Origin of the sequence: Treponema vincentii, from assembly GCF_010365865.1 — a bacterium.
Taxonomy (GTDB): Bacteria; Spirochaetota; Spirochaetia; order Treponematales; family Treponemataceae; genus Treponema.
In genome coordinates, this window is sequence record NZ_CP048020.1 from 2,761,920 (window position 1) to 2,819,590 (window position 57,671).

The 57,671-nt window shown below is 45.8% G+C and carries 53 protein-coding genes and 2 pseudogenes (1 of these 55 only partly in view); 33 read left to right on the forward strand and 22 right to left on the reverse strand.

Annotation, left to right across the window (positions count from 1 at the left end; genetic code table 11):
* Positions 1-285 carry the 3' portion of a type II toxin-antitoxin system HicB family antitoxin gene (locus GWP43_RS13105; protein WP_162664518.1) on the forward strand. Its footprint begins 99 nt before the window's first position, so the window shows 285 of its 384 coding nt (coding positions 100-384); the start codon falls outside the window, past its left edge; its stop codon occupies positions 283-285.
* 55 nt (positions 286-340) lie between these two features.
* Here the strand turns inward: GWP43_RS13105 and GWP43_RS13110 are convergent, their stop codons facing one another.
* From GWP43_RS13110 to GWP43_RS13120, 3 genes are all read right to left on the reverse strand, one after another.
* Positions 341-571 carry a hypothetical protein gene (locus tag GWP43_RS13110; protein ID WP_162664519.1) on the reverse strand — a complete coding sequence of 77 codons (231 nt, stop codon included), beginning with the start codon at positions 569-571 and terminating at the stop codon, positions 341-343.
* Positions 572-617: 46 nt separating this feature from the next.
* On the reverse strand, positions 618-1,160 hold the full coding sequence (locus GWP43_RS13115) for a DUF1643 domain-containing protein (RefSeq protein WP_162664520.1): 543 nt from the start codon (positions 1,158-1,160) through the stop codon (positions 618-620).
* A 345-nt stretch (positions 1,161-1,505) separates the two neighbouring features.
* Positions 1,506-1,874: a hypothetical protein gene (locus tag GWP43_RS13120; protein ID WP_162664521.1), complete on the reverse strand. Its 369-nt coding sequence runs from the start codon at positions 1,872-1,874 to the stop codon at positions 1,506-1,508.
* A 23-nt stretch (positions 1,875-1,897) separates the two neighbouring features.
* Between GWP43_RS13120 and GWP43_RS13125 the strand changes: the two genes are divergently transcribed.
* The 4 genes from GWP43_RS13125 to GWP43_RS13140 all read left to right on the forward strand — a co-directional run bounded on the left by GWP43_RS13125 (position 1,898) and on the right by GWP43_RS13140 (position 6,287).
* Entirely contained in the window at positions 1,898-3,883 is a 1,986-nt protein-coding gene (locus tag GWP43_RS13125; protein ID WP_162664522.1) for an ATP-dependent helicase, read from the forward strand.
* A 47-nt stretch (positions 3,884-3,930) separates the two neighbouring features.
* Positions 3,931-4,428, forward strand: a complete 498-nt coding sequence (locus GWP43_RS13130) for a hypothetical protein (RefSeq protein WP_162664523.1) — start codon at positions 3,931-3,933, stop codon at positions 4,426-4,428.
* A gap of 10 nt (positions 4,429-4,438) precedes the next feature.
* Positions 4,439-5,266, forward strand: coding sequence for a purine-nucleoside phosphorylase (locus GWP43_RS13135; RefSeq protein WP_162664524.1), 828 nt, complete (start codon positions 4,439-4,441; stop codon positions 5,264-5,266).
* Between the two features lie 88 nt (positions 5,267-5,354).
* Positions 5,355-6,287 (forward strand): RluA family pseudouridine synthase, encoded by a 933-nt coding sequence (locus tag GWP43_RS13140; protein ID WP_230977725.1) that lies wholly within the window; start codon positions 5,355-5,357, stop codon positions 6,285-6,287.
* Here the strand turns inward: GWP43_RS13140 and GWP43_RS13145 are convergent.
* Together GWP43_RS13145 and GWP43_RS13150 are read right to left on the reverse strand one after the other, a co-directional pair.
* Positions 6,253-6,798, reverse strand: coding sequence for a histidine phosphatase family protein (locus GWP43_RS13145; RefSeq protein WP_162664525.1), 546 nt, complete (start codon positions 6,796-6,798; stop codon positions 6,253-6,255). The two genes, GWP43_RS13140 and GWP43_RS13145, sit on opposite strands and share 35 nt — an antisense overlap.
* Before the next feature lie 50 nt (positions 6,799-6,848).
* The gene (locus tag GWP43_RS13150; protein ID WP_162664526.1) at positions 6,849-7,997 is read right to left on the reverse strand and encodes a hypothetical protein; all 1,149 of its coding nucleotides are present in this window, start codon (positions 7,995-7,997) and stop codon (positions 6,849-6,851) included.
* 140 nt (positions 7,998-8,137) lie between these two features.
* Between GWP43_RS13150 and GWP43_RS13155 the strand changes: the two genes are divergently transcribed.
* Positions 8,138-8,575 carry a Holliday junction resolvase-like protein gene (locus GWP43_RS13155; protein ID WP_162664527.1) on the forward strand — a complete coding sequence of 146 codons (438 nt, stop codon included), beginning with the start codon at positions 8,138-8,140 and terminating at the stop codon, positions 8,573-8,575.
* Positions 8,576-8,594: 19 nt separating this feature from the next.
* Here the strand turns inward: GWP43_RS13155 and GWP43_RS13160 are convergent, their stop codons facing one another.
* Complete coding sequence (locus GWP43_RS13160) at positions 8,595-9,455, reverse strand: sigma-70 family RNA polymerase sigma factor (protein ID WP_162664528.1); 861 nt, start codon at positions 9,453-9,455, stop codon at positions 8,595-8,597.
* Positions 9,456-9,878: 423 nt separating this feature from the next.
* Between GWP43_RS13160 and GWP43_RS13165 the strand changes: the two genes are divergently transcribed.
* A complete protein-coding gene (locus GWP43_RS13165; protein ID WP_006188806.1) occupies positions 9,879-10,145 on the forward strand; it encodes a co-chaperone GroES in 267 nt (88 codons plus the stop codon).
* Between the two features lie 118 nt (positions 10,146-10,263).
* Here the strand turns inward: GWP43_RS13165 and GWP43_RS13170 are convergent, their stop codons facing one another.
* The 5 genes and pseudogenes from GWP43_RS13170 to GWP43_RS13185 form a co-directional block, all read right to left on the reverse strand.
* Positions 10,264-11,034, reverse strand: coding sequence for an outer membrane lipoprotein-sorting protein (locus GWP43_RS13170; protein ID WP_162664529.1), 771 nt, complete (start codon positions 11,032-11,034; stop codon positions 10,264-10,266).
* 43 nt (positions 11,035-11,077) lie between these two features.
* Positions 11,078-13,768 carry an efflux RND transporter permease subunit gene (locus tag GWP43_RS13175; RefSeq protein WP_162664530.1) on the reverse strand — a complete coding sequence of 897 codons (2,691 nt, stop codon included), beginning with the start codon at positions 13,766-13,768 and terminating at the stop codon, positions 11,078-11,080.
* Positions 13,769-13,869: 101 nt separating this feature from the next.
* On the reverse strand, positions 13,870-16,914 hold the full coding sequence (locus GWP43_RS13180; RefSeq protein ID WP_230977727.1) for an SbcC/MukB-like Walker B domain-containing protein: 3,045 nt from the start codon (positions 16,912-16,914) through the stop codon (positions 13,870-13,872).
* Positions 16,915-16,924: 10 nt separating this feature from the next.
* Entirely contained in the window at positions 16,925-17,098 is a 174-nt protein-coding gene (locus tag GWP43_RS15095) for an AAA family ATPase (protein WP_230977728.1), read from the reverse strand.
* Positions 17,088-18,348 (reverse strand): annotated as a pseudogene (locus tag GWP43_RS13185) (exonuclease SbcCD subunit D). The gene GWP43_RS15095 and the pseudogene GWP43_RS13185 overlap by 11 nt, the downstream one beginning before the upstream one ends.
* Positions 18,349-18,564: 216 nt before the next feature.
* On the opposite strand from GWP43_RS13185, the gene GWP43_RS13190 reads away from it, so the two are divergent.
* The 3 genes from GWP43_RS13190 to GWP43_RS13200 all read left to right on the forward strand — a co-directional run bounded on the left by GWP43_RS13190 (position 18,565) and on the right by GWP43_RS13200 (position 22,515).
* Positions 18,565-19,539 carry a metal ABC transporter solute-binding protein, Zn/Mn family gene (locus GWP43_RS13190; RefSeq protein WP_162664532.1) on the forward strand — a complete coding sequence of 325 codons (975 nt, stop codon included), beginning with the start codon at positions 18,565-18,567 and terminating at the stop codon, positions 19,537-19,539.
* Positions 19,540-19,781: 242 nt separating this feature from the next.
* The gene (locus GWP43_RS13195; RefSeq protein WP_162664533.1) at positions 19,782-21,116 is read left to right on the forward strand and encodes a Na+/H+ antiporter NhaC family protein; all 1,335 of its coding nucleotides are present in this window, start codon (positions 19,782-19,784) and stop codon (positions 21,114-21,116) included.
* A 64-nt stretch (positions 21,117-21,180) separates the two neighbouring features.
* Entirely contained in the window at positions 21,181-22,515 is a 1,335-nt protein-coding gene (locus GWP43_RS13200) for a tetratricopeptide repeat protein (RefSeq protein WP_162664534.1), read from the forward strand.
* Positions 22,516-23,132: 617 nt separating this feature from the next.
* On the opposite strand, the gene murJ is transcribed toward GWP43_RS13200, so the two are convergent.
* Together murJ and pheS are read right to left on the reverse strand one after the other, a co-directional pair.
* Positions 23,133-24,719, reverse strand: a complete 1,587-nt coding sequence (murJ, locus tag GWP43_RS13205) for a murein biosynthesis integral membrane protein MurJ (RefSeq protein ID WP_162664535.1) — start codon at positions 24,717-24,719, stop codon at positions 23,133-23,135.
* Positions 24,720-24,848: 129 nt separating this feature from the next.
* The gene (pheS, locus tag GWP43_RS13210; protein WP_162664536.1) at positions 24,849-26,396 is read right to left on the reverse strand and encodes a phenylalanine--tRNA ligase subunit alpha; all 1,548 of its coding nucleotides are present in this window, start codon (positions 26,394-26,396) and stop codon (positions 24,849-24,851) included.
* Positions 26,397-26,562: 166 nt separating this feature from the next.
* Between pheS and tyrS the strand changes: the two genes are divergently transcribed.
* Positions 26,563-27,783 carry a tyrosine--tRNA ligase gene (tyrS, locus tag GWP43_RS13215; protein WP_162664537.1) on the forward strand — a complete coding sequence of 407 codons (1,221 nt, stop codon included), beginning with the start codon at positions 26,563-26,565 and terminating at the stop codon, positions 27,781-27,783.
* 63 nt (positions 27,784-27,846) lie between these two features.
* Here the strand turns inward: tyrS and GWP43_RS13220 are convergent, their stop codons facing one another.
* The 8 genes from GWP43_RS13220 to GWP43_RS13255 all read right to left on the reverse strand — a co-directional run bounded on the left by GWP43_RS13220 (position 27,847) and on the right by GWP43_RS13255 (position 37,783).
* Positions 27,847-28,260: a bacteriohemerythrin gene (locus tag GWP43_RS13220; protein ID WP_162664862.1), complete on the reverse strand. Its 414-nt coding sequence runs from the start codon at positions 28,258-28,260 to the stop codon at positions 27,847-27,849.
* A 101-nt stretch (positions 28,261-28,361) separates the two neighbouring features.
* Positions 28,362-31,109, reverse strand: a complete 2,748-nt coding sequence (locus GWP43_RS13225; RefSeq protein ID WP_162664863.1) for a helicase-related protein — start codon at positions 31,107-31,109, stop codon at positions 28,362-28,364.
* 42 nt (positions 31,110-31,151) lie between these two features.
* Positions 31,152-32,438, reverse strand: coding sequence for a UDP-N-acetylglucosamine 1-carboxyvinyltransferase (gene murA, locus GWP43_RS13230; RefSeq protein WP_162664538.1), 1,287 nt, complete (start codon positions 32,436-32,438; stop codon positions 31,152-31,154).
* 144 nt (positions 32,439-32,582) lie between these two features.
* The gene (locus GWP43_RS13235) at positions 32,583-32,846 is read right to left on the reverse strand and encodes a hypothetical protein (protein ID WP_044013914.1); all 264 of its coding nucleotides are present in this window, start codon (positions 32,844-32,846) and stop codon (positions 32,583-32,585) included.
* Between the two features lie 15 nt (positions 32,847-32,861).
* Positions 32,862-33,455 (reverse strand): hypothetical protein, encoded by a 594-nt coding sequence (locus GWP43_RS13240; RefSeq protein WP_162664539.1) that lies wholly within the window; start codon positions 33,453-33,455, stop codon positions 32,862-32,864.
* 60 nt (positions 33,456-33,515) lie between these two features.
* Positions 33,516-35,495, reverse strand: a complete 1,980-nt coding sequence (gene fliD / locus GWP43_RS13245) for a flagellar filament capping protein FliD (RefSeq protein ID WP_162664540.1) — start codon at positions 35,493-35,495, stop codon at positions 33,516-33,518.
* A 288-nt stretch (positions 35,496-35,783) separates the two neighbouring features.
* Positions 35,784-36,641: a flagellin N-terminal helical domain-containing protein gene (locus tag GWP43_RS13250; protein ID WP_162664541.1), complete on the reverse strand. Its 858-nt coding sequence runs from the start codon at positions 36,639-36,641 to the stop codon at positions 35,784-35,786.
* A 281-nt stretch (positions 36,642-36,922) separates the two neighbouring features.
* Positions 36,923-37,783 (reverse strand): flagellin N-terminal helical domain-containing protein, encoded by an 861-nt coding sequence (locus GWP43_RS13255; RefSeq protein ID WP_162664542.1) that lies wholly within the window; start codon positions 37,781-37,783, stop codon positions 36,923-36,925.
* A 396-nt stretch (positions 37,784-38,179) separates the two neighbouring features.
* Between GWP43_RS13255 and GWP43_RS13260 the strand changes: the two genes are divergently transcribed.
* From GWP43_RS13260 to GWP43_RS13275, 4 genes and pseudogenes are all read left to right on the forward strand, one after another.
* Positions 38,180-39,286, forward strand: coding sequence for a tyrosine-protein phosphatase (locus tag GWP43_RS13260; protein WP_162664543.1), 1,107 nt, complete (start codon positions 38,180-38,182; stop codon positions 39,284-39,286).
* Between the two features lie 24 nt (positions 39,287-39,310).
* Positions 39,311-42,205 carry a VCBS repeat-containing protein gene (locus GWP43_RS13265; RefSeq protein WP_162664544.1) on the forward strand — a complete coding sequence of 965 codons (2,895 nt, stop codon included), beginning with the start codon at positions 39,311-39,313 and terminating at the stop codon, positions 42,203-42,205.
* 250 nt (positions 42,206-42,455) lie between these two features.
* Positions 42,456-44,090, forward strand: a complete 1,635-nt coding sequence (gene groL, locus GWP43_RS13270) for a chaperonin GroEL (protein ID WP_162664545.1) — start codon at positions 42,456-42,458, stop codon at positions 44,088-44,090.
* Positions 44,091-44,407: 317 nt separating this feature from the next.
* Positions 44,408-44,644: pseudogene (locus tag GWP43_RS13275) on the forward strand (hydroxylamine reductase); the annotation flags it as partial.
* 456 nt (positions 44,645-45,100) lie between these two features.
* Here GWP43_RS13275 and GWP43_RS13280 read toward each other — a convergent pair.
* Positions 45,101-45,799, reverse strand: a complete 699-nt coding sequence (locus tag GWP43_RS13280; RefSeq protein WP_162664546.1) for a helix-turn-helix domain-containing protein — start codon at positions 45,797-45,799, stop codon at positions 45,101-45,103.
* A 168-nt stretch (positions 45,800-45,967) separates the two neighbouring features.
* On the opposite strand from GWP43_RS13280, the gene GWP43_RS13285 reads away from it, so the two are divergent.
* The 18 genes from GWP43_RS13285 (at position 45,968) to GWP43_RS13370 (ending at position 57,361) form a co-directional block, all read left to right on the forward strand.
* Complete coding sequence (locus GWP43_RS13285; RefSeq protein ID WP_162664547.1) at positions 45,968-46,219, forward strand: hypothetical protein; 252 nt, start codon at positions 45,968-45,970, stop codon at positions 46,217-46,219.
* A 17-nt stretch (positions 46,220-46,236) separates the two neighbouring features.
* Entirely contained in the window at positions 46,237-46,689 is a 453-nt protein-coding gene (locus tag GWP43_RS13290) for a hypothetical protein (protein ID WP_162664548.1), read from the forward strand.
* Between the two features lie 35 nt (positions 46,690-46,724).
* The gene (locus GWP43_RS13295) at positions 46,725-48,665 is read left to right on the forward strand and encodes a transposase domain-containing protein (protein ID WP_162664549.1); all 1,941 of its coding nucleotides are present in this window, start codon (positions 46,725-46,727) and stop codon (positions 48,663-48,665) included.
* Positions 48,666-48,742: 77 nt separating this feature from the next.
* Positions 48,743-49,525 carry an AAA family ATPase gene (locus tag GWP43_RS13300; RefSeq protein WP_162664550.1) on the forward strand — a complete coding sequence of 261 codons (783 nt, stop codon included), beginning with the start codon at positions 48,743-48,745 and terminating at the stop codon, positions 49,523-49,525.
* Positions 49,522-49,668 carry a hypothetical protein gene (locus GWP43_RS13305; RefSeq protein ID WP_162664551.1) on the forward strand — a complete coding sequence of 49 codons (147 nt, stop codon included), beginning with the start codon at positions 49,522-49,524 and terminating at the stop codon, positions 49,666-49,668. The genes GWP43_RS13300 and GWP43_RS13305 overlap by 4 nt, the downstream gene beginning before the upstream one ends.
* A 185-nt stretch (positions 49,669-49,853) precedes the next feature.
* Positions 49,854-50,366 carry a host-nuclease inhibitor Gam family protein gene (locus tag GWP43_RS13310; protein ID WP_162664552.1) on the forward strand — a complete coding sequence of 171 codons (513 nt, stop codon included), beginning with the start codon at positions 49,854-49,856 and terminating at the stop codon, positions 50,364-50,366.
* Positions 50,367-50,418: 52 nt separating this feature from the next.
* Positions 50,419-50,934 (forward strand): regulatory protein GemA, encoded by a 516-nt coding sequence (locus GWP43_RS13315; RefSeq protein WP_162664553.1) that lies wholly within the window; start codon positions 50,419-50,421, stop codon positions 50,932-50,934.
* Positions 50,931-51,314, forward strand: a complete 384-nt coding sequence (locus GWP43_RS13320; RefSeq protein WP_162664554.1) for a Mor transcription activator family protein — start codon at positions 50,931-50,933, stop codon at positions 51,312-51,314. Before GWP43_RS13315 ends, GWP43_RS13320 begins: the two co-directional genes overlap by 4 nt.
* Positions 51,304-51,948 carry a DUF2786 domain-containing protein gene (locus GWP43_RS13325; RefSeq protein WP_162664555.1) on the forward strand — a complete coding sequence of 215 codons (645 nt, stop codon included), beginning with the start codon at positions 51,304-51,306 and terminating at the stop codon, positions 51,946-51,948. Before GWP43_RS13320 ends, GWP43_RS13325 begins: the two co-directional genes overlap by 11 nt.
* The gene (locus tag GWP43_RS13330) at positions 51,949-52,230 is read left to right on the forward strand and encodes a hypothetical protein (protein ID WP_162664556.1); all 282 of its coding nucleotides are present in this window, start codon (positions 51,949-51,951) and stop codon (positions 52,228-52,230) included.
* Between the two features lie 7 nt (positions 52,231-52,237).
* Entirely contained in the window at positions 52,238-52,441 is a 204-nt protein-coding gene (locus tag GWP43_RS13335) for a hypothetical protein (protein ID WP_162664557.1), read from the forward strand.
* 201 nt (positions 52,442-52,642) lie between these two features.
* Entirely contained in the window at positions 52,643-53,080 is a 438-nt protein-coding gene (locus GWP43_RS13340) for a hypothetical protein (protein WP_162664558.1), read from the forward strand.
* Positions 53,081-53,109: 29 nt separating this feature from the next.
* Positions 53,110-53,385 (forward strand): hypothetical protein, encoded by a 276-nt coding sequence (locus GWP43_RS13345; RefSeq protein ID WP_162664559.1) that lies wholly within the window; start codon positions 53,110-53,112, stop codon positions 53,383-53,385.
* A gap of 13 nt (positions 53,386-53,398) precedes the next feature.
* Entirely contained in the window at positions 53,399-54,169 is a 771-nt protein-coding gene (locus GWP43_RS13350) for an HNH endonuclease (protein WP_162664560.1), read from the forward strand.
* Positions 54,166-54,774 (forward strand): master DNA invertase Mpi family serine-type recombinase, encoded by a 609-nt coding sequence (locus tag GWP43_RS13355; RefSeq protein ID WP_162664561.1) that lies wholly within the window; start codon positions 54,166-54,168, stop codon positions 54,772-54,774. Before GWP43_RS13350 ends, GWP43_RS13355 begins: the two co-directional genes overlap by 4 nt.
* A gap of 6 nt (positions 54,775-54,780) precedes the next feature.
* A complete protein-coding gene (locus GWP43_RS13360; protein WP_162664562.1) occupies positions 54,781-55,110 on the forward strand; it encodes a hypothetical protein in 330 nt (109 codons plus the stop codon).
* A 15-nt stretch (positions 55,111-55,125) separates the two neighbouring features.
* Positions 55,126-55,929, forward strand: a complete 804-nt coding sequence (locus GWP43_RS13365) for a tyrosine-type recombinase/integrase (RefSeq protein WP_162664563.1) — start codon at positions 55,126-55,128, stop codon at positions 55,927-55,929.
* Positions 55,930-55,933: 4 nt separating this feature from the next.
* Complete coding sequence (locus tag GWP43_RS13370; RefSeq protein ID WP_162664564.1) at positions 55,934-57,361, forward strand: class I SAM-dependent DNA methyltransferase; 1,428 nt, start codon at positions 55,934-55,936, stop codon at positions 57,359-57,361.
* Positions 57,362-57,671: the final 310 nt, after the last annotated feature.

The following is a 57,671-nucleotide window of genomic DNA, read 5'->3' on the forward strand; positions in this document are numbered from 1 at the left end:
GCCTTACTAATGGCTGAAGAAGCATTAACGGGAAGAGTGTATCTTATGCTGCAAGATGGTGAAACGTTACCGGCAGCTACGGAAATTGGAAATATAACAAAACCGCAAGATGCTGATTTCGTTACACTTATAAAAACCGATAAAAAATATTTGATACAAGACAAAAGTGTTCGTAAAAATGTAACACTACCTGCTTGGCTTGCAGAGGCAGCGGAAAATGCAAACCTCAATTTTTCACAGGAGCTGCAAAACGCATTAAAACAAAGGCTGCAAATAGCATTGTAATTTTATTCGAAGAGGACGCTATCTCGTTGTGTTGCGACCGGTATGATTATCGTTTTTAATCCATCACCCAACCTGCATTAATCATCTCTGAAATAGAATCAAAGGAGGCAATTGTTTCATCACTGGCAACAGGCATAATACCGCCGTCCTTCTTAATACCTTTGATAATTACTTTTCCATCAAGCTCGGTAAATATGCCGAAGTTATGACTTTCATCCTTCATTACTGCTCCATAAAATACATGCTGCAGGGTATTTTCCTGTAATGTTTCGCTCCATTTACTCATAGCATACCTCGTGTATTATCATTTATATGATCAATAGTCCATTTTTTTACCTTTGTAAGGTTAGTATAAAACTATCAATATCAAAATCTTTCATTCTCAGACTGTTCTTCAAGTATAAAGGATGCTTTGGTATTCCGGTTGCTCCAATATCAAGACATTTCCAAGACGGATTATATTTTTTTAGCAATTTATAAATATCGATAAAACAAGAGCTTAAAAATTTAATTTTCATGATATTTCCACCGAAAGCCAATAAAACTACTGGTTTTTCAATTTGTGATACTACAGCCTCTATTTTTGTCAAATTTTTTCTATGCAGTTCTTCGTTAAAGTTTTTTAAATCTTCAGGGTTTGTTGCCCGTTGGGGGTATAAATTAACCATTGCAAAGCTATCAAAACTTTCTTGCTCTGCGTAATGCATTACTTTTTTCATAGTGCTATCTGGAACCTTGGAATTTGCTGTACTAGGGTTTAGTCCTAATACAATTAATTTCTTCTTCCCTTTTTTTTCTAATAAATATCTACAAGTCAGTGGGGCATCAATATATCCTTGGTTTTCGGGATCACAAGTTATATTCATCCATTCCATATTTTACCTTTTACGACCGAATTAGAACGTCTATATATAGTATAACATTTTGTGCATTTCAAGGTAACCTGCTCTGAAAATTGAAGTTTTCGAATAGATTTATAAATTACTCCGCTGCACTGCATTCACGTTTGTCGACGGCTATAATTTTGATATAATTTGCACATTTTTGCCTCTCGGCATTAGCACTCTCTTTAGCATATGTGTTAGATAACGGATATAAATATATCGTTGATGGGTGTGGGTGTCAAGGGAGGATTTCAGGACAAACGCATCAGACCGGTTGTTTGACATCCACCTGCTTCTTTTTATTTCTTTCGATCTCTTTCTTTTTTAATATCTTTTCTATTTCGTCTCCAATATACGTGCTATCTCCATACAGTATGTTACATTTGTGACGAGGGGGTAGCGGAGGATCGCCTGCTTGAACACAGAAACAGCAGAAGCCGGTTTTTGACCGTGAGGGAAAAACACCGGTTCAAGATACAGGCTGCCGAAATGTTTCGGCAGGTTCAAGCAGGAAGCCGGAGCGGTGCCCATCATTTTACGTCCGTGTAAAATGATGGGCGCGAGTTTTGCGTTTCGCAAAACATCGCTAATCATTTTTCTCCTGCGCCGTCCATGGCGCAAGCTTTTAATCGGGGAGACTTCCCCAACCAAATAACCACCTAAACGAACAAAAAGACCTCTCTCTTCCGTATCTTTTCTCCTCATTTTATGCTATACTCCCCAGTCTTATGAATACGGAAAACTTAAATCCTGAGCAGGCGAAGGCGGTCAATACGATTAACGGGACGGTGCTGATTATTGCGGGGGCGGGGTCGGGGAAGACGCGCGTGATTACGTTTAGGATTGCGCACATGCTGGAAAGCGGGATTCCTCAGTCGCAGATTTTGGCGTTGACTTTTACGAACAAGGCGGCGCGGGAGATGGAGCAGCGGATTAAAGAGCTGACGGGTAAGAAGTTACAGAATTTAACGATTAGTACTTTTCACGCGCTGGGGGTGAAAATCCTGCGGGAATATATTGACCGGCTGGGCTGGCGGCAGAACTTTAGCATTTACGACGAGGTAGACCGCAATCAGCTGATTAAGGAGTCGGCGAAGGAACTGAAAATTGCAACGGAAACGCTCGATGTGTACGGAGTGGGGACGCTGTTTTCTCAGATAAAGACGGGGCAGAAAAATTTTACGGCGCAGACGGCGGTGTATCGTCCGCTGTACAACGAATATCAGGCCGGGCTCAAGCTGTTCAATGCGGTGGATTTTGACGATTTGATTATGCTGCCGATTAAGCTTTTTACCGAACATCCCGATGTGCTTGCGGTGTACAAGAACCGCTACCGGTATGTGATGGTGGATGAGTTTCAGGACACGAGCATCCAGCAGTATCAGATGATGCACTTAATTGCGGATGAGAATGTATGCGTGGTCGGCGATGATGATCAGTCTATTTATTCGTGGCGGGGAGCGAATTATGAAAATATCCGCCTGTTTGAAAAGGATTTCCCGCATCTGGTGGAGATTAAGCTTGAGCAAAATTACCGTTCCACCGGTACGATTTTGGCGGCTGCGAACGGGGTGATTTCGCACAATACCAACCGGAAAGAAAAAGCGCTGTGGTCGGGGAACGGCTCCGGCAAGCCGATTGAAATTTTTATCCCGGAGAATGAGGCGGCAGAGGCTGATTTTATTGCGGACACCATCCTTACGGAGAAGCTGCGCGAGAACCGGAGCTATGCGGACTTCGGTGTTTTGATCCGCACCAACGGCTTAGGGCGCGCGATTGAAGAAGCCTTCCTCGATGCCAATATTCCGTACCGGATGTCCGGCGGCACGAGCTTTTTTCAGCGCAAAGAAATTAAAGACATTATCAGCTATCTGCGGGTGATTGCGAATCCCGACGATGATATTAACCTCTTGCGGATTATCAACACACCGCGGCGCGGTATTGGGAAAAAAACACTGGAAGTGCTCTCCGCAATCGCAACGGAAAAGGAATGCTCTATCCGCATGGCGATTCATGCGCTGCTTGAGCGTCCGCCGGATGACTTCCGCGAAAAGAGCCTTGCCGATTTGGAGGAATTTGTCGAGCTGATAAGTTCCGAACGGAAACAGCTGCTGTCCGGCAAGGGCTTGGCGAATAAGGTACGGAAACTCGTGGAGCGTATTCAGTATTTTGATTATTTGACGCAGGAATTTCAGAAAAACGAAAAAGCGGCGCGCTTTAAGTTTTTGAATATCGAAAGCCTCTTGCAGTCTATCGACACGTGGGAAACAAACCCCGACAACTTTGACCCTTCGCTGTATACCTACCTCAATCGCATCACGCTGCTGAGCCGCGATGATCAAAATGAGGAAGATACCGGCGAGGTGAATATCATGACTATCCACGCCGCGAAGGGATTGGAGTTTCCGGTGGTGTTTATTGCAGGTGCTGAGGAAGGCATTATTCCCCATGCCCGTAGTATGGAAGAAAATGCAGGGGATGTGGAAGAAGAGCGCCGCCTGTTCTATGTCGCCATTACCCGCGCCCGCGACAAGCTCATTATTACAAGCTGCCGGACTCGGCGTAGGCAAGCAGGCTTGCTGGAGTGCAGCCCCTCACCGTTCTTGGAAGAAATTCCTGCGGAGCTGGTGCAGTACCATGAGCCGGACACCGAAGCTGAGGAAGAAGACATCGCCAAGATGTTTGCCCAGATGAAGAAGAAGTTTTCTATGTAAGATGTTTATACTTGTAAAAACCTGTGAACTGATATATAGTAAAGTCCATGTTAGTGGATGATAGAATTATCGCTGAAATAATCGTAAGAATTGGGCGGCATTACAATGAAAATATCGCAACGCGTTTCTTACGTCCTTTGTTTGCACAAATTCTTTCTAATATTGATTTATCACGGCACATAGTTGATTTGACCGAACATTCCGATGATTTTGTCTTACAAGGGTTTCATCTTGATGACCTCTATTATGACATTATTGCGCTTGCCCGTTTTATCTATTTAGTCCGGCGCGATGTCCTCCCCAATATTAATTCGATTGCCGAAGCAAATACTAAAATGGCGACTGCCGATAAAGTGTACCGCAATATGGCATTCAGTAATCTGGCCCCGAACCTTAACTTATTGTCTTCAATGGTGCTTGAACTTTACCGCGCAACACTCCAATATGATACAAAAATGGCTGGACGCAGCAAGACTGTGGCGAGTCGTATTACAAGCTTGGCCGACATAGAACGCCTGTTGACGGGTACCGGTATAGATGATTAAAGGAAACTATATGACTGCTGAAGAAAAATTGATACAATGTTTTAAAAATATCAAAGATCACATTCCGTACCCCCCTAAGATCGCACTAGTGCTTGGCTCCGGACTGGGTGATCTGGCGAACGAATTGGAGGTTGACGCGACTATTCCGTATGCTTCCATTCGTAATTTCCCGCTTTCTACAGCACCGGGACACCGCGGCGCATTTGTATTTGCAAAAATAGGAGAAATTCCTATCGTTATTATGCAAGGGAGAATCCACTATTACGAAGGATATCCGATGACCGATGTGGTGCTTCCTATCAGGATTATGAAAATGATGGGGGCGGAAATTCTCTTTTTAACCAATGCGGCAGGCGGGGCGAACAAAAACTTCAGCGCAGGTAATTTTATGCTGATTACCGATCATATCGCCTGCCTTGTGCCTTCTCCACTCATCGGGAAAAACTTCGAAACACTCGGTGTGCGTTTCCCCGATATGACTCAAGTTTATGATAGAGATCTCCGAATACATATCAAAGCGGCAGCAGATGCCTTGCATATTCCCCTGAAAGAAGGGGTATATTGTCAATTCACCGGACCGGCTTATGAAACGCCGCAAGAAGTTCGCCTGGCAGGGATGCTCGGCGCCGATGCCGTTGGTATGAGTACTGCTGTAGAAGCAGTCGCTGCCCGCCATGCCGGTATGCGTGTTTGCGGCGTCTCGTTCATTTCGAATCTTGCGGCAGGTATGAGCAGTTCCTTATTGAGCGAACGAGAAGTGCTGGACGCAGGAAAAAAAGCAGCTCCGCTATTTAAACAACTGGTATTAAACAGCATCGGCCGCATAGGAAAAGCATAAAACGGAATTTATTCTTTCGGAAAACGATGCCGGCAGGCGGCTTGACCGTGTAATCAGAAAATTTCTGGCGGATACTCCGCTTTCGACGTTGTATGCAGCAATCCGTAAGGGCTCCATCCGCATCAACGGCAAGCGAACAGTGCTTAACTACCGGACGGCAGTAGGCGATACATTATCGATTTCCGAAACACTCCTCTCTGCTGAAAAACAACCGGTATGGAAGCAATCAGCACCCGGTGAACAAAACCATATCTCCGGCAAACGGTGCCGTGTCTCAAGCAGGCAAACTCGCATTCATACCGATATCCCGATCTTGTTAAAAACAACCGACTTGCTCATTGTCAATAAGCCGGCGGGAATTCCCGTACATGGGGAACACAGCATTGACACGCTACTTTCCGATGCTACGGCACAATTATCCGCCGATATACCGCCTTCTACCAGCTCCGCTAGTCATCCTCTGCGAAGCCTTTCTTTTAAATCAGGGACGTTGCACCGGCAGGATAAAGATACTACCGGTGTGCTCTGTTTTTCGCAGACACTTGCCGGAGCGCAATGGTTTTCTCAATGTCTGCGGGAAAAAACGGTAGGCAAATACTACTTAGGCGTTGTACGCGGTAATCTGCAAACACAGCTTATTACCGTCGAAGACGAAAGCGGTAAAACTATCACGCAATGTTATTCGCTGAGCTACAATAGAGGGATTGATGCGTCGCTGATACTGTTTAAGCTTATTACCGGTAAAAAACATCAGATACGAAAGCATAGCGCGAACGCAGGCCATCCGTTGGTTGGGGATCGTAAATACCGCGGTGGGAATCCGCTGCCTACCTGCAAGCACTATTTACTCCATGCGTGGCGGTTGTATTTTCCCGCCTCAAGACCGGCGGATATGCCCGCTCTTATTGAAGCTCCGTTTTTTCCCGAAATGAAAACTTCTCTCAAACAATATTTTTCAGGTTGGAGAAAAGCAGCATCCGCCATTCTTACAAATCAAACTCGAGCAGCTGGCAATTTTTAATTTCCAATCGCAATAATTCCTCTGCTGAGAAAGGCTTAAAATACGTATAAATAGCCGCTGCCACCACGCCATGGCAGACAAAAAGAATATTACCGGCTCCTGTATGTTTATCCTTTACGTCTTCTATAATACTGTATGCACGGTGCGCCACCTGTGCAAAGGATTCACCCGCAGGAAATTTTAAAAAAGGATTTTTATGAATATATAAAAACTCGGGACTATTCCACGGTTTTCCTTCGAAATCACCGAAATTTATCTCTTGTAAGTGGGTATTAGGAATAGCCGTAAGCTGTAATGCCTGTTCAATATATACTGCCGTATCCCTCGCTCTTTTGAGCGGAGATACATAAATTGTCGTGATATTATTTTTTTCTTTATCTTCTTTTAACCGAGTGGCTACGGATTGCGCTTGTAGCCGCCCCTTTTCCGTTAGCATAGATTCCGAAACGCCGCATGCCAATTCTTTTACATTCCAGTCTGTTTCGCCGTGCCGCACAACAAAAAGCTTCATACTGTAAAGTATAAGCTGATTCGGCCTTCACGGCAAGGGGATAAAAAGCCTTACAGACTGTAGTTGAATGTTTCGGCAATCACCGCTTCACCCAAATCAGCACGAGCAAGCGAAATTGCTTGAGTTTTTGTTTTAGCTTTTGCAGTATGGGTAAAGGTAAATCGGTTTATTTTCCGCGCCTGTTTAAAATCCCAAATAGATACATCAGCCCGTATGGTACAGGTAAACATGATATTATCTTCTGTATTTACCGTAATATATGTTCTTCCGAAAATAAAACGATCGACAGCAGCGCCGATCTTCGCCTGCGCAGCACGGATAACAGAAGTGTCATCCGCATTAGCAAGTTCACGATATTCATCAAGCCCAACCCTAGTAAAACCGCGTTTCATAAGCCCCATAAGAAGTCGTGTCGAGGTTGTATTACTGGAAAAAATAGGCGCATTATTTTCATCATAATCAAGAATAGCAATAATAGACGGTATCCGTTTCTCCGCTGTTGCAACTTTATAAGGGAAGAAAACGGATAGATTATCGTCTGCGCCATTAATTAAAGCAGTATCCGCTCTTACCGGATAAAGACAAAATAAAAGTTTCCCGTCACATGCTCGATTGGGGGTGGGTGGTGTAAAGTATAAAAAACCATCGGAATCCGTCCGTACAAGCTCTCTTTTTAAACTGCTGCCTGTACCGGCTGATGGGTAGAGAACGGTGATAGGATAATTATCAAGCGGGAACTGTTTTCCGGGTATGGTAATGACAATACGTGCTGTAAATGGCTGTGTGAACGGAGATCCGGCATTCGTAGGTGCGGGTTTATTGATCACCTCTATGGAAATAGACTCCAATAACGGTTTTATTCGATTGCGAGCATCGATAAGGCTCGCATCAGCTTCTTGCCCATTGCACGATTCATAAATAGTACTAAACAATGCAAGCCCTTTATGTACATCGTGATTTTCAACAGCCTGTGTAAGCTCTGAAAGCAGCCGTACAGCTGTTTGCGTCTCTGACGATGTTTCGGTAATTTTATTACCCAATCCCTCTGTTTGAGAAGATCGTTTCGAGTATTCTTGTTCAGAACCTCCACTTAGGTCCGTTACCGGTGATACAGTAATACCTTGTGCGGCACTGGACGCACAAGAAATGGATAACAATAAAAAATAGCAGCAACACAGTACAGATACTATACGATACATACACTAACGCCTCAATTTCGTAGAAAAAATCAACTCTTATATCGGATATTTTATAGAATCCTTTAGGAATACAACGGACAACCGATACTCACAATAACACGATATATTACGTCGGTAAGAAATTCTTTGGGAGGAGAGTCATGCTTGATACGTTAGAAGTAAAGTTCTTGCTTATTATTTTAGTAACTACGGGAATTCTATTCATTATTGTCGCTTTCTTCCTTGGAACGAAGATTGGTAAACTCATTGCCAGCAGACACCTCACAGCAGAAATTAAAACAGCTCGAGAAGATGCTATTAAACGGTCGCGAGCCGTACTAAACGGACAACTCTCCGAACAATTTGCGGCGTTCTTCCCTGGCTTTCCTGCCGATCCGACTGAAATTCGGTTTGTTGGAAAACCGGTCGACTTTGTCGCATTTCCGGGGATATCGACTGGAACAATTAATGAAGTGCTGTTCGTCGAAGTAAAAACCGGCAATGCGGTGCTCTCAAATATTGAGCGTTCATTGCGCGATGCCGTCGAAAAGAAGAATGTCCGCTACACCGAGTACCGTATACCCAGTGCAGCAGAATAACATCCAAACTTTCGCGGTCTTATGCAACGAAGCTTTCAAGTTCGTGCTGATGACCTATCGACTGCAGCCGTTCAAGCGCCTTTTTTTCGATTTGGCGAATACGCTCTTTGGTTAAATTAAACCGTACACCTACTTCTTTTAATGAAAGCTGCTCATGCCCGTTTAAGCCGAAGCGGTAGCGGAGGATCTCTGCCTCCCGTTCTGTCAAGGATGCGAGCAACGCATCGACATTCTCACGGAGATCAATATCAAGTGCATAGCTTTCAGGCTGCATATAGCGGGTATCTTCAACAAAATCGCCAGTACTGGCACCGTTGTTATCATTAAATATCGGTGCATCCAAAGAAACGGGGTCACGGGCAGCATTCATAATTGTCCGTACCATTTCAGGTTCAATGCGAAGATCTTGAGCGATGGCTGTAAGTTCTTTATCTTCCGGTTCACTTCCGCTCTTTCCCATAATCTTGCGGGCTTTTTCAATCTGTACCAACTCGTTTGCTCTGTTTAACGGAAGTCGAATCATGCGAGATTTTTCGCAGATAGCTTTTAAAATTGCTTGGCGAATCCACCATACCGCATACGAAATAAACTTGTACCCCTTATCGGGATCAAAACGGTCGGCAGCATTCATCAGCCCGATATTACCTTCGCTGATTAAATCCATAATCGGGATATTCTTATTTTGATATTTTTTTGCGACATTGACCACGAATCGTAAATTCGATTCAATCAGTATTTTTTTTGCCTTTTCATCTCCGGCGGCAGCTGCTTTTGCGTATTTTACCTCGTCTTCTACCGACAACAGCGGTATCTTGTTTATCTCTCTCAAATAAGTTGCAAAGATATTATTATCCGTACGCGTATTCTGTATTCTTTCCATAAGTCAAAACTCCTTGCAAATGAAGTATACGGTTTTCCGGTGCAATGCAGCGGGAACTCGCCGATCAATAAGGTGCTTTATCAATCACCTTGATTAAACCCTGTATATCAATTATTAAAGCAAACAAGATGCCAAGTTTTTCTCTATACAAACATGGCATAATTAAGGCAAAAACAGCTACAAAGTCGCCTTATTACGGACATTTTAGACATGGAATCATAAAAATAGGAAAAAAACTTGCCTTTTTACATCTTTGTTTGTATATTTAACTCAACCTTATACGGCTCAAATGACACACTCAGTATGAATAAAAGTAAAACTGGGTTAAATTGACACAGTCGTATCCGGTTAAAATGCCCCCGGATGCCAAGCGGGGCATATTTTTTTGCTACCGAAAAGTACATTATGATAGGAGGTTCTTACATGAAAGTACGGCCATTAGCAGACCGTGTTTTAGTAAAAGTCGATAAGGTAGAAACTAAAACCGCAAGCGGAATTATCATTCCCGATACCGCACAGGAAAAAACACAGACGGCAGTTGTCGTTGCCGTCGGCGATGATAAAGAAAAGATTAAGGTATCGGTCGGTCAAAAAGTGATGCATGATAAATATGCAGGGACACAAATTAAGATCGATGGCGAAGAATACTTGATATTAAAGGCTGGCGATATTGTTGCTGTAATTGAATAATTACGCCTACGCTGTTACAGCGCAGAGCCCAGCCGAAAAACGGCAGATATTAACTGCTCCGCGCGAATGAACCGGTATAGCCTAGAGGTATACCGGTTATTTTTTTATACGCTGAAACTTAACGACCTTGCTCCAAATAACGCGGAGTAAAAATCTTATCGGGTATATTCATATTATATTGCATTTTTATAATGTTAATGGTTGTCGATGTATTTGTTGCAAGAGTGGTCATTTTAGTAACCCGCGGGGTATCCACACCTTGGGTTGTCTCGTAATTGCTCATTTCCATGATTTTTACCAATACGTTTTTTCGATCATAAAAGGCAATTTTTACCAGATGTTTGGTATTTTTTTCTACCCACACATTGGTTTTAGAATATTCCGATTTTGTATCCTTAGGGATACCTTCAATAACATAACAGAGAGTTCCGCCATACTCTTCTTCGCGCAGCAGTTTATACGTATCCAAACTGCTGTCCCGCTGCAAATACGACATGTCATTATATGAAAAATCGGTACCGAGAAAACTTTCGGTTCCTTCCGACTCACCGGTAATACGGCGTACTTTTCCAAGCGAGGGTAGATAAATCCGCTGATCGGTAACTCCGTCTTTTGCAATCATCAAAAAACGTGTCCCCTTTACATTTGCAGGCGCTTTGATTTCCAAAAAGGTGCGGTGATCATTTTCTTTTTGCACGGAATATTGATCGACCAACAGCTCTGCCATCGTCGTTCCATTCCGCTGAATTTCCATCTTTGCCCGCGTCCCGATCGTTTCAATCGTTATTTTTGACGGAGCGCCCTTCATAATGGATTCAGCGGTTTCTTCGGCAAAAAGCACTGTGATGCTGCAGAGCAATAAAAAACAAAGCATTAGTAATTTTTTCATCGTTATATACCTCCATAAAAATCTTTTAAAAAAATATCAAAGCCTACGGTTCTGTACTATCCCCCGGTAAGGCTTTAGTAATAAACCGCGGCTTTACAATCGAAAGGATAGTCGGTAGTACCGTTAAGCTTGCGAAAGAGCTCGTCGCCATTACCAAGGCAATCAGCAAGCCGAGTTCTGACAGCATATTAAACTTTGAAAGCATTAAAACGGCAAAGCCTGCTCCGACGGATACCGCATTAAACAGGATTGCCTTACCGGAACCGTAAAATGTGTGGATAAGAAAATTCCGGTCGTCGCGCCGTTTGGTACATTCATGATGATAAGCCGCCAAATAGTGGATGGTATAATCGATACCGATACCGATTGCAAAACTCGCGACCATCGCCGTCCCGATATTGAGTTTTATACCGACAATTCCCATAAACCCGAAGTTCAGCGCAACGGATATCATCAGCGGGATAATTCCGATAATACCGGCGATAATAGACCGGTAATAAATCGCTAAAATGAGAAATACGATACCGAACGATACCGCCACGGAAATCAGCTGAGACTGTACCACAAGGGTATTTAACGACTGTTCGATGAACATTGAGCCGTTTGCTTCTACGGATATGTCCTTGGGAAAATTGGCCTTAACATACGCCATTATCGCTTGCAAGGCTTGTTCGCTATCGTGTTGACCAACCGTTCTGAGCTGAATATTTACTTTAAGCGTAGCAGGGGTATGTATGTCATCGATAAAATCCTGTACGTTGCCGCCCATAAGCAAGAGGTAATTTTGAATAAGCATTGAAAGTTCTTCCTGCGTCTCTTTGCCGTATTTTTGAGGATCCGTAGGAATTTCGTAGTAGGCAGCACCTTTATAATTGATATCTTTCTTTAACGCATCAATCACCTCGGTCGCGGAAACATACCTGCCGCGGCGGGCTGCTTGAGCAGCTGCAAGTTTCTCGATGATTTCGGGAAAAGTATACGCCCGTTCTTTTTGTGTTTCTACGCCAGTGTTCACCACCGTATCGGTTACGGCAGAATTTGCAGTTTTATCAAGAGGAGTCGTTGTGTCATCGTCTCCAAAATCGCCAAAATCCCCAAATGTATCTTTTTCTCCCTTTTCGGTAGAGTTTGCACCGGTAGGCGTAAGTCCTGCCGCAGGCGCATCCGCGTTATACACTTGATTGAACCGTTTAATAACATCCGCCAGTGAGGTAACTTTTCCAACTTCGGGAATATTTTCTTCCGCATATACGGCAAGAGAATCGATCGCCTGTAATACATCGGGCCGGATAACATCACCCTGTTTGGTACCTTTAATAATTAAATTCAGCAATTTAGAACCGCCGAAATTTTCGCGGATAAAGGTATCGGATCGAACGACCTGTACATCCGGTTCAAAGTATTCCATTAATACGTTATCGATAACGAGTTTTGAAATTCCCAACCCCGCAAAGATGATACAACCAAGGCTGATCAGCAGCACGCTCCGTTTATGTGCATGGACAATCATCAGTGTATCGGCAATAATCCGATCGATAATACCGGTATGGCTCGGTTGAACGCCGAAACGCCCTCCGATGGTCGGATTACGGGGGCCACGCAAAATAAGAATTGCCGGGATAAGCGTTACCGCAACGATAAAGGCAGAAAGTACGCCGAAGCTCGAAAATATACCAAACTCAAAAATGGGGACGACGCTTGTAAAGCAGAACGAGACGAAGCCTGCAAAGGTCGTAAGCGCCGCCAAAAAAACCGGCGGAATAACCCGTGACATAGCTTCAACAATCTGCGCTGAGTGAGTTTCTCGAGAGATTTCCTTACTCTGTGTTACTTCATCAAAATAGTGATTGATAACATGGATGCCATACGCACTGCCGACGGCAATCAGAATAACGGGCAGTACCGTCGAAAGGATGGTCAACGGAATTTGCAGCAACGCCATCGCACCGATTGCCCAAATACATGAAATAATAACGGTGAGCAGCGGCAAGAACACGCCGGTAAATCTTCTAAACGAAAAAAACAAGACGCCCGCCACTACGATGACGACGATAGGCACAAGGAACATTAAATCATGACTTGTTGCTTCGTTGACAATTTCACTGAATACCGGCGCTCCGGTTACGTAGGCAACGGAATCCGGAAAGTCCCATTCCTCCGCGATACTCATCACTTTACGACACACGGCAATCGTTTCCGGTGAGCCGCTTTCTTCTTGTTTTACATTAAGGAAGATAATAGTCTGTGTTGCTTTTAAATCGTCGGAAACCAAACTGCGGTTATAGGTATCCAACGAGCGAAGTCGTTCGGTAATTGTGTTCAATTCTTCCGGCGAACCGGTTAAATGTTCCGGCACAAGTTTTCCACTTACAATTGAATCGCCTGCAGCTTCGATATGGGTTGTCGTCGTAAGCGAAACGACACTTTTTACAAGTGGCAACGCAAGCAATTGCTTATCCAACTCCTGCATCTTTTCTAAAAATTTATAATCAATTATCGTTGAATAACGCCGTTGAATACCGATGAGGAGCGGTACCGAATCCCCGAATATCTTTGCCATCTCGGCATCCGCTATTCGTGCAGGATCGCTTTCCGGTATAAAACGAAAATTATTATTATCAAATCGGATACGCGGAAGCTGCAACGCAAAAAAAAGCGTAATGCCGAGTATAATACCTAAAATAACACGAGGATGTTTGTATAGTTTTTTAACCAGTGCGTTTTTCAAATTCATAAGCACCTACTTTGACAAGCGAGATACTCTAAAGCTAAGATATTTAAAGAATCCCGAAAATTAATTAAGAGTCCCTATACTATACTCCCATCCGAGTAAAGTCAAGGTTGCGCCTTACCTTGACGTATGGACGAGCCTGTTCCGGTTTTTATCACTTCAATCTTTTGCGGGATGCGGCTTTGCAGTTCGCCGACATGAGAGATGATGCCGACCATCCGGTTCCCGCGTATTTCGTCTAAAATCCCGACAGCGTTTTCCAGGGCTTTTTCGTCGAGCGACCCGAAGCCTTCGTCGATGAACATCGAATCTATTCTGATACCGCCTGCCCGCGCTTGAATGGAATCGGCAAGGCCGAGCGCAAGACTGATCGAGGCCATAAATGTTTCCCCGCCGGAGAGGGTCGCGGAAGGGCGGCATTTACCGGTATAGGCGTCGGCGATTTCCAAGTCGAGACCTCGGTATGCGTTCCCTGCGCCGTGCTCTTCGCTGACGGCAAGCCGGTACCGTCCCTCGCTCATCCGCTCAAGTCGTTTATTTGCAAACACGGTTACTTCGTGCAAAAAGGCGGAAAGAATCCACGTGTCGAACTGGAGTTTCCGCGGATTGCTGCCGCAGAGGTCTTTCGCAAGGGCTACCCAATTTTGCTCCTCCGCTGTTTTAACTGCAAGAGCTTTGGTCAGTTCCGTGTGCTGGGTGTGCAGCTCCTCCAGCTTTGCTTTTTCCGTATTGAGGACTTCGAGCCGCGCCTGTATTTCATCATACCGTTGGCGCAGGGCTTCGACGGCGATTTCCAGCTCATCGAGGTCGCGCGGCTCCGTCGCGGTAACGTCTTTTTCCAATCCGGCCGCCGCCTGCTTGTACGCCGCGTACTGCTCATAAAAGGTGTCGATTTCGGTTTTCCACTGCGCAACTTCCGGTTCGCTGCACACGGCTTGCTGTAGATCTTCCAAATCGGCAAAACCTTCCTTTATATACGCGGCTTCGAGCTGCGCTGTTTTTTCGCTGCGCTGCTGCGAGCGTTCCTGTCCGTGCGTTTCCGCTGTGGAAAGTTCTCCGCGGATCCGTTCAAGGTTTTGCGTTGCTTCGGCAACATCGGTATGGTAGGCGTTGATAGTCAGCTTGAGTTCCTGCAGCAGCGCTTCGCATTGCTCCAACGCGGTTTCCGCATCGGGGACTTCGTATTGCTCCGGTGCAGTCTTGCCGGCAGGGGCATCGGGGGCTTTGGCTTTGCCGCCGGTTCCCTGTTTGCCGAAGTCTTCCTGTTTGTCCAAAATTTCCGTGTCCGAACTCAACTGAACGCTGCGCCGATTTTCGGGTAGCTGAGAAAAAGCTTGGTTAAACTGGCGGCGTTTTTCTTGCAGCGCGGCGGAAACTCCGCTTAAGCGTTGTTCCGCGCTATGGTGCTGCTGCGTACATTCCTGCCGCTCCCGCTGCAAACGGCGGGCTTCTTCTTCCAGCGTCTTTTGTTCGGCAAAGGCTTTGCGGGATGCGTTGTACGCTTGCACCGCCTCGTTGATCTGCTGAGCGGTTTCCTTAATGCGGCTCTCCGCCGCATCCTTTCCTTCCGGAAAGGGCGTCGCGCTGCATTCTTTATACCGCAGCTGTAAATCAGCCGCCGCTGCCGCCCGTTCATCTATTTGTTTTTGATAATTTGTATACGAAGCCTCCGCACCGGCGAGCGCCGTCTGCGCTTTTCCTTTTTCATGTTGCAGTTTTGCTGCGCTCCGTTTTGCCGCTTCTATCCGCTCGTCAAAGCTGAACGCACTTTGTGCAGCTTCTTGAGCCGGTGCGGGGTGATGTACCGAACCGCAGACGGGGCAGGGACTTCCTTCTTCGAGGTGTTCCGCGAGCGCCGCCGCTGCACGCTGCCGTCCCGCCGCTTTTTTTTCTTCTTCTATTCTATCGATTTGTTCCGTTTGAATATCACAGTCGCGGGCGAGCTCTGCAAGCTGTGTCCGCGCATTATCCGCGGCCTGCGCATAGCTGTGCAAAAAGGTATTGAGCTGTTCCTGTTTGCATAACATCTCGTGCAGCTGTTTTTCCATGTCGAGCCGGGTTTGCAGGTTGCGGTAGGCGTGTTCCCGCTCATCAAGCGCATCGACGGCAGGAGCAAGGATGGCGGTTTTTTCCGTAACGGCGGTGAGCTGCGCTTCGATACGCTGCAGTTGCGCTTGGGCGGCAGCAGCGGCGCGTTTCAGGTTATCTTCTTCGGCTTGTTCCGCTCCGATTTCCTGTTCCAACACGGCAGCTTTCCGCAGCGAATCGATGACGGCATAGAGGTTGTCCCGCTCTTGCTCTTTCGCGGTGATCTCGTTGTGCCGTTCCTGCAAAGCGTTCATACGGGCGGTCAGTTCTTCCATGCGTTCCCGTTTTTCCCGTATCTGCCGTTCGTCCGCCGCACATGCCGCTTCCAACTCAAGGAGCTGATTTACGTGGACGGCGAGCGGGGCCGCCCGCTGCGCTTTTTCGATCTTCGCTTTTAAATTGCGGATATCCTCTTCGCGGATGCGGCATGCTTCCAGCTCTTCGGTAACCCGCTCCAGCTCTTTTCGCTTCTCTGCGAGTATTTTTTCCTGCTCAAGCTCGGTATTCTTTGTCTGTAAGGCGGTCAGGATACCGCCGTGTTCATCCCTGATACGGTCAATTTCGTTCAGCAGCTCTGCGCGGTCGCTCTCGTAACGATGGTAGACAAAGCGGGTATGCAGGGTTTCAAGGTTTGCTTCTATTGTATGCGCTTCCTGCTGCAACGTGTCTGCGCGGAGCTTCGCTTCCTGCATTAAATCCGAGTAGCGTTTGATGGGAAACAAGTGCATCAGCGTCTCTTTTTTATCGCTCGACTGCGCCCGCAAGAACTGCGCAAATTCTCCCTGCGGCAAAAGGACGATGCGGCTGAACTCTTTGTCGGAAAGTTTAATCAGATTTTGGATTGAAGCATCGGTTTCCCGCTTGTTAGTCGATGAGCGGTTTTCCCAGCTGCCGTTTTCGTAGCATTCGAGGGAGACTTCTTCCGGTGTTTCCAGCTTTCGGCCTTCTTTGGTATACGGCAGCTGCCGTTTTATTCGGTACAGCTGCGCTCCGATAAAAAAGGTGAGTATGACATCGGAGACTGCATAGTCGTCTGCAAAGTGGCTCCGCAAATTCCGCATAACGCCCGATCTACCGCCGAGCGGTTTTCCGTAAAAAGGCGTAAGAAATGGCGTCGAAGAGTGTGGTCTTTCCGGCGCCGGTTTGTCCGTAAATTAAAAAGAGGGAACCGAGGCTGTCAAAGTTGACGGTATGCTCGCCGGTAAAAGGGCCGATGTTGTGCAGTATCAGTTCTTTAGGTCTCATCAATAGCCTCTTTGCAGAGCTGTTCAAAAAAGCTCCTGCTTCATTTGGTTCGCCTCGCCGTTAATAACGATTTCAAACCGGCTAAAATTTTCGGCTAACGTGAGCGGATCTTCCGCCGTCCGTTCGCGGAGTGTCAGCTGTTCTTCCCCGTCCTGCTGTTCCCGATTCATAAAACTCTTTTGCCGGATACTCAGCAAAAACGGAAATTTCTGCCGCAGCAGCTGCATCGGGTGTGCAATAACCTCGGCATCGTTCAGCGTAATTTCCAGATAGCAGCCGCTCCATTCATCGTAGCGGTTTCCGGTAAAAAACTCTTCAAAATTCCCTTCCAGCCGTTTAAGCGGGCGTTCGGAAATAATGGGTATCCGCGCAATGTTGAGCGGAGCTTTTGCGCTGTCTATAGCAGGCTGTAGGTTCTCCGCATCAAACAGTTCTGTGCGGGAGTTCGTTATCTCCTTGTCGATGGCGGTATTTTGTTTCGGTGTACAGTCGATATCTATCGAAAGGACACACTTGGCATCCTCCGATTCATCAAAGGAGTACGGAAGGGGCGAACCTGAATAATACATCCTGTCGGTTATCCGTTGACAACGGTGCAGGTGCCCAAGTGCAACATAATCGAAAAAAGAAAAAAGGTCGGGATTGACATATTCGGCGGTACCGATAAAGGTGCGCTCGCTGGAAGAACTCTGCCCGCCGACGGTAAAAAGGTGCGCCGCTAACAGCGCGGGTATGTCCGGCCGTACCGCTTGTTTTAGTATGTGCGATGCGACCGCCGCCATTTCCGCCTGAGAATCCCCTGCCGTATGATACGCTTCTTTTGTTTCTTCCGAAAAGGCACCGAAGTTTAAAAACGGGAGCAGGTATATCGCAAGTTTTTCCGTGCCCTTGGTAAGAATAACCGGATCGGTAAGCCTGCTTGTATCCTGCGCAATATAGATACGCTGGTTTTGCAGTATCTCGCGAGCAAAGGCAAGCCGCTGCGCGGAGTCGTGATTGCCGGGAATGATAAATACCGCCGTATCGGGACAATCCTCCCGTATCAGGGCAAGGAACCGGCTGAAAAGCGAAACCGCCTCCGCCGACGGAATGGCGCGGTCATACACATCGCCTGCGATAATCAGCGCTGCATAATCGTCCCGTGTAAGAATATCATGAATGTCGTTCAGCATTTTTTCCTGCACGCCGAGCAACGGCGTTTCATGCAGCGTCTTTCCCAAATGCAGGTCGGCGGTATGGAGCAGTTTCATCCTTGCTACTGTATGACTAATATCCGGTTCTGTAAAGGGGCGGAAAAATTCCCAAGTATAAAAGGTGTGATATATGGGAACCTCTAAAAACTTTCGTTTTTTTAAAGTGTTTCCTTAGATTTAATTAATTTTTATTCTTATTTGCTACTTGCAAACTTTTTGCATTTATGTATACTTGCAACCGATTTGCAACTAGCATTGCAAGAGGAGTTTTTAATGAAGAAATTGTTTTTTACAGCAGTTTGTATGATGTTTTTCAGCATCGTCACGGTAAGTCTGTTTGCCGGCGGAAAAACCGAGAAAAACATGGAAGGAAAAGTTGCCGTTGCAGCAACCTTTGATGCGATGAAGGAACTCACGGAAATCGTGGGTAAAGATAAGGTGTATGTCCATACGATTATCCCGCCGGGAGTTGAAGCTCATGATTTTGAACCCAAGGCAGGAGATTTAAAGTTCTTAATGCAGGCAAAAGCCGTTGTTTACAACGGTTTGGGTATGGAACCGTGGCTTATGGATGCTCTCCATGCGGTGAAGCAGGATACGATAAAGACTATTTGCGCAAGTAACGGTATTAAACCGATCGAACTCGCAGAAGGACACCATCATCATCACCACCACCACGAAGATGAGCACGATCATGATCACGACGAGCATGACCATGATCATGATGACGACCACGAAGCGGTTGATCCTCATGCGTGGTTGAGCCTTGAATCCGCTAAAGTGATGGTTAAGAACATCGCCGACGGTTTAAGTGAGGTAGATCCTGCAAATGCCGCTTTCTATAAGGCGAATGCCGCAGCTTTTATTGCGAATGCTGATGCGCTTTTAGCAAAATACCGCGATAACTTTGCAAAGGTAAGTCATCGCCGTTTCGTTACCGGACACGCGGCGTTCGGCTATCTTTGCCGTGACTTCGGGCTTGAACAGAATAGCGTGGAAGATGTATTTTCTGACGGAGAACCGAGTGCACAACAATTAGCAAAATTAGCAGATTATTGTAACCAATATGGAATTAAAGTTGTTTTCTCCGAAAATGCGGCCAGCCCGCAAGTTTCGGCAACCTTAGCAAAAGAAGTCGGGGCTTCGGTGCAAACAATTTATACGATTGAGTCGGCTGAAGACGGTTTATCCTATATGGAACGGATGACCTCTAATATAGAAAAAATTTACAAAAGCCTTGCACAGTAAGCTCAAACCTTATATGTTGGCTTAAGACAAACGACAGCAAGTCCCGGTGATAGTCATTGTATGGCCTTTATATCTCTCCTTTAGCCATACCGTGATTATCACCTTTTTTTTGCCTCGATACAATCACAATCCACCATTATTCTGCGGGGCTGCTAGAAAAATGACCTGATGCATTTGCACGGCGCCTCATTGACAGATAGATAACTCTGCATAATAATGATGGAAAGGAACGTAGAGGGTTTATGCTCGAATTCTGTATTCTGTTGCTGTTTTCCGTCAGTTTAATTATCTGCGTTATTCTTCACTATTCGATTCTCTATGCGCTAATATTTGGCTATATACTTTTCTTTGCATTCGGCCTTATCAAGGGAGAAACGTGGAAGAAGATGTTCCGTTATTCCTTCCACGGGATCCTAACCGTAAAAAATATCCTGATAATTTTCATACTGATAGGTAGCATCACTGCAATATGGCGTGCGTGCGGCACCATTGCTTTTATCGTATATTATGCGTCTATGTTTGCGGCTCCGCAGATTATGGTATTGATCTGCTTTTTACTATGCTGCTTTGTATCATTTCTGATGGGCACGGCCTTCGGAAGTGCTGCAACTATCGGCATTATCTGTATGACATTGGCAAACAGTATGAATATCCCGGCCGTATACGCAGGCGGAGCCATCCTCTCGGGAATATTTTTCGGAGATCGCTGCTCGCCGATGTCGTCGGGGGCGCATTTAATCAGTGAATTAACAGACACCGATATCTTTAATAATATTAAAACGATGGTGAGGACAGCGTTTATCCCCTTTATCGTAACAGCTGTTCTGTATGGCATCATCGGGATTATCATCAATTTCAGTGCAGAAAACAGTGTGCTCAGTAACTCAGGCATGGGAAATGGTATGACCTTTCATATTTTTGCCGATTACTATAACCTTTCGCTTTTTACGACTATCCCCGCCGTTATTATCATCTTTTTTTCGTTACTTAAAATCGATGTAAAAATAACGATGACGATAAGCTGTCTTGCCGGTTTGGTTTGCGCCATATTTTTTCAGCATATACATGCGTCAGAGCTGGTGAAAATAATCTTTTTAGGCTTTCATCCTCAAGATACGGGGTTGGCAAAGCTTATGTCCGGCGGCGGTATTATTTCAATGATACGGGCGTCCATAATTATCTGTATTTCGTCCTGCTATTCGGGAATGTTTAAGGGAACTCATTTTTTTGAGGGAATGCAGCGGATTATGCGACGACTGAGTAACCGGATTACCGCATTCGGTAGTGTCCTTACCGCTTCCGTCTTTGCTTCGGCGATTGCCTGCAATCAAACATTGGCAATTATGTTGACTCATCAAGTTTGTGATGATCTTATAGAAGATAAAAACACCTTTGCCTCTTACTTGGAGGATACCGCCGTCGTCGTTGCACCGCTGATGCCGTGGTCGATAGCGGTAAGTATTCCGTTGGCTTCTATTGGCGCTCCAGCCACGGCTCTCTTATCGGCCTTTTTCCTTTATTTAATTCCATTGTGGGATCTTTTGGTGAATATCGTGCGACACCGCACACGTAAATAAGCAATATTTCAGACTCTGGTCTTATCTTGACAGTTATGTCAATAGATAAGATAATACATAAAGTATGTCTGTTGTAATTATCTCTCTTTTTATCATTATCGCAGTTGTTGCAGTTGTAACGGTCGCTATGACAGGCCTCAAAGGCCGCGGATCGTTATCAGTTGGCAAAAAAAATAAGGCCGCAGTGATACGCGAAGCAACAAAGCGGCTCGCACAAAATCCAAATGACAGCACCGCTCTTTTAATGGTCGGAGATATATACTTCCAGGATCAAGATTGGGAAAAAGCTTATGCTTCTTATGCCCCCCTTTTAGATCAGATGAGCGAGCGCATCCCCTCGGAGCAATTTGAAATCAGTTTGCGGTACGGCATCAGCGCAATGAAAACAGACCGGTTTGTAGAAGCAAAAAAGGGGCTGTTACTAGCAAAAAATATCAATCCAAACCATTTTGAAATAAACTATAACCTTGGGTATATTTATTATATCCAGAAAGAATATGAAAAAGCAGTTCCATTTTTACGGAAAGCGCTGCTCACACAACCGGATAACGTGATGGCGTTAAAATATCTTGGCTACACGCTCCAAAGTTTACGGAAATATCAAGAGGCGCTCCCCAGTTTAAAAAAAGTATTGGATGTACAGCCGGATAATAAGGAAGCCCTCTTTGCGATGGGAGAGTGCTTTTATGAAGTCGGCTCAAACGATCAGGCATTAAAGATATTTACGCATTTACGAGTATCGCCGGAAGTAGGGCCGCGCGCAGCGCTCTATGCAGGTTTAATACGAATGCGTGCGGGTCAATTGGAGAAGTCGATCGAAGATTTTGAAATCGGCCTAAAACATGACGGCATTCCGTTGGATATCATGAATGAACTGCGTTATAATTTAGCTGCAGCACGGATCAAAACGCAAGACTTACAAAAGGCACTAATACAGTTAAAGGAAATCCAGACCGTCAGTCCGGGCTATAAAGATGTTGCATCCCTCATTATGCGGTATCAGGAGTTAAATCAGAATAAGAATCTTCATACCTATTTGATGGCGGGGCAGAGCGAGTTTGTCGGATTGTGCCGCAGGATTGTTTCGCGCTTTTTTCCAAACGCTAAAGTAAAGATCCTTGATATCAGCGTCCTCGCGACCTATACCGATATTGTTGCCGAAATCGACACGCCAAAATGGGCAGATCTCGTAATATTCCGATTCTTCCGTTCCCAAGGTTCGGTCGGTGAGCTTGTACTGCGTGATTTCCATGGCAGGATTAAAGAGATGAAGGCCGGTAAGGGGATTTGTATGACTGCCGGTACCTTTACAGAAGAGGCACGCCGCTTTACGGAAGGCCGCCCGCTGGATCTCTTTGATAAGAATCGCTTGAACAAAGTCTTAAACGCAATCGGGTAGTTTTCAAGACAAAAAAACGCCACGACTACGGCAACCACATCAGAAATATTTTAAGTGTGTGTTTTCCTTCTATGCGAAATTTCATAGGTATAAGGTGAGCGTCTACAATGGCGCCGCTCACCTTAACCGTCAAGTTTTCTTTCGAAAACTTGCGCATTGATGTGTGCGCTTTTCGCGCACGAATGCAACAGTTTCCAAAATTCATATTTTGTTCAACCGTTGCATTTTACGGAAATAAAATTTCGCATATTTTTTCTAACAGGTGGTAAACGCATTAGGCCGAGTATATAAAAATCGCAGAAAAATTGAGGCTGATGGTTAAAAATAATTTTTGCGTTAGCCTTTTGAAAAGAGGTGAGGCAGATACGAGGCATGAACAAAAATTACCCACAGGCGTGCTTTTTGCACGTCGAGGACTAATTTTTGTGAAATAACGAAGTAGATACCCGCATATTTTCAAAAGGAAAGGTTGAGCAGCCACAATCATTCTGCGGGGAACACGAACATTGTACTTCCTTGTACAATGTTCGTGTCAAGTTTTTTTAGCAAAAAACTTGCTGCTGATTAGTATCACCGCCATCCGTGGCGGATATGAAAAAGAATAAGGCCTAATGCGTTTACCGCTGCCGTATTTTTTGTACGGCAGTCTTTAATAAGGAATCTCCCGTTATCAAAAGCAGCGCCAAAATAATCAGTGCGAAAAGCGCGGCGCTGATAAAGAGCGGAAGTCCTTGTGCGATAATACGGGGGTATGCCGCTAACGGGTCGTAGAGCCGTGCTCCGAAAAAATACAACGGGGCGGCGGCAATCAGCGAAAAAAGCAGCATCTTAACGGTAAAGCCTGAAGCTGATACAAGCAATGTACGCACATCGATTGAATCGCTTTTGGTAAGAAAATACAGCAAAAGGCCGGTGTTGACGGCGCTCGCAGCGGTCAGTGCCAACGCGATACCGCCGCCTTGCATAATGCTCGCCAAAGCCGCCGCAAGCACAATATTGATTCCGAAACACGCAATGCCTGCAATCGTGGGACGTTTGGTATCGCTTTGCGCATAAAACGCCGAGGTTAAAATCCTGTTTAATGCAATAAAAAACAACCCTGCGATATGCCACTGAAAGGCTTGCAAGGTGAGCCGGACGGACTCGTCGGTAAAGCGGCGGCTCTTATACACCAAAATGATGATATGTTCGCCCGAACAGAGCAGGAAAATCGTTGCAGGAACGGTTACGAGCGCAATAATCTTTGCGGCATTCAATAGCAGTTTTTGAAATACTTCCCATTGCTTATTAACGGCATGGGCGGAAAGGTCGGGCAAGATAACCGTGCCGACGGAAACGGCGAAGATGCCGAGAATAAGTTCTTGTAAACGGATCGAATACTGCAAACTTGCCGCGACACCGACTCCGGAGTATGTCGCAAGCGCCGTGGAAACGAGGTCGTTGATTTGATACACCGCCGTACCTATCAAGGTCGGCACAATTAGCTTCAGTATTTTCCGCGCTCCGGCGTTCCGGACACAGCGTCGGAACGGTATCAGCTTAAACGAAAAGCCTGCGCGCAGCACAAAGGGGAGCTGAAACAGCATTTGGCAGGAGCCGCCGATTACCACACCGATTGCCATTGCAAGCGCCGGATTACCGCAGGGCTTTGCGAGTACAAAGGTGCAGCCGATAACGGACAGGTTAAACAAAATCGGCGTGATTCCCGTCGGTAAGAAACTGCGGACACCGTTCAATATTCCTTGAAAGAATGCCGCCACGGAGATAAGCAGCAGGTACGGAAACATGATGCGCGTTAAGAGCACCGTTGCGGAAAAGTCGCCGATTTTCGGAAAGAATACTGCAACAATCAGATCGCTGCACAAAATTCCGATGATGACGGTGCCCGTTACGGCAAAAGACAGCATAGTGAATGTTGCGGAAAGAAACTCCTTCATCGACGCCTTTGCATTCGGTGTATTGCGTTTTTCTTCCTCCAGATAGGTCTGGAAAGTAGGAATAAACGCAACGGTCATACTGTTTTCGGCAAAGATACGCCTGAGCAGATTGGGAATCATAAAGGCAACGGTAAAGGCGTCCGCAAGGGGGCCGGTGCCGAGGAAAGCTGATTTGGTCATTTCCCGTATCAACCCCAAAACCCGCGACACAAGGGTCAGTACGGACAGGCTAATACCACTTTTGAGTAAAGAAGATTTCCGGTTCATAGATTATCGTTTTTGTTTTACGCGCACTTTTTTACCGCATTGCTTCATACCGCTGCCCCTTTAGGAAGCTCCAAAAACACGGAGCTTTTAGAGCGGAGCGGTTTCTGCAATTTTCGGTAGCAGCCGGTGCTATCTGCGGAGCCGGACACCTTCGATATCGGTACTGAACAGCTCGCGTAAATCGTTGAGTCCCAATGCCATCAACGCCATACGGTCAATACCGATACCCCATGCCAGAACGGGAACGTCGATACCCATCGCCCTGGTAACTTCGGGGCGGAAGATGCCGGAGCCGCCCAACTCAAACCAGCCGAGTACCGGATGCTTGATATGCACCTCTATAGAAGGCTCCGTAAAAGGGAAGTACCCGCCGACATACTTCACTTCAGTGGCGCCGGCAATTTCGACGGCAAACATCTTGAGGATACCGAGCAGCGTTCGCAGGTTGACCTGTTCACCGAGGACGATACCTTCCGTCTGGTAAAAGTCGGAAAGATGCGTTGCGTCTACTTTGTCATAGCGGAAGCAGCGTGCAATACCGAAGTATTTGCCCGGGATTTTTGCCTTTGCCAGCTGATGAGCGGACAATACCGTGCCTTGGCTGCGGAGCAAGAGTTGCCGGGTAAAATCGCGGTCAAAGTGATAGTTCCAGCCGCGGCTGCCGCTGTCCCCGCCCGTTTCGTGAATTTCTGCAACACGGGAGAGGAAGGGTTCTTCGATGGCTTTGGCATGCGTGGGATTTTTTAGGTAATACACATCGTGAATGTCGCGGGCGGCATGGAACTGCGGCATAAAGAGCGCATCGGAGTTCCAGAAATCCGTTTCGACCAGCGGCCCATCAAATTCCTCGAAGCCGAGCGACGTGAGTTTATCTTTGACGCTCTCTAAAAAATCAACGTAGGGGTTTGTCCTGCCGGGGATAACGCGGGCTGGCGGCAGCTGGATATTGTAGCTGCGGAAGGTTTGTGTTTTCCATGCACCTGTTTTAAGGCTTTCGGATGTCAGTTGTCCGGTTTCGTCGCCGGTAATACCCGCCGCATTCAATGCCTTCTGTACTGCGGCAACCATATCCGTAAAGGCGTAGACAATCTCGTCCCGTTCAATAATCTTGAATGCGGCATCCGCTGCGCCGCGCTTTTTCGCAATATCGGCGATGCAGGCCTTTTCGTCCTCCGTTAAAGAGTCCTCAGGCAGCCGGCATTCGGCAGATTCTGCAGCGCGTTTCAGCAGCGCTTTTTTCAGCAAGAAGTTTTTATCGTCAGGGTCTTTTATATATGCCGCTTTTTTTTCATCATTCATCGCGGCGCAGCCGGCCTTGGAAAGTTCCCCGAAGGAAGAGCCGACATCCTTATTCTGCAAACCGAGTTTCTGTGCAATTTCGGGCAGCTTGAGCGGCCCTGCTTCCTTTAACAACAAGATAATCCGCTCGGCAGGCAATCCGTTTTTTGCATAGTCTTTGCCAAGCTCCGTCAATTCGTAGACAACGGTTGTCTTTCTCGTTTTTCCTTTTACTAATTCTTTGAGCTTGAGCCATGAAAAGGCCTGATTTGCATGACCTTCTTTATACTGCAAAACCTCTTGCAGTTTTTTCGCATATAATCCTTCGCCTATCTTAAAGTTCTTTAATACCTTGATTTCAAGCGGGTGTAGATTTTTTAATACCGATTGAATATCCATAACGGATTCCCCCTTTTTTTCATAAAACGGCTAAAATGATACCTCATTTAACGGTTTTAGTGAATAGGATAATCGGCTTTGCTCAGGGTTTTCACATCTGAAATATTTTAAACGATCGTCCTGTGCAAAAGTTGCATTTATTTGTAAAAAGGGTTATTATCCGGTTATGAATAAAGCTTTGCAGACGTTAATAGACCGCGGATTTTTTCAGCAATGCACTGATGCAGAAGCACTATCCGCGTTAATGGATAAGGGGCCGATCACGTTTTACACCGGTACCGACCCAACCGGCGGTAGTTTGCATATCGGGCACCTTGTTCCTCAATTTGCAGTTCGGCATTTACGCGATGCAGGTCATATCGGTATTGCACTGCTTGGTGGCGGCACGGGGCGCATCGGCGACCCTTCGGGGAAAACGGAAATGCGTAAAATGCTGGACTATCAACAACTTGATGAAAATGTTGAAAAGATAAAAGCGCAGCTCGACCGATTTATCGGATTTGACGGAAAGACAGCCTTTGCAGAAAACAACAAAAATTGGCTGGCCGATTTAAACTATATCGATTTCCTTAGAGACATCGGCTCCTGTTTTTCGGTTAACAAAATGCTTTCCTTTGAGGCGTACAAGATACGGATGGAAACAGGGTTGTCCTTCCTTGAGTTCAACTATCAACTGCTGCAAAGCTACGACTTTTTAATGCTGCATCAAAAACATCATTGTTGCCTGCAAATAGGTGGCGACGATCAATGGGGCAATATTGTCGCAGGCGTTGATTTAGTCCGCCGTAAGACCGGCGATGAGGTATTCGGCCTGACCTTCCCGCTCATTACCCGTAGCGACGGTAAAAAAATGGGAAAGAGCGAAAAAGGAGCGCTCTTCTTAAACAAAGAGATGACTCCTGTGTTCGACTTTTTTCAATATTGGCGGAATGTTGACGACGCCGATGTGCGCCGCTTTATGCTGCTGTTCACCTTTTTGCCGATCGAAGAGGTTGACCGTATTTGTGCCGGCAATATTAACGAGGCAAAAGAGCGACTCGCATGGGAAGTTACCAAAGAAATACATGGAAAAGACGAAGCGGACACGGCGCTTGCAGGCGCTAAAGCCGCATTCGGTGGTGGTGGCGATAAAACCGCTATGCCGACGGTGAAAATAAACCGCAGCGTTTTTGAGCAAGGAATTTCGATTGTCGATTTATTTGTTCAAAGCGGTTTATGTGCCACCAAGAGTGATGCACGTCGTTTAATAGAGCAAGGCGGTGCCCTTGTCACAGGCAAATCGGTTACCGACTTTAAAACCGTCATTACCGCCGCCACCTTGGACGAAGCGGGAGAGCTTATTCTACGCGCCGGTAAAAAACGATTTAGCCGTATCGTTACCCGCTAAGTTTGGTAATATGCAAAAGGTATCCGTAAAAGTTTCCGGCTTTTACAGATGCCTTTTACCGTTTTATTTTTTAAGTGAAAAGTAATAACGTGCCCATGCTTTATCGTCGATTAAGATATGATTAAACAGCCAATCACGTAAAAAGCGGACAAATGAATTTGGAACAAGTTGTTTGCCGTTTGTGTAGGCATTGACGGATTTTAAAATTTCTTTAACAAACAGTTCGTGCTTTTGCCGATGTTCTTTCAGCCCTGGATAATTTATTTGTTCCATGATGGCTTCTTCATCTTTAAAGTGGATCATTACATAATCTACCAACTCTTTCATCACATCTCTAAATGTTGCTTCAAGTTCAGCCCTTTCCCCTAAACAAGCATTATATAAGCTATTGATCAAATCTACTAAGTGGCGGTGTTGTTTATCGACACTCGGCACTCCCACATCATAGCTTACATCCCATGAAACGAATTTCTCCATCATTAACTCCTCACACCCGCAACTATTACATATTTCAACGGCGGTGTAAAGCCCGCCTTCTACGGCTATCGTGTCAGGTTGATAAGCCAGATACCGATCGCCTATATCAGTTTTGCAATTTTGCTGTAGAGACTGTTGACCGCTGCGGTTTGCGCTTCATCCAGTTCCGAACCTGCACTGTCGATGAGCTGTTGCAGGGAGGCAAGGTTTTCGTGCAGAGCCGTGTGGAAACCACGCGAAGTTTTCAGCCAGAAAGTACCGTTGCCATCGTTGAACAGGGTGATAAAGCCAAGCTGTTTGCTCTTCTGCTTTGCCGCAACCGTGCGGAAGATGAGCGGCAGCTGCTCCAGCAGGGCGGCTGTGTCATCAGGCAGCGTGAAGTTTTTAGTCCGCGGGAACGGGGTTTCCGAATCAAGGGGCTGGAGCGGAAAGGCTTCAGCGATGCTTAACACCAAGCCGAACTTTTCTCCGGCTAACAGCTCATAGCTGCCGAAGGTGATTTTTGCCCGCAAGTTTTTCAGCTGCTCCAGCCGTCCGTCATAGACAATACTGCCGTTTTCAAGAGGGGAGACCTCCTGACTGCTGCCGACCGTTTCGGCAGCAGTACCCTTTTGTGTATCCCAATCGGCATCCGTTTTACCGGTTTGTTGCCGCTCCGCCCGCAGCTGCTCTATCGTACGGCTGAACTGCTCCCACGGCAACAACAGTTGTTTTTTACCTTTCATTTTTTGTACGATATACGGTGTTCCACAAATGGAGACCGTCTGCGGCTGTTTTTCACCGATCGCACCTGCGCTGCTGATGCGGCTCCCCTGCCCTACAGCCTTTCCGCTGCTGCCGGAGAGCTTACCGGACACACCGGCTCCTTGCGCGTTTTTACCTCCGGCTTTTCCGGTTCCGACGGCAGACCGATCAACCCTGCCTTCAGCAGTACCGGCCCTTGCCCGCACTTGCTGCGCCGCTTTTTTGTCGAGGAGCGCAGGGGCGACCAGCGCTACAATGTCTTTGGAAAGAGGCGAGACCGACATGGCATACATCCGCGACGTTCGTACAATCTCCCCCGCTACGATAAAGGGTTGATGCTCCTTATACATGCAGGAACCCGGATGGATGGAAATCTTTTCGGTTGTCAGGCTGCGGTACACATCCCGCCCCTGTGCAGCGCACACAAATTGGATCATACCGCGGGCAACCGCCGTCAAATAATCTGCCGGTTTTCCGCCGGAGAGGATCGGCACGCCCATATCGGAGACAATCAGCTCCAGTTGCTCTTTGATGTTGGCAATTTCCGCCATAATCCGCTCGTCGAGGTAAAAGCGTTCACAAAACTTTTTTTGGTTTTCCGCTTGCATATACTGTCGGTAGACCTTGAGGAAGGACACAAAGTCTCCGAGCGGATCGCGGAATGCTGCGTGGGCTTTTCTCGCTTCAAGCTCATGCCCGTCGGGGAAGAGGAAGGGGCTGCGCGCCGATAAAAAGCCCGCGGCAATCAATACATCCTCAATCGATTCAGGATAATAGAGCACCGCTTCTACGATCATACGGGATTGACGCGGGCTAAGCGGGAAGAGGCACATCATCTGCCCGATTTTACTCAGGCTATTATCGCTCTCCAACGCGCCGAGCATATTGAGCGTATCCACCGCACCGATAATGCCCTTCTTGCCGGGCGGGGAAATAAAATCGAAGTTCGCAAAGTCGTAGATCCCCAGCTCCGCCATCCGCATCACCACCTCCGAGAGGTCGGTGCGGTAAATTTCTTCCGTGGTGTACATAACGCGGGTTTCAAAATCCTTGCGGGTGTAGAGGCGGTAGCATACCCCTTCCTGCGTCCGCCCGGCGCGTCCCCGCCGTTGATTACACGAAGCCTTCGACACCGGCGCTTCGTCCAAGCTTGAGGTGTAGGTGAAGGGATTGTAAAAATTCAGCTTTGACAAGCCTGAGTCGATGACTGCCGCAATATCATTGATGGTGATGGAGGTTTCGGCAATATTTGTTGCGATAACAATCTTCTTTTTCCCGAACGGCGGGGACTTAAACACCCGCTCCTGCTCTTCCTTGCTCAAGCGCCCGTACAGCGGCAGCGGATAGAGCTTGCGGAACCACGACTCATGCGAGAGCCGCTCGATACAGTTCTTAATCGCTCGTTCACCGGGGAGGAACACAAGGATTGCTCCGGGGCGACCCTCGCTTAAAATCCGCCCGACAATCACCGCGATTTTATCGAGCAGTGCGGTTTCGGCGGCAAGCGTTTCCGTAGAGGCGGTGATGGCAGGAGGATCAAAGATGAGCGTAACCGGATAGGTCATCGCATCGATTTTAATAACCGGACACTCGTTAAAATACATCGAAAACATATCGGTGTTGATAGTTGCCGACGAGATAATCACCTTAAAATCATGCCGCTCCTGCAAAATCCGCTTGAGCAGCCCAAGGATAAAATCGATATTCAAACTGCGCTCATGCGCCTCATCTACCATAATAACGGAATACTTGCTAAGCCATGGGTCGAGCTTAAGCTCCTGCAAGAGAATCCCGTCGGTCATAATCTTTATCTTAGTGCTCGGCGAGGTATGATCTTCAAACCGCATCTTGTAGCCAACCGTATCGCCGAGCGGAACCTTCAGCTGATGTGCAATAAATTCGCTGACGGAAAGAGCTGCAATCCGCCGCGGCTGGGTAACGCCGATCATACCGGTTTGCGTATAGCCCGCCTCGTGTAAAATCACCGGCAGCTGGGTCGTTTTCCCCGATCCGGTAGGGCTTTCAACGACAATAACCTGATGGCGTTCCAAGCTCTCTAAAATACGTGCCTTTTGTTCATAAACAGGCAGCTGTGTATACTTCATAATCGGGGAAAGTATAGCAAAGGTACCATTTGTATGCAATTGTTATACGCAGACCGGCTTTCGCTCGATGTGTACGCCGAGCGCCCTGAACCGGTCAACGAGGTGTTCATAGCCGCGTTCGATTTGGTACACATTCCGGATGAGGCTTTCGCCGCGGGCACAGCAGGCAGCAATGACGAGTGCCATTCCCGCACGCACATCGGGAGAAACCAGCTCCGAACCGTGCAAAGTGCTTGGGCCGGTAACAACAGCACGGTGCGGGTCGCAAAGCGTAATGCGGGCACCCATGCCGATAAGTTTGTCGACGAAAAACATACGAGATTCAAACATCTTTTCGTGGATAAGCACCGTGCCATCCACCTGCGTAGCGATAACAGCCATTATGCTGGTAAGATCTGCAGGAAACCCCGGCCACGGTGCGTCATCGATTTTTGGAATCATGCCGCCGAGGTCACAGTTTACTTTTAAGCTCTGTTGTGCAGGAACGGTAAGACTTGTTCCGTCGATTTCCCAACGGATACCCAGCTTGTTAAATGCAAGCTTTATCGGCCGCATATCAGGCGGGTTGATATCGGTGATGGTAAGCGAGCCGTGTGTTACCGCCGCAAGCCCGATAAACGAGCCGACTTCCATGTAATCGGCACCAATGCGATATTCAGCGCCGTGCAGCTGCCGCACACCATGTATGGTCAGAATATTTGAGCCGATACCACTAATCTTTGCCCCCATCGCGTTCAACAGCTTGCAGAGGTCTTGAATATGCGGCTCGCTTGCCGCGTTGGTGATAACGGTTTCGCCCTCGGCGGTTACTGCAGCCATCACCGCGTTTTCGGTCGCGGTTACGGATGCTTCATCCAAGAAGATATCCTGCCCGATAAGCTTATTTGCCGTAAATAAAAAGTGCCCGTTTATTTTTACCTGCGCGCCTAGTTCAGTTAGCGCTAAAAAGTGTGTATCCAACCGCCGCCGCCCGATAACGTCGCCGCCGGGCGGAGTCATCATAACTTTTCCATAGCGAGCCAGCAGCGGGCCGGCAAACAAAATGGAAGCTCGTATTTTTTGAGCCAGAGGCACCGGGACTTCATAATCGGTTACGGTTTTTAATTGCAGCGTATATTCATTTTGAGTAAGTTTAACAATTGTCCCACCGAACGATTTAAAGATTTCGAACATCACGGAAACATCCTCAATTTCGGGGATATTCTTTAACGTAACAGGCTGATCAGTAAGAACGGCGGCAGCGATACAGGGGAGCGCAGCATTTTTATTTCCGCTTGCTTTAACGGTGCCCTTTACGGGAAAACCGCCTTCGATATAATATTCATCCATGGTCTGCTCCAAACCTAACAAGGCTTTACTAAAAAAAGTCTTTTAGAAATACCCCGATATTACTCACATTCATCGTCCGACAGCAATACCGCTTCCAACAGTAGATCTTAGAAATATGTTGCACTTTCAGCGTTTCTTATCTTTCTAAAGCGGCAGAGCGGCAGAATCAATCAAATGCTGTATTTTTTCTTTTAATGCAAGACGAATAGGCAACACAGGGTAATCCGGTTTATCGATAAGCTGTACGAAGAGTTGTTTTTGACCGATAGGATTAACTTCAATTAAAAAGTCTATTTTCCCTTTTTGTTCTCTTTCCAGAATATTGTAAACAGCGGTAGCCTCAAATTCTTCCCGATAATAGATGAGAGAATTCTTTTTTTCAATATCGATAATATCTTCTACAAGCACTACTTTCCTCTCCATCTAATTTAGGGTTAATGATACCCCATTTATCAAAGTTTTGACAAGAGGAGCCAATTCATATTCTGCTAAATCACCAACTTGAATAATATCTTTTTCTTCAATACTCGATACGATATCGCGCAATAGCGCTGTTATTTCTTTCTGATACTCATGGACTGATTTCCCTTCAATTTGTATATCGAAAGGGAGTTCCGTTACATCAGATAAAAGTAATGACCGGTACAGTTCATTCAATTTTTCTGAAAACACTCCAAGCAATTTAAGTGCCTGCATATCTTTCCCTGTTTGCATATATACAGGAATCTGCTCAAAGTCATCTGCACATTTTGACAACTCTTGCGTCAAGCCTTTCATGTAATTACGAATTTCCACTCCGGAGAATGTTGAAAGTTCAATAGTGATATCTGCATCGACGGGCTGTTTAAATAGCAAATCAAGCTCATGGGAACTCAACTCTTTCCCATCAACCGCTACTTGTACGATTGTCTCATGTTCACGACAACAGGCCTCCTCAATACTGCCTAATACCTCGCCAACGGTCTTTTCGTTTTCCAGTGTGTATGAAAGTTCTTCGCCATTAATTTTTATTATCATTTATAGCCATACTCCTCGAATATCATCTTCCCGGCAACCATATGAATAATTCACTGTATCCTAGTTGTCAGAACTGCCTTTATTTTGTCTACTGAAATTATTGATCATATCCGACTGTTTTTGCAAATTCCGTAAAGCCCCATCCATATTCCCATATTTTTGCCGTAACTCCAGCTCTTTTTTTTCAAGCGCCTTGTCGTACCGTGCAATTTTATCCTTACTCGTTTTAATTTGAGCTGCCAGTCCATTTGTCCGGGTAGAAAAAATTCCACCCCGCTGAACGTATGGATCTATCTGTTTAAACACCTGAAACGCAACGCCATCATCAATTAGCACATCATTATCGGTATCATATCCGAAAAGGTAACGGACATCTTCCATCGAATCTTTTAAGGCTTCATCAAGTTTCTTTTCATCGATTTCCAAATATCCGCGAAGCCGCGCTTCGTTCAGGCCTGAGCTTGCGTCAGACTTTGTCGATATGCCGATCTGAGATAACGTCCTTATCGGGGTATCGGCGTTCTTTCGATAGACATTTGCAACAATCTGGCGTAGATTATTCTTTAAAGAAGACAGCGTCGTATCTCCGAAAAGAGCACCGAGGTTTTCTTTCGCCGTTTTGCGTTCGTCATCAGTAAAATATTCGATCTCGTCGATAACGTTCTGCTGATTACTCGTTACGATATTGATTTCCGCCAAAAGCCGATTGTACTTTGCAACAAATTCAATGATGGCGTTCTTTGCTGCTTCCGTGTCGGGTTTAATACTGATACTTTCTTTTTTATCCGTTTTATCCTCAAGCTTTAATGTTACGCCCGGAATAAGATCGTCAATCTTATTTGTACTCCGTTTTACAGGAATACCTTCAAACGTAAGCACTGCTTCTTGCGCCTGTGAAACAGGATTAACCGGTATGTATTCACCGGTCGCTTTAGGGTCATATACTTTGATCTGAGCTATCGATACGGTCTTATCGGTGTTGTTATTGTGCACGGCGATGCCGGTAATATCGCCGTATTCGCTCAGGGGGATACTGAAGGTTTGAAGTTCGGTCGTATCAGCCAATGCAGGTAACGGAATAAGCGTTCCACGCGGTGAAACTAAAGACAGCACACCGTAGTCTTCCACAGGTGCAGTAGGTTTTGTATTAAGTCCGAGCGTTTCAGACGCAATACCTGAATCACTCGGCGCATTGGTTACAGTTACCCCCTTATACGACACGGAACCAACTTGCCCGTAAATAGCTTCTTCGCTTGAGAGAGGAGTAGCCCCGGATGCGGAAAGCGGAGCGGCCGCCTCAGCGTCGCTTTGCAAAGATACAGTGTATTCCAACACATAGTGTTGCGAACTGCGTACCGGGTTTGAAAACGCAATACGTTCCGTTGTTTGGGCGGGGATTACCGCCTCCGTTTTTTCGGCGTCAACGGCAGGACGGTCATTTTTTTTTATCAGCCCGGTTTCAAGCGCAAAGGATAGTGCGTCATCGGAAAATTCCAGTTTATTAGCTTCCCCTGTCAGCTGTGATTCAAAAAGTAGCGAAATGGCACTGGGCGAAGTCTTTATTTCCGAAATCCTGATAATATCTTTCCCTTTTTTATTAACAGCATCGATAAAACTCCGGTATTTTCCACCTTGCCAATTTAGTGAAAATTTTTTTTCACCGACGGTAAAGGTGTATACACCTTTTGGAACTTGAAAGTCTTTCGATACCTCTTGTGATAAAAAAGAATCCGCTTGTGCAATTTGATTGATGGATATTTTAAAAGTTTGTTCGCGGGCATCTCGCGATGCGGTTGCCGTTATTGCCCGTTCATTAGAAGAAGTAACAGTCTTTTCTATAAAAGGATTATTAAATGAATAGAGCTCCCGCGTTTTTTCACGAATTTCGGTAGAAAACTGGTTTATCTTTCGCCAAATAGCATTTTGCTGTTCGTATTTTTTTAAATCTTCAGCAGCTGAATCGCGCGGGGCACGCTCTTTTTTCATCAGCGTTTCAATGAGATTATCATATTTACCGGCTCCTATGCCGGGAATATTCATATCGGACACTTCAACCCCTTTACCGTTAAGCCGGATAAACCCTTTCCATTACATTTTCGGCTGTAATAGCTATAATCTTTACGAAGTCAAATTAGTTACGTGATCTGCAAAATAAATTTACGGATTCCAACCGTTTGAAGATTTTTAGATAAAAAAAAGGAAGAAGAAGGGCGCGGCTTCTTCTTCCTTTTAAATCATGGGAAAAAGAGATAACATCCAGAAATCTCTTTTACTCAAACCTTCACTGTTGATTTAGGTTTGCGTATTCTCTCCCAATTCTCCTGAGCGCTATTGAAGGAGGCGGATAACCGATTGGGGTTGTGTGTTCGCCTGTGCAAGCATTGCCGTACCTGACTGCATCAAGATCTGATTCTTGGTGTACTCAACGATCTGCTTTGCCATATCAGCATCGCGGATACGTGATTCAGCAGCCTGCAGGTTTTCAGCAGCAATTGCAACACCATTGTATGCAAGTTCAAAACGGTTCTGGTATGCACCGAGGTCTGCTCTCTGCTTGTTAATCTGCTTCAATGCATTGTCGATAGTACCGATTGCCATATTAGCACCTTCTACAGAGGAGATGGTGATCATATCGCCTTCGCCGCCCTGCATACCGCCGGTAAGACCGAGAGCCAAAGCTGTCATCGTACCAACAAAGAGCTTTTCAGACTGATCCATGTTTGCACCGACATGCAACTGCAACTGATTGTCAGCAGCCTCTCTCGCGAAGCGTCCGGTAAGCAGGTTCATACCATTAAACTGAGCATGGCTTGCAATGCGGTCTACTTCATCCACAAGTTGAGAAACTTCAACCTGAATTTGCATGCGGTCTTCTGCGGAGTAAATACCGTTAGCAGCCTGAACTGCTAACTCGCGTAAGCGCTGCATGATATCGGTGGTTTCAGCTAAATACCCTTCTGTTGCTTGGATAAAGGAAACACCGTTCTGTATGTTCTGGCCTGCTTGATTTAAACCGCGGATCTGGCTTCTCATTTTTTCGGAAACTGCAAGACCGGAAGCATCATCACCTGCGCGGTTAATGCGCATACCGCTGGAAAGCTTTTCTATGTCTTTTACGATTCTGGTTTCGACGATGCCTGTGTTGCGCTGTGAATACATAGCGCTCATGTTGTGGTTAATAATCATATAACCCTCCTTGAAGTCTACATCCGGCATCCATGCCGGGAATGGTCACTGTATAAAAACGTCACGGAAATTGGTTGCGCCTTTCCTCTCTGTTTTTTACACAGTATTATTGGCTTTCGATGTACCAACCGAAGACCAATAATACTGCTATACAGGGCTTCTTAAGGGTGTTTTTCAAAGATCATGTTAACGGGACACCGGAAGTATCCCGCCGGTTCTCGTTATTACGTTAGCTAGTATACTCCCTTGTCGAAAAAAAGACAAGAGAGTTACAGCCAAAATTAACGCAATAATGAGAGTACAAGCTGGGTATTGGAATTCGCCTGCGCCAACATTGCCGTACCGGACTGGTTGAGTATTTGATTTCTCGTATACTCGACCATCTGCTTTGCCATATCGGCATCGCGGATGCGTGATTCGGATGCTTGCAAATTCTCTGCAGCAATGTCTATTCCGACAACGGCCATTTCCAGTCTGTTCTGGTATGCGCCGAGGTCTGCCCGCTGCTTGTTGATTTTCTTTAACGCCTCATCGATTGTACCGATGCTGTGGTTCGCATCCTCCGCAGTTTCGATAGTCATCGTACGGTTATCGCTCAAATCGCGTACGCCGAGGGCATGCGCAGTCATGGTACCGATGTACACGCGGATACGCTGATCCATGTTAGCCCCGATATGGAACCACATCGAGCCTGTTACGGCATTTTCTCCGCCCTCACGCGCAAAGCGTCCGGTCAGCATATTCATGCCGTTAAATTGAGCGGAACTCGCAATGCGATCGACTTCGGCAACAAGCTGAGAAACTTCGACCTGAATTTGCATACGGTCTTCCGCAGAATAGATACCGTTTGATGCCTGTACCGCGAGTTCGCGGATACGCTGCATAATGTCGGTCGTTTCCTGTAGATACGCTTCGGCAACTTGAATAAAGCTGATTCCGTTCGATGCGTTTGCCGAAGCTTGGTTTAAACCTCGGATTTGAGCGCGCATTTTTTCGGAAACCGCGAGTCCGGAAGCATCATCGCCTGCGCGATTGATGCGCATACCGCTGGACAGCTTTTCGATGTCCTTACCGATACGTACATCGGTAACACCCAATGTACGCTGTGCAAACATTGCACTCATGTTGTGGTTGATAACCATAGCATTTCCTCCATGAAATGTGGTGTTGAAAAGCATCCGTGCTTTTCAGGAAAAATAGAGAATCTCTAAAAACCTTACCCGGTTTTTAGGGATTCCGAATAGAATATCTCCATATCTTTTATCGGCGGTATAAGCTGAAAACTTTAGTCTTTGTACAAATTTTTTTTAATTTAGTGAAATCAACAACCCCGACGCAGAGCGTTCGTGGGACAACCGCCATCCGTGGCAGAAAAGATACGTTGATCATTTATTCCAGCGTAGCGACAAGGCAAAGGCATCGCATATTTTCAAAAGTCCTTGTTTATCACCCTATTAGCATATATACTACTATCAAATATATTAAAGAAACGAAGCTTCTGTAGTTTTCTGCACGAGGCTTTAATGTTGGGAGGTTTTATGATTCACAAACGTTTTATGCATCTATCAATTGCATTATTGTTCAGTCTTTCCGTGCTGATGTCATGCGCTACTACGGGCGGCGCACGTGCGCAAGAACCGGTCTATGAGCCGCTGCAAGGAACCGTTTCGTCGGTTGACAAGTACGGCAATCTTACAACGGACATTACCGAAGCTGCATTAAAAGAAAAAGGCTACGAGCTCGGCGATGTATTGCTCGCAAAACTTGGTGACAAGACCGTAACGGCTCCCTTTGTTGCAACTTACAGCGACGTTAACAGAGGAGATTACCTGATTAGGATTTCACATGGATTCACTGCTATCGCAATGAGCTACGATAACTGCAGCGGCAAAACCGGCGCAGTCGAGGGAACTCCGGTAACGCTGGCACTTTCCCAAAAAGGTGCATATTTACAGGAATATGAGATGCGCCACTTGGTTAAATCCGAGAAACGTGAAGATTATGCTTCCGACGCAATATTCGCAAACTTCCGTGCCGTTCAAGCGGGTTCCATTGCAGCCAATCGGCTGTACAGAGGATGCAATCCGGTACTCGGCGATGCCCGCGCTCCGTATGCCGCTAAGCTCGTCGAAGAGGCAAAAATCGTAACCGTTATCAATCTTGCAGACAGTGCCGAAAGTATGGCGCCCCATCTTGCTGCAGCGCCTTACTATGAGCGGTTGGTAAAAAACGGACAGGTTATCACTCTTAATATGGGAATTGACTTTAGCGACCCTGCATTTATCGCGAAGCTAAAGGATGGACTGATCTTTATGGGACAGCACAAGGGGTCGTTCTATGTCCATTGCAATGAAGGAAAAGACCGCGCAGGTATGGTTGCCGCTGTTCTGGAAGCCTTGATGGGCGCCACAGTGCAGCAGGTCGCCGACGACTATATGCTGTCATACATGAATTACTTTAACGTCAAGAAAACCGATGCGCGGTATCCGGTTATTGCGAAGATTATCACCGATATGTTCGTAAAGATGAACGGCGGCAAAGCTGTTACCGATGCTAATTTAAAAGCCGTTGCGGAAACCTATCTGACTAAGACCGTTGGGCTGACTGCCCAGCAAATCAGCGCACTCAAACAAAAACTACAATAATGAATTAAAGAATAAGGAATTCCTATGGATACCGGCGATTTAAATACCAATGAACACATTCACCCAGCAGAAGGACACGATATGCCGCCCGCTCCGGACATCGATATGGAAACAAGTCCGGACGCTACGGTAAGCGGTACTGTCGAAATACCGCCTGATACGCAGACCATTGAAAACGCTGATATGGCAGAGCGGCAGACGGCGGCACAGGACACCGATACGATACATGCCCCTCCGCATCCGCCCACGAAAAAAAAGCGGAAGAAAAGCGGATTTTTCAAAAAAGCCGGTATCTTCCTCCTTGTCCTTATTTTGATTATTCTCATTCCGCTTGCAGGGTTAATCGGATATTCATTGATAAACCGGACGAATCCTGCGCGGCATATTGCCGACGGATATTATGCTGCGGTTACTATTCGCTCTGCAAGCGATACGCTGCAAAAAGGACTGTACCTCAGCGCCGTCGATTCGCTTCTTTCTTCTCCCGAAACGGCAGCTTTACAGGGGAATCTCCGTGCATTGCGGTCTAACACAACGCTCCAATCCGACTGGTTTAAGCGGCTGTTGAACGTTCCTATTAATATCGCTGTTTATGAGGGCGATAATGCAGCGCTTGTTGCGGATATCGGCGTCCGTTCCGCTGCGGTTCAGCTGCTGCCTCTTATTACCGCCGTAAAACCGGAACTGCTTGACTCAGTGCCAAACCTTTCGAAAACTGAATTTAACATAAACGGCGATACGCAAAAAGGCTTTCTTTTTGAGCTAACTAAAGATCAGACACTATACGTCTGTCTTTATAAAAATCTTATTGTCGCCGCAACCTCGAAAGACTTGCTCTATTCCTGTTTAGCCGAAAACTCCGAAGCAAGCGGTAAACGACTGACTGCACTGCTGCGTGCCCCAAACCGCGGAGCAGTCAGCGTATATGCGGAACCGTCGTATTTTCTTTCCGGTATTGCTGCAAAGCGAGATATCGTCGGGAATATGGTACGCGAACTTGCATTCCCCGAACCCGCGGCACTCGACGTCAACTTTGATGAAAACACGGTTTCTTTTCATAGCATCATCAATTGGATTTCGGAACAAAGCGAAGTAAGTACGATACTGCAACGTCGCTCGACACTACCGGCTATTCTATCCCGCCTGCCGGAGGGAACAGCCTATTTAACACTACTCAATCTCGGCGATCCTCAATTCCTCTACGAAAATACCAAAGCTTTTTTTCCTCCGGAGCTTACAAAGACATTCAATTCAACGAATAAAAATAGTAAGTTCTTTTTTAACAAAGATTTGAACCAGCTTGTTTTTGAATGGGTGGGCAGTGAAATCGGCGTATTCGGTCATCGGGATTCTCAAACACCTGTTTTCTTCCTTTCATTAAAAGATGAGGCAAAGTGCCGCCATCTGCTGGAAGATCTGTTTAATACGATATTCATCGATCGCAGTACTGCTGCAGTGGTTGATGACAACCGTATCCCGCGTATTGTATTCCCCTCGTGGCTATTGGGACTGCTGCGTGCTTTCCACATCGACTTGCCGGAACCATTTTATATGATACAAGATGGTTATTTATATCTCTCTAATAGTGCAGAAGCACTCGGTATGTGCAAAAAGGAAACCGACACGGGTAAACTCTTGGTAAAAACCGATGAATGGAAGAAAATTGCAAAGGCCGTTTCCGCCGAAACGTCTTTTTTAGTATACTATTCTCTGGATCGGAGTATCCCGTTCTTCTTGGAACAAAATACACTGCTTAAAACCGCCTTTAAGAATTACGGTAAAGGCGTATTATCGCTCCGTTTTGCGGCCGGACGTCAAGTCCATTTGGATTTCTATACGCAAAAAACCGATGCGCGTAAATTGGAAGAAATTCCTTCCTTCCCGCGTTCTCTTTCACAGCGACCGGAAACCGATATTATCTGTGCAAAAACTGCGGACAATATTCCCTACGTCTTTTGGACAAACAGCTCAAATGTGCAGAGTATGAATCTTTTAAATGGCAGCGAATCAACACTTTCACTTGATGGAAAGGCGGGAATTGCCGCCGAAATAAAACACTCAAAGCTTCAATCACTGTGGGCGGTTTCGGCTCGCGGTTCTATCTATCGGACAAACGAAAACTTGGAACCCTTTGCAGGCTATCCCGTATTGACGGCAGAAAAACTCCTTCCTAACCCGGTTGCTTTTAACGGCGGCATAGCGGTACCGCTTTCTTCCGACTCGGCACTACTCCTTGCCGGTACAACCGATAATTGGTCTACTTCCGACACAATGAATGCAAAACTGCGGGCTGCCCCTGTTATATTTAAAGACGGTATTGCAGCGCTTCCGCGCTCGTTTGAAAGCAGTTTGTACCTGTTCAATAAAGAAGGAAAAATCGTTGAAGGGTATCCCATTGAACTTGAAGGGATCTTTGCTGCAGCGCCGGTATTCTTTGAAGAAACAAAAGGAAACTATGCCGCTGCTTTTGTAAGTGAAGACGGTCGGTTTTCTATCCGCAGTTTGTCGAAGGATTATGCGGAGACCGCTTCGTGTGATCTTAATACCGTGTGTAAGGCGGATTTGGCGTATTCTGCATCGTTGCGAGCGTTCTTTGTCGTTTCGCAAGACGGACATCTGTTTAAATTCAACACTGAAGGCGCGATAACGGACTCGTTACCGTTAAAGACAGGTACTGCGGATGATTACCGTATCACATTGCTTGATGTAACCGGTGACGGAAAAGATGAGATATTTATTTCGGGAGGAGGAAACGCTCTTTACGGATATACCTCCGGATTGGCTCCGCTGGACGGCTTTCCGCTCGCCGGTACGGGAACCCCATATTTACTCGACATTGATGGAGATTCGATTCCTGAACTGATTACGCATGGTATCGATTCAAAAGTCCATGCATATCGAGGCGCGGCACTCAGGTAAAGCCAATTTGCATATAACAAGGCATTCCTAAAATTCAGCGGGCAGCTCTAAAAACTCGGGTAGATTTTTAGAACTGTCCGTTTATTTTATAACTGGTTTCTTAAATCACTTGCCGGTTTATCTTTTTTTTTGTATTTTACTATCATATCTTTTTGAACGTTTACGAGTTTTTTGACACAGTGAGCGTTCTATCGTTAAAAACTACAGTACGTAGCATAATTTCAGTTATAATGATGAAGGAGTTCATAAGATGGCAAAACAACTGCTGTTTAATGAAGAAGCACGGAAAAAGCTGCTTTCCGGTGTTGAACAAATTTCAAGTGCGGTAAAAGTTACATTAGGCCCCAAAGGTCGCAATGTCTTACTCGATAAGAGTTTCGGCGCTCCGACCGTTACCAAAGACGGTGTTTCGGTTGCCCGTGAAGTTGAATTGGAAGATCCGTTTGAGAATATGGGGGCGCAGCTCTTAAAAGAAGTTGCCACAAAAACCAACGATGTTGCCGGTGACGGAACCACAACCGCGACTGTTTTGGCTTATTCTATGGTGCGCGAAGGCTTAAAGGCCGTTGCCGCCGGTATGACCCCGCTTGAATTAAAGCGCGGTATGGATAAGGCTGTCGCAATCGCCGTAGACGACATTCAGAAAAACGCAAAAGAGATTAAAGGTTCCGAGGAAGTAGCCCATGTTGCTTCCGTTTCCGCAAACAATGATCAGGAAATCGGTAAAATCCTTGCCGATGCGATTGCTCGCGTAGGAAAAGACGGCGTTATCGATGTCGGTGAAGCACAGACGATGGAAACCGTTACCGAATATGTTGAAGGTATGCAGTTTGACCGCGGTTATATTTCTTCCTATTTCGTAACCGACCGCGACCGCATGGAAACCGTGTACGACAATCCGTATATTTTAATCCACGACAAGACGATTTCTACGATGAAAGACCTGCTGCCTCTTTTGGAAAAAGTTGCACAGTCCGGCCGCCCGCTTTTGATTATCGCTGAAGATGTTGAAGGCGAAGCATTGGCAACCTTAGTTGTAAACAGCCTCCGCGGCGCCTTAAAGACCTGCGCGGTAAAGGCTCCCGGTTTCGGCGACCGCCGCAAGGAAATGCTCGAAGATATCGCTATTTTGACCGGCGGACAGGTTATCTCCGAAGAATTGGGCTTAAAGCTGGAGACAGCCGATATCAGCCAACTCGGTCAGGCGAAGAGCGTCAAAATCGATAAAGAGAACACCACCATTATCGACGGCGCAGGTGAGAAAAAGCACATCAACGATCGCGTTGCCCAGATTAAGAAGCAAATTGAAAATTCTTCTTCCGAATACGACACTGAAAAACTCAAGGAACGCCTTGCAAAACTCGCAGGCGGTGTTGCGGTTATTAAGATCGGCGCCGTTACCGAAGTCGAGATGAAGGAAAAGAAGCACCGCGTAGAGGATGCCTTGAATGCAACCCGTGCCGCTATCGAAGAAGGTATTGTACCGGGCGGCGGTCTTGCGTTGATTCAAGCTGCGGACGCACTCAACAAGGCTGATCTTTCCAAACTGACCGAAGATGAAAAGATCGGCTTTAAGATTGTAAAACGTGCACTTGAAGAGCCAATCCGCCAGATTGCGGAAAATGCCGGTGTCGACGGTGCTGTCGTTGCAGAAAAAGCAAAAGAGAAGCGCGGTATCGGCTTTGACGCTGCAAAAATGGAATGGGTAGATATGATGAAGGTCGGAATTATCGACCCTGCCAAGGTTACCCGCTCTGCATTGCAAAACGCAGCTTCCATTGCGAGCCTCCTGCTGACCACCGAGTGTGCTATCACTAACCTCCCTGAAAAGCACGCTCCGGCGGCTCCCGCTCCCGACATGGGCGGTATGGGCGGAATGTATTAATCAGCACCCCCGACGCAGCGTGTAGACGAAGAGCGTAGACGAACATCGTCGGGGGATTAAAATCTCCGCACACATCAATTCTGTGCATAACACAAAGGCTTACGCACTTTCGTACGTAAGCCTTTTTTTTTATTTCTATAAATTAAAATATCGGCCATCCGTAACCAATGTTACCGATCGGCATGACGCCTTACGATACAATGACTTCAGAGTATGGGATTAAAGTCGAGATTGTTGTAGACGGTCTGTAAAAAGCCGAAATTACAGAAGCTTACCTTTAATCCGTGTCATTCAGAATTTCACACAAGGAGTTATGTATGGATTCGATGTTTTGTTTTCAATGTCAGGAGACGTTTAAGAATACCGGCTGTATAAAAGTCGGTGTTTGCGGAAAGAATCCCGTTGTCGCAGGACTACAGGATTTCCTTATCTGGGCAACAAAGAAACTCTCCATTGTTACCACCTCTATGCGCGAGCATGGGATGAAGGTGACAAAAGAGGTGAACCACTGTGGGCTATCCCCAAGACTAGGAATTACAAAAAGCCCCAAAAACCCCAATTAAATCCATACACCATATAAACTTATCCAATCTACCACCCCGAAAAATTCCCCCGCAAAAAATAAGAAAAAATGCGAAAAAACGAGAAAAAATGAGAGTTTTTCGAGAGAACCCGCTAAAAACACAACATCCCTTCAAAAGCCTTAAAACCCATTAAAACACCATTCAAGTGGTAATATTTCCCCATTTTAACCCCATTTTATGCGCTCTAGTGGAAAAACAGCCCAAAAAAACATCAAAATTCACGGAAAGAGCCTTATCCCAAAAAACCTGTGATTCCGCCAAAGGTGGGACATTAAAATTCCTAATTTGCTAAAGGTGGGACATCAGTCTGTAAGTATATATTGTATTATAAGTTATACAATAGTTTTAGTATGAAAATAATTAAAGGTGAGACGCAATTATATGTCCTACCTTTTTGCGTAAAGGTGGGACATATAAAAGTAAAATTTATGCCCTATGAAGACTATCATCATTGGGATGAATCCAATATAAAACCCTGCCGAATATTGTCAGTCGTTCCGCTGTATTCATATCCTGCGTATCAAGTGTTTTCATCAACTCTGCTTTATCTAAGTCCGTATAACGAACTGAAAATATGTTAATTTTATTCATATCAAATTCAAGCCGTTTACAATATACCTCTCCGTCCAATGCAAAAACATACAGACCGTCTTTTACCCTTTGATCTAGCCCGCCGTCAAAAAGAACATAATCGCCGCTATGAATTCCGGCACCTATCATAGATGAACCTTCGACTTGAAGAGCAAAAAGCCGGTTGAGTTTTACTCGAGAGATATTAAAAATATCGATATAATCAATAATATTATTTTCGCTTTCCCAGTCTTGTCCCGGGCCGCAAGAAACTTTTTGACTTAACAGCGGAATTTTTGCTGTTTCAACTTTGGCAGGTAGTGTTGGAATTTTGTCCGTTAAATATTTTGGCTCAATGCCGAAACACAGCCAGTTAAGACTAATATTATATTCTGCTGCCACCGTTAAAAGAAGGTTTTTTGACGGCCCTTTTTTTCCATTTTCTATCTCTACAATTACAGTGCTAGCAATTGCCAAACTATCGGCAAACTCTTTTTTTGTGAGCCCTAAATTAACTCTAATCTCTGTAAACCTCTTACTTATATCTTCATACATAAAAAACCTCGTAAAATAATTACTTTTTTGCAAAACTTCGTGAAACACGATTGACAAAACTCGTAAAATACTTATTATATAACTATCGGTCGAAAAAAAGACCGATATAACCGAAAAAAAAGGAAATCCGATAGCAGCGGACTTCCTATAAAAGAAAGAGGCAAAACTGTGGCAAACAGAATTACCAAACGGATGGGCTGCTGGATACAGTACCAGCTCAAGCTCAACGGCTACACCCACGAGACGGTAGCAGCAAAAGCAAACCGATCCGTAGACATTGTATCACATTTTTTGAACGGCCGTAAGGGTTCCGCCCCTACGAAAAAAGCGCTCTGCGAAGTGCTTGGGTATGCCGATTTTAACGAGCTTCTGGCAGCAATGCCGGAAGATTGCAAAACTGAACCGCATAAAGGCGCGTAAAAAAAGCGAGGTACAATATGGAAATCAATATCTGCGTATATCACGACTACTACACAAAAGCTGAACAGCAAATACCCGAAATAGTTTCACTGCTGCGAACGCTGAATGAACGTGCTCCAAAAGGAGATCATTATAGCATTGGAGCCGCCCCCTTTTATTTTTCCACTCTCGAATACATTTTAACCCACGATGACTATGACTTCTGCATATTTTTCACGCTTAATCCTGACATCGTCGCCTTAATGCAGCAGGTTCCCTATATGTCGCACATCGTTGTCCTTGAAGACTTTTCTACGTGTCCGGCTCTTTTTGCCGGCTGGGAGCAGCTGCCGAGTCCGGAAGGCTCGCAGCAATGGCGCCCTGCTGCTTGGGAGCACAGGGAGACAACCGTGCTGGTAACAACACCGGAGCGGTTAGTTGAAGATGCATTCGCCTTTTTCAAACAGGAAGGCTTGTCTTTCAACCCCTAAAAGAGCGGGGCGTATGCGGTAAGCGAGGTAACGGTATGGTCAAAAGATGGATTTCGGCAGTAGAAATAGCAAATGTCTTAGGAATAGCAAAACGGAGCGTAAATAGGCGCGCTCGTAATGAGCAATGGCGGAACCGCTCTATTAAAGCAAACGGCGGTATGACCCAAGTATTTCAGCTTGAATTTCTCCCTGACGATGTCCAGCGGGCTTATGCAGCCAGCCTTTCAATGGATTTACAGGCGCTTAAAACAGCATTAAAACCCACGTCTGAGGCAGAAAAAAAGGTACTTATCATCTCGTATAACGGGCGTGGCGCGGTAACCAAAGCGATAAAACCGCTTGAAGCGTCAAGCGAAGCGGGCTTACGCATCGCAGCGATGCGCGTCAAACTTATCGAAGCCTATTCACAATCGGGGCTTTCGGCAAAAGCCTTTATTGCAGCCTACGAGTCCGGGGCGGTTGCTGCCGATCTCCGCGAGCGGCTCGGACGCTGGGGCAACATCCATACCCAGTCTAACTTTTATAAAAATTGGCTTGCCGTCTATCAGGAACACGGCATTGCAGGGCTTATCCCGCAATATGCCCGCAGGCGCGGCGGAGCGGGCGCAAGTTTTGACGAAAAAGCAAAAGAGATTATCAACTCGCTCTACCTTGATTTACGCAAACCGAGCGCAGCATCCGTCACCCGCGACTTAGCGCAGTTCGGCTACGATCTCAAATACGTTACCGTCAATCGGTACATCAAAGAAATTCCGAACTCGGTCAAGGTCTTTTATCGGGAAGGACAAAAAGCCTATCACGATAAATTCGATCCGTACATCGAGCGCGACTACACCCTGTTTAAGGCGATGGAATGGGGCTGCGGCGACCATCATATCTTCGATTTTGTCATCATGCACGAAGGGCGCATCTTCCGGCCGTGGGTTACGCTTTTTATGGATATGAGGAGCCGCACCATTACCGGCTGGTGGATTGATGTGGTGCCGAACACCTTGACGATTATGCGGGCATTTTCGCAAAGCGTTGAGCAGTATGGACTTTTTGAAAATATGCTCGTTGATAACGGCAAGGACTTTAGAAGCGAATGGTTTGCCGGAAGCGAGTGGAAACAGCGGAGGACACGGCCTGAAACAGAAACGCTTGAGCTCATTGAAGGCGTACTGCAGGACTGCAAAACGAACGTCCATTTTGCTACTCCCTATCGGGGGCAATCAAAGCCGGTTGAACGCTTTTTTAGAAGCGTTTGCGAGCTTTTTTCAAAGACGCAAGATTTTTATGTCGGCTCCAATACGGTTGACGCTCCGGAAGATAAAAAACTGTTCTGGGGACGCATCAACGGACGGGACAAGATAGAAGTAACCTACACATTAGAGCAATTACGGCGCGATTTTGCGCAGTTTGTAACGTGGTTCAATTCGAGCTGGCAGCATTCAGGGCAAGGGATGGACGGTAAAACACCGAATGCAGTGTTTGCCGAAACCTTTGACCACAAGCGCGAGCTGCCGGAAGAATACCGCAAATACCTCTTTACGGTACGGGAAAAGCGGGTTGTCCAGCGCAACGGCGTATCGATAGACGGTATCAGCTTCTACAATCCTGAAATGGTTCGTCTTATCGGCGAAAAGGTCGAAGTCAGGCGCGACATAAACGACATCGGTAAGGCTGCAATTTTCAGTCTGCCTGATTTAGTCTTTCAGTTCGAGGCGGAAAGCGACGTGTTCAAGGATCGCGGCATTACGGAAGAAAACCTGCGAGCGGTGCGCAAGGAGCAAAGACAAGCCCGTGAGCACTTGAAAGACTACCGCTGGGATAAGGACATCCGAAACGCGCGGAAAACACCGGCACAATTACTGGCAGAAAAGGTAGAAGAGCCGGAGCCGGTACCGAATGCACTTGAAAGCAAAAAAGTTGTCGGCGGGGAGCCGTTAGCGCCGAGGCGTAAGCGCACCTTGCGGCTTCCGATCGATCCTGATTAAAGCAGCACAATCAGCGCCGTAAAAATGGCGCTTACAACAGTATAACAAACGATATTCAAACGGGAAGGAGAAAGAATATGGATAAACAAGACGGAATAAACGAAGAACTGTATCAAAAGTTTTTCGCGCTTGTCGGAAACCCCGATGAGGGGAAGCGGATTAGCCAAGCAAAGGCGGCGCAAGCCTTAGGCTATTCTTCTGCCGTTGTGTCGGCATACAAAAACCGCACGTATAACGGCAATGTAAAGGCGTTTGAAGAGGCGGTGCAGGCGTGGTTAAAGCGGGAAGAACGCCGGATTGAACGGCTGCACATCCCTATTTCGGAAACTGCGGTGCTGAACTCGATCCGTAAAGCGTTAAGCATTGCGCAAGATGAAGCTGATATTGCTGTCATTGTCGGAGATGCGGGAACCGGTAAGACGACAGCGCTGCGCAATTATGCCGCGGAAAGCCATAGCGCGCTGTTAATTGAAGTAGACTCAAGTTTTACCAAAAGCGTACTGGTTAAAACCATTGCCCAGTCACTGGGGCTCGATACCAAAGGCGGCATGAGCGTCATTATCTCCCGCATCGTAGATGCCTTAAAGGGACGGGACACGGTTATCCTGATTGATGAGGCGGAGTACCTGTCAGACGGCTGCCTTGAACTCATCCGGCGGGTCATCAACGACAAAGCGCAAACCGGTGTCGTCCTTTGCGGATTACCGGACTTACGGTACAAGCTGGAAAACCGGCGGCTCGACCATCACCAGCTGACCAGCCGCGTCGGGGTCTTTCTGGAAGTCAAAAAAGATGAGCAAAGCCGATGCTGCAAAGATCATCGGCGCAGTCTGGCCCCGTCTTTCAAAGGAAACCCTTGAACTTTTTTGTCAAAGCGTCAAAGGGATCGGTGCGGACGCTCACCAAACTGATGGGGCGGGTGCATCAGACAATGGCAATAAACCGGCTCGATGAGCCGGATGAGGAGGTTATTCAAGCAGCAGGCGAAATGCTGATGGAATAAAACAAATTGGAGCACAGGAGGTGCAAAGCGTATGTATGGGTGGCTATATCGCAGGGCATTAGCCCTAAAAGATGTAGGGGAGAACGTGCGGTGCCGCACGTTGATAATTGCTGGATTGTGCATAAAAGAATGGGTTTTATCGCACATGATGAACAAACACGCAAGACCATAAGTGGAGGTTATCTATGGCAAGGTACAAGCCGAATATCGGCAAAATCAAAACGCTTGAGGATGCGGATTTAGCCCTCAAGGAAATCGGACTTCTTGAGCACGAACTGGAGACAATCGACGGGGAAGCGAACAAGAAAATTGCAGAAATTAAAGCAGACTGCGCAAAGCAAGGGGAAGGTCTTCGTAAACGCATTACCGACCTTTCCGCCCTGCTTGGCGCATTTGCCGAATACAACCGTGAGGAACTGTTTAAAGACCGCAAATCCCAAAAACTATCCTTCGGCGAATTTGGCTATCGTAAGTCTACCGCAATCAGCGTCAAAAAGACAACACTTGAGCTTCTGAAAAAACTGCATTTAACCAAGTATATCCGTATCAAAGAAGAAATTGATAAGGATTTAATGGCGGAGATGACTGATGAATCCTTAGCGCAAGTTGATGCGGTGCGCAAAGTCAAAGATGCTTTTTTCTGCCAAGCAAACCGCGAAGAAGTAAACAAAGAGCTGTTGAAAGAGCAGGTATCGTAAAAGCCGGTAAACGGCACGGATTTTGTATTGAAAGAGGAGGAGAAATCGCGTTATGGAAGCAAAAACAAACACACCGAAAGCAGGCGTCGCTGGGCGCAAGTGGATACAGATACTCCACGTAGCAAAACGTGAGTGCGGTCTTGATGACGCTTCCTATCGTGCCCTCCTTTTTGGTGCAGCGGGGGTTGACTCGGCACGTGATATTAAGACGTGGCAACAGTATAACGCGGTACTCAAAGCCTTTGCAACGCTCGGTTTCAGAGTAACAGCCGGTAAAGCGGCACAAAGCGGCTTAAAAAAGACCGCATCGCAAAACGGTCGTAATGGCGATTGGATTAGCGCACGGCAAGAGTATTACATCCGGGGATTATGGGATTTGGCAAGCAGGGCAAAAGACGAGGCTTCTTTACAAGCGATGCTCCAGCGCATTGCAGGGGTTACGCAGATCGAATGGATCAGCAAAGAAAAGGCTACCAAGGTGATCCTTGCCTTGCGGGATATTGCAAAAAAAGCGGGGGTCAATCCAGACCGTCCGCCTCATCCTCAAAGTGAAGGCGCAAAGCAGTGACCGACAGCATCTACGAAGCGAACGAAACGCTTGAACAGCTGGAATTACTCATCGGCAAGGACAATGCCCGGAAAGTCTTTGAATTTTTTGAAGGCAGTAGCTTTTATTTCCCCAAAAGAATCGGACTTGCCGAACAGCACCGTCAAATCTTTGCAGAGCTTCGTGCCGGAGCCACCTACGCCGACCTTGCGGAAAAATACCGCTATACCAAATCCTACATCCGCAAGATAGAACACAAACTAACAGCCGAGCGACGCGCCCTTTTGAAAGCCGGCATCACCCCGCCTGATGAAACCGCCAGTGCAAGCGCCGATCCTGTCAAACTGGACGTGCCACACTCAAGACCATTTGAACCAGGAGAATTATTTTATGAACACTGATGCAGAAACCATTAAAAAACGAATTAAAAAGCTTTTGGCACTGTCAAAAAGCCCGAATGAAAACGAGGCAATGGCAGCGTTACAAAAAGCGCAGGAACTGATGGAAGCATACCACGTAACGGAAGCCGAATGCGTGTATGCGTCGCAGACGGTCAAAGCGACAAAGCGTGAATCGGCATGGCGGTCAACGCTTGCGAACACCGTTGCATCGCTGTATGCCTGTGAGGCATTACGCGATGTTTCAAGCGGTCAAATGATTTTTTACGGAGAATCATTCGACGCATTTATGGCAAAAGAGATGTACGGCTATTTAAGTAAAACGATAGACCGGATGGTTAAGCAGAACGTGCGTAAGCGCAATACGCTGAAATACAAAAATCAATACCGCTTCGGGATCGTCTGTCGGTTAGCAATTCGGATATATGAATTGGGACAGAAAGTATCATGGGCGCCTGAGCGTGAACATAAATTGCTTGCGGTAAAAAAGGCAGCGGAAAACAAATTCGGCATTATAACGAGGAGTGAACTAAAAACAAACCAAAAAGGCAAAGCCTTTAATCGCGGCGTAGCTGACGGCGGCACCGTTTCATTACACCGGCAAGCAACCGCCCGCAATGGATATTTGGAGGGATAAATGACAATCGAAGAAATGAAAGCAAAAGGCTATAAGCATTATACCGCAATTATCGAAAAGAAGCTTGTTACCAAAGAAGTAGAGGTATGGGCAAAGGACAGATACGATGCAGAAACAATACTTGCGAATGCTTCCGAAGAATTATCAGATTGTGATTTTGAGGAGTGGGTTGAGTCGGAAATTCACGACCTGACTGAAAGTATATGTTCACCGATCGGTATTGCAGCTGCACAGTCAACGGTAACGGATTGCAACGAAGATTTTTACAGAGACGAGGAATAGGTAACGCATGAAAACGATTTTTCTAAACGAAAAAAAGCCGCCGTACATGGAAGAAACCGAATACATAAAATTAAGTGCTGGGCAAATATCACAGGCGGTGAACAGTCTTAATTATGCCGGAAAAGAAGCCGCTGCGGTCGTTGCCATTATGACGCTTAACGCGCTGGGACTTACCCCAGCGCAAATTACCGCACTGCTTGCAACCGAATAGGGAGGAATCAAATGAAAGAGGTTGTATCTTGTATCCTAAATATATTAGTGGCTTGTTTAGTAGCATTTTTACTGAATTTACATTTAGTTGAAAAAAGACAGTATCGGAAAAGCATTAGGGTTGTCGGAAAGCCGCATTAGCCAACTGTTAAAGCGGCTACAGAACAAGCTCAAAACTGTGTATGCAAGGAGATTTGAATAAATGCTTGAAGTTGATCTTGAAAACGACCAGATACGGGAGATAGACCTTAATAAAGTAGACGAAATTCGCTGCCAAAAATGCGGCGAAAAAGTTAAAGGGCGCATGGGACGCGACGTATATACTACCGAATACGATGTGCATCGGTATACCAAAATACTCTTATGTCCTTCTTGTAAAAAGGAACTTAATTCATGGGCTAGTCCAAAACTGGCAGAATATGAAAAAGCATTAGTTATGCAGTGGTTTAGCGGAAATTTGAGAAAAGAAAATACGACAGCCGATAAGCGAGCGATGCTGTTGAAACACATTATCGATACGCATGACTGCTTCTTATGTAAATCGTTAGGATGGAAAGAAAAATGCGAGCAAGCAAAAAAGAGCTGTGATGATTTTTTTATTCCAGAACTTGAAAGGATTTTTGCCCAACAGAGCACATAATAATTAAAATTCTAAGGAGGAAAAAACTTATGAGAAATAAAATAATTGACTTACACAATGCACTATTTGCAGAACTTGAAGCGTTACAAGATGAGGATAGTTTCAAAGATGAAAATGGGAATATCGACAATACGAAAGTTGAGATTGCCATTAAACGCGCTGATGCAGTAAACAGCATTGCCGGGAGAATTACGGAATTGACGCGGCTTCAACTTGATGCTGTTCGCGTTGCTGACAATATGGGAATGTCGATACAGTTGCCGGAGACTCTTGGGGCAAAAGAAATCGACTGGAGAAAAAAATAGGCAATGGTGTGATATGAGTACGGTTAAGTGGACGAGAGAAATTGATAACTGGATTAAAGAGCGCTGCCCCATTCGTGAACATGGATACACTCAGATTCAGCACATGGTCGATGAGCTTAACAAAATGTTTCACACGGACTTTAGCATAACTGCATTCAAGGCAAACTGTTACAGCAAAGGATTTAACCTTGGGGTAATGAAAAGCGCAAACCATCGTCGAGGTGTAAAACACCATCGACACAAACCGATCGGCAGCTTGCGAGAAAAAAAAGGCTATGTGCAGATAAAGATCGCAGAACCGAATAAATGGATGCAGTATCAGCGGTATGTGTGGGAACAACACCATCCAGGTGAGAGTGCGGAAGGAATGGTAGTTATTTTCATGGACGGTAATAGTCGTAACTTTGATCCTTCAAACCTTGAGCGCGTTTTACGAGGAGAATTAAACGTTATGGCTCGCATGGGACATACAGCAGCAATGTCACGCGAAGAGCGGGACATCTGTTTACTCAGGGCGCGAGTTGCCATAGCAAAGGTAAACCTTGCAGGACGTGAGAAAGCTTACGCACTCCACAATAAAGCAAACTACGAACGAAAAAAAAACGATCCTGCAGAAAAGGCAAAAAGAGCCGCGTATGCAAAACAACGGCTTGCAAACATTATGGCTGATCCGGTAAAGCACGAAGCGTATCTTTGTAAGCAGCGGGAATACAGAGCAAAGAACTGCGAGCGGTTGAATGCGCAAGCACGTGAATATTGGCGACAGAAAAGGAATAAGAAATGATTTATGCGTATATCAGAGTAAGTACGGAAAAGCAAACTGTCGAAAATCAACGCTTTGAAATACATAACTGGGCAGAAAATAGACATATCAGGATCGATAGATATGTAGAAGAAATTATGTCTGGTACAGTAGCCATCGGGCACCGTAAACTTGGAGATTTAAGCAAGGAATTACAAAAAGATGATGTGCTAATTGTAAGCGAACTTTCACGGCTCGGCAGAAGTCTTTTGAATGTAATGAGCTTTCTAAATGTCTGCATTGAACGGAATATCAAAGTGTTTTCGATTAAAGAGAATTTTGAATTTGCAGACAATATTAACTCAAAAGTTTTAGCATTTGCTTTTTCCTTAGCAGCAGAAATTGAGCGGCAACTGATTAGTCAAAGAACAAAAGAAGCGCTTGCTTTGCGGCGTGCTCAAGGTGTTGTGTTAGGTCGCCCACAAGGTAAAAAGAATGCTGCTGAACGATATAAGTTGTACGGCAAAGAAGCGGAGATACAAGACTATTTAAGTAAGAAGATACCAAAGGCAGCGATCGGCAGGTTATTGGGTGTGCACCGAATAACGGTTGATAAGTTCATAAAAGAAAATAATCTTTTGGAGTGATTCACAATGGGGAAAAATACTTTTTATCATGATTTATTACAAACGGCATTATCTTGTGATATTAAAATACTCAATGATGATTTTTGTTGTAAGCTCTTAGCGTGGTTATATATCTTTGGTGGAGGACACGAAAAAGTTATTTACAATATAAAAATGAGAGCGGAAATTCAGTATGCACAAAAGCGGCTTAATCTGTATGCAGGAGAAATCTGCAATCAAACATTACTACCATTACTTAAACAGCGAATACAAGAATGTGGTACACATTTTAATCCGATTCTCCCTGCATGGATAGCAGAAATTGATGATCGATACGGAATAAAAACACGGTGCTAATATAAGGAGGACGGTATGACACAATATGATGATTTTTTAGATTATCTTTATGAATGCGAACTATCTGAAAATACGATTAGCTCGTATCGGTATTCACTGAAAGAGTTTTTTTCAAAATTTACTGAATTCAATAAAACAAATGCGATTAAATATAAGCAATGGCTTATAGGATGTAGAAAATCAAAAACAATCGCATTACGGATTACTGCCTTAAATAAATATGCGGATTTTATAGGACGACCGCAAGAAAAATTAAAAAGAATAAAGATACAAAAACAATTGTACGTTGAGAATGTTCCCAATGATGAAGAATACGGACGAGTATGTGAATATGCACGACAACATAATCAGAAGGCCTATTGGCTTGTTCGGTTTCTTGCCGGTACGGGAATGCGCATATCGGAATTAACAAAATTAAAAGGAATTTGTCTGATTGAAGGTTGTGCACGGATGCATTCTAAAGGGAAACAACGCTTAATATTAATTCCCAAAAACCTGATAGAAGATTCAAAAGAGTTTTTCCGCGAGAAAGCCGCAGACGATCCTTTGTTTCTCTCTCGAAATGGGAAACCGTTGACAACAAGAGCGGCTGCTATGCAGTTGAAGTCTATTGGCTGCAAAGCCGGAGTAAGAAAAGAAGTCATGCATCCTCATGCATTTCGTCATTATTTTGCTATAAAAATGCTTAAAGCAACGGGCAATGATATTTCCCTTGTCAGCTCTTATCTTGGACATTCGAATATTGCAACCACAGCGATTTATACCATGCGGACAAAAGATGAGCAGGTAAATCTTTTAAATTCACAAATGAGTTGGTAAAAAAATGAGCATAGCAAAACCGGAACAGACGCTTACAAAAAAAGTTTGGAACATGACAGGCGTTCTTGCAGCGGCCGGCGTCGGATTTACGGATTATATTATTCAGCTGACATATCTCTTATTTCTAAAAATGGATTTTGAGAAAGAAGCTTACGGTTTAGGCAGCGCACTTCCTGACGGAAGCAAATGGAAAGACCTTGTTGAACTGGACGGACGCAATCAACTTAAAAAATATGAAAAGATTCTTGAAATTTTACAGGCATCTGATGGACTTATCGGCGCAATTTTTACGGAAGCGCAAAATAAGATTAAAACACCGGCTCTTCTTAAAAAACTGATCGGAATGATTGATGAAGAAAACTGGTTCAGTATGGACGGAGATCTAAAAGGCGCAATTTATGAAAGTATTCTTCAAAAAAACGGACAGGATAAAAAATCCGGAGCAGGGCAATACTTTACACCGCGTCCTTTGATTAATGCGATGGTTGATGTTGTTCAGCCGAAGATTACAGAGACCGTTGCCGATCCGGCGTGCGGAACCGGCGGCTTCTTGCTTGCCGCCTATGACTATATGCGCAAACAAAGCGACGAGCCGAGTAAAGTGGATTTCTTACAAACGCAGGCACTGAGCGGAAATGACATTACGCCTCTTGTCGTAACATTGGCTTCTATGAATCTTTATCTTCACGACATTGGAGTGAACACCACACCGATTAAATGTGAAGATAGTTTGGAACACGAACCCGAACATCTTGTAAATGTGATTCTTGCCAACCCGCCGTTTGGGGCTCGCCCTGCAGGAAGTGTGGATATTTCGACCATGCGTTCCGATTTGATTGTAACGACAAGCAACAACCAGTTAAATTTTTTGCAGCATATAATGGTCATGTTAAAAGACGGCGGAAGAGCCGGAATCGTTCTTCCCGATAATGTGCTTTTTGCAGACGGCGCCGGAGAAATTCTTCGCAAAAAACTTTTAAAAGATTTTAATCTTCATACGATTCTTCGTTTACCGACCGGTATTTTTTACGCAAACGGCGTAAAAGCAAATGTACTATTCTTTGAAAAAGGAAGCCCGACACAAGAGACATGGTATTACGATTACCGGACAGGAATTAAACACACACTTGCAACGAAACCGCTTAAACGTTCCGACCTTGAAGACTTTGTAAAGTGCTACTGCGCGGGGAGCCTTGAAGACAGAAAAGAAACATGGAGCAAAGAAAATCCGACGGGAAGATGGCGTAAATATCACGTCGATGAATTGCTTGCACGGGATAAAACCAGTCTGGATATTTCCTGGATAAAAGACGATTCCGATGCGGTAGACTGTTCACTCGCCGAACTGATGCAGACAATTCAAACCAAGAGCGCCAATATCACCGCTGCTGTTGCCGAACTTTCCCGACTGATTGAAGGAATTGAAGAATGAAAGAGCAAAACGAAGAACAACACTGTAATAAACTTTTTGAAGTTTCTCCAGCAGAAGCTCCGTAACCCGTTAGAGGGATTCGTAAACCTCCGCTAGCCGCAGGCGATCCGGCCGGGGGTAATACCGGCAGCGGCATTTTTTATTTCAAAATACGTTTTTCACATCATGTATACCGAGCCTATTTTTTTCAAATAGTTTCTTTGATTAGTCATAATAAAACCGGCTACAGTATACCGTAAGCGTACATTGAGGATACGCCTTGTACGGATTTCCCTTCCCTTTACCTGAAAAGGTGTATCCTGATGGCGCT

What these genes read in the sequence shown, in the direction of transcription:
- GWP43_RS13110 (WP_162664519.1), bottom strand. Translation starts at nt 571, where the DNA reads ATGAGTAAATGGAGCGAAACATTACAGGAAAATACCCTGCAGCATGTA.
- GWP43_RS13115 (WP_162664520.1), bottom strand. Translation starts at nt 1,160, where the DNA reads ATGGAATGGATGAATATAACTTGTGATCCCGAAAACCAAGGATATATT.
- GWP43_RS13120 (WP_162664521.1), bottom strand. Translation starts at nt 1,874, where the DNA reads ATGAGGAGAAAAGATACGGAAGAGAGAGGTCTTTTTGTTCGTTTAGGT.
- GWP43_RS13125 (WP_162664522.1), top strand. Translation starts at nt 1,898, where the DNA reads ATGAATACGGAAAACTTAAATCCTGAGCAGGCGAAGGCGGTCAATACG.
- GWP43_RS13130 (WP_162664523.1), top strand. Translation starts at nt 3,931, where the DNA reads ATGTTAGTGGATGATAGAATTATCGCTGAAATAATCGTAAGAATTGGG.
- GWP43_RS13135 (WP_162664524.1), top strand. Translation starts at nt 4,439, where the DNA reads ATGACTGCTGAAGAAAAATTGATACAATGTTTTAAAAATATCAAAGAT.
- GWP43_RS13145 (WP_162664525.1), bottom strand. Translation starts at nt 6,798, where the DNA reads ATGAAGCTTTTTGTTGTGCGGCACGGCGAAACAGACTGGAATGTAAAA.
- GWP43_RS13150 (WP_162664526.1), bottom strand. Translation starts at nt 7,997, where the DNA reads ATGTATCGTATAGTATCTGTACTGTGTTGCTGCTATTTTTTATTGTTA.
- GWP43_RS13155 (WP_162664527.1), top strand. Translation starts at nt 8,138, where the DNA reads ATGCTTGATACGTTAGAAGTAAAGTTCTTGCTTATTATTTTAGTAACT.
- GWP43_RS13160 (WP_162664528.1), bottom strand. Translation starts at nt 9,455, where the DNA reads ATGGAAAGAATACAGAATACGCGTACGGATAATAATATCTTTGCAACT.
- GWP43_RS13165 (WP_006188806.1), top strand. Translation starts at nt 9,879, where the DNA reads ATGAAAGTACGGCCATTAGCAGACCGTGTTTTAGTAAAAGTCGATAAG.
- GWP43_RS13170 (WP_162664529.1), bottom strand. Translation starts at nt 11,034, where the DNA reads ATGAAAAAATTACTAATGCTTTGTTTTTTATTGCTCTGCAGCATCACA.
- GWP43_RS13175 (WP_162664530.1), bottom strand. Translation starts at nt 13,768, where the DNA reads ATGAATTTGAAAAACGCACTGGTTAAAAAACTATACAAACATCCTCGT.
- GWP43_RS13180 (WP_230977727.1), bottom strand. Translation starts at nt 16,914, where the DNA reads ATGCGGAATTTGCGGAGCCACTTTGCAGACGACTATGCAGTCTCCGAT.
- GWP43_RS15095 (WP_230977728.1), bottom strand. Translation starts at nt 17,098, where the DNA reads ATGAGACCTAAAGAACTGATACTGCACAACATCGGCCCTTTTACCGGC.
- GWP43_RS13190 (WP_162664532.1), top strand. Translation starts at nt 18,565, where the DNA reads ATGAAGAAATTGTTTTTTACAGCAGTTTGTATGATGTTTTTCAGCATC.
- GWP43_RS13195 (WP_162664533.1), top strand. Translation starts at nt 19,782, where the DNA reads ATGCTCGAATTCTGTATTCTGTTGCTGTTTTCCGTCAGTTTAATTATC.
- GWP43_RS13200 (WP_162664534.1), top strand. Translation starts at nt 21,181, where the DNA reads ATGTCTGTTGTAATTATCTCTCTTTTTATCATTATCGCAGTTGTTGCA.
- murJ (WP_162664535.1), bottom strand. Translation starts at nt 24,719, where the DNA reads ATGAACCGGAAATCTTCTTTACTCAAAAGTGGTATTAGCCTGTCCGTA.
- pheS (WP_162664536.1), bottom strand. Translation starts at nt 26,396, where the DNA reads ATGGATATTCAATCGGTATTAAAAAATCTACACCCGCTTGAAATCAAG.
- tyrS (WP_162664537.1), top strand. Translation starts at nt 26,563, where the DNA reads ATGAATAAAGCTTTGCAGACGTTAATAGACCGCGGATTTTTTCAGCAA.
- GWP43_RS13220 (WP_162664862.1), bottom strand. Translation starts at nt 28,260, where the DNA reads ATGGAGAAATTCGTTTCATGGGATGTAAGCTATGATGTGGGAGTGCCG.
- GWP43_RS13225 (WP_162664863.1), bottom strand. Translation starts at nt 31,109, where the DNA reads ATGAAGTATACACAGCTGCCTGTTTATGAACAAAAGGCACGTATTTTA.
- murA (WP_162664538.1), bottom strand. Translation starts at nt 32,438, where the DNA reads ATGGATGAATATTATATCGAAGGCGGTTTTCCCGTAAAGGGCACCGTT.
- GWP43_RS13240 (WP_162664539.1), bottom strand. Translation starts at nt 33,455, where the DNA reads ATGATAATAAAAATTAATGGCGAAGAACTTTCATACACACTGGAAAAC.
- fliD (WP_162664540.1), bottom strand. Translation starts at nt 35,495, where the DNA reads ATGAATATTCCCGGCATAGGAGCCGGTAAATATGATAATCTCATTGAA.
- GWP43_RS13250 (WP_162664541.1), bottom strand. Translation starts at nt 36,641, where the DNA reads ATGATTATTAACCACAACATGAGCGCTATGTATTCACAGCGCAACACA.
- GWP43_RS13255 (WP_162664542.1), bottom strand. Translation starts at nt 37,783, where the DNA reads ATGGTTATCAACCACAACATGAGTGCAATGTTTGCACAGCGTACATTG.
- GWP43_RS13260 (WP_162664543.1), top strand. Translation starts at nt 38,180, where the DNA reads ATGATTCACAAACGTTTTATGCATCTATCAATTGCATTATTGTTCAGT.
- GWP43_RS13265 (WP_162664544.1), top strand. Translation starts at nt 39,311, where the DNA reads ATGGATACCGGCGATTTAAATACCAATGAACACATTCACCCAGCAGAA.
- groL (WP_162664545.1), top strand. Translation starts at nt 42,456, where the DNA reads ATGGCAAAACAACTGCTGTTTAATGAAGAAGCACGGAAAAAGCTGCTT.
- GWP43_RS13280 (WP_162664546.1), bottom strand. Translation starts at nt 45,799, where the DNA reads ATGTATGAAGATATAAGTAAGAGGTTTACAGAGATTAGAGTTAATTTA.
- GWP43_RS13290 (WP_162664548.1), top strand. Translation starts at nt 46,237, where the DNA reads ATGGAAATCAATATCTGCGTATATCACGACTACTACACAAAAGCTGAA.
- GWP43_RS13295 (WP_162664549.1), top strand. Translation starts at nt 46,725, where the DNA reads ATGGTCAAAAGATGGATTTCGGCAGTAGAAATAGCAAATGTCTTAGGA.
- GWP43_RS13300 (WP_162664550.1), top strand. Translation starts at nt 48,743, where the DNA reads ATGGATAAACAAGACGGAATAAACGAAGAACTGTATCAAAAGTTTTTC.
- GWP43_RS13310 (WP_162664552.1), top strand. Translation starts at nt 49,854, where the DNA reads ATGGCAAGGTACAAGCCGAATATCGGCAAAATCAAAACGCTTGAGGAT.
- GWP43_RS13315 (WP_162664553.1), top strand. Translation starts at nt 50,419, where the DNA reads ATGGAAGCAAAAACAAACACACCGAAAGCAGGCGTCGCTGGGCGCAAG.
- GWP43_RS13325 (WP_162664555.1), top strand. Translation starts at nt 51,304, where the DNA reads ATGAACACTGATGCAGAAACCATTAAAAAACGAATTAAAAAGCTTTTG.
- GWP43_RS13330 (WP_162664556.1), top strand. Translation starts at nt 51,949, where the DNA reads ATGACAATCGAAGAAATGAAAGCAAAAGGCTATAAGCATTATACCGCA.
- GWP43_RS13335 (WP_162664557.1), top strand. Translation starts at nt 52,238, where the DNA reads ATGAAAACGATTTTTCTAAACGAAAAAAAGCCGCCGTACATGGAAGAA.
- GWP43_RS13340 (WP_162664558.1), top strand. Translation starts at nt 52,643, where the DNA reads ATGCTTGAAGTTGATCTTGAAAACGACCAGATACGGGAGATAGACCTT.
- GWP43_RS13345 (WP_162664559.1), top strand. Translation starts at nt 53,110, where the DNA reads ATGAGAAATAAAATAATTGACTTACACAATGCACTATTTGCAGAACTT.
- GWP43_RS13350 (WP_162664560.1), top strand. Translation starts at nt 53,399, where the DNA reads ATGAGTACGGTTAAGTGGACGAGAGAAATTGATAACTGGATTAAAGAG.
- GWP43_RS13355 (WP_162664561.1), top strand. Translation starts at nt 54,166, where the DNA reads ATGATTTATGCGTATATCAGAGTAAGTACGGAAAAGCAAACTGTCGAA.
- GWP43_RS13360 (WP_162664562.1), top strand. Translation starts at nt 54,781, where the DNA reads ATGGGGAAAAATACTTTTTATCATGATTTATTACAAACGGCATTATCT.
- GWP43_RS13365 (WP_162664563.1), top strand. Translation starts at nt 55,126, where the DNA reads ATGACACAATATGATGATTTTTTAGATTATCTTTATGAATGCGAACTA.
- GWP43_RS13370 (WP_162664564.1), top strand. Translation starts at nt 55,934, where the DNA reads ATGAGCATAGCAAAACCGGAACAGACGCTTACAAAAAAAGTTTGGAAC.